The sequence below is a fragment of the Acidovorax sp. YS12 genome, from assembly GCA_021496925.1.
In the GTDB taxonomy this organism is placed as follows: domain Bacteria; phylum Pseudomonadota; class Gammaproteobacteria; order Burkholderiales; family Burkholderiaceae_C; genus Paenacidovorax.
On the sequence record CP053915.1, the window covers coordinates 3,848,657 to 3,905,985 of the forward strand.

Annotated in this window: 45 protein-coding genes and 2 pseudogenes (2 of these 47 running past the window's edge); 17 read left to right on the plus strand and 30 right to left on the minus strand. The window is 69.9% G+C overall.

The window, feature by feature from the left end; all coding sequences use genetic code 11:
* Positions 1-62, minus strand: partial view of a DUF4139 domain-containing protein gene (locus YS110_17255; protein ID UJB66378.1) — the 5' end (the start) only. It extends 1,567 nt beyond the left edge of the window; only the first 62 of its 1,629 coding nucleotides appear in the window; it begins with the start codon at positions 60-62; its stop codon lies off the left edge, out of view.
* Positions 63-227: 165 nt separating this feature from the next.
* On the opposite strand from YS110_17255, the gene YS110_17260 reads away from it, so the two are divergent.
* Positions 228-1,634, plus strand: a complete 1,407-nt coding sequence (locus YS110_17260) for an esterase-like activity of phytase family protein (protein ID UJB66379.1) — start codon at positions 228-230, stop codon at positions 1,632-1,634.
* Between the two features lie 37 nt (positions 1,635-1,671).
* Here the strand turns inward: YS110_17260 and YS110_17265 are convergent, their stop codons facing one another.
* The 6 genes from YS110_17265 to YS110_17290 all read right to left on the minus strand — a co-directional run bounded on the left by YS110_17265 (position 1,672) and on the right by YS110_17290 (position 6,702).
* Positions 1,672-2,145 carry a low molecular weight phosphotyrosine protein phosphatase gene (locus YS110_17265; protein ID UJB67501.1) on the minus strand — a complete coding sequence of 158 codons (474 nt, stop codon included), beginning with the start codon at positions 2,143-2,145 and terminating at the stop codon, positions 1,672-1,674.
* Positions 2,146-2,249: 104 nt separating this feature from the next.
* Positions 2,250-4,598 (minus strand): hypothetical protein, encoded by a 2,349-nt coding sequence (locus YS110_17270; protein UJB66380.1) that lies wholly within the window; start codon positions 4,596-4,598, stop codon positions 2,250-2,252.
* Positions 4,599-4,609: 11 nt separating this feature from the next.
* A complete protein-coding gene (locus YS110_17275) occupies positions 4,610-5,260 on the minus strand; it encodes a hypothetical protein (GenBank protein UJB66381.1) in 651 nt (216 codons plus the stop codon).
* Entirely contained in the window at positions 5,257-5,730 is a 474-nt protein-coding gene (locus YS110_17280) for a hypothetical protein (GenBank protein ID UJB66382.1), read from the minus strand. Before YS110_17280 ends, YS110_17275 begins: the two co-directional genes overlap by 4 nt.
* Entirely contained in the window at positions 5,705-6,217 is a 513-nt protein-coding gene (locus tag YS110_17285) for a prepilin-type N-terminal cleavage/methylation domain-containing protein (protein ID UJB66383.1), read from the minus strand. Before YS110_17285 ends, YS110_17280 begins: the two co-directional genes overlap by 26 nt.
* Positions 6,214-6,702 (minus strand): prepilin-type N-terminal cleavage/methylation domain-containing protein, encoded by a 489-nt coding sequence (locus tag YS110_17290; protein ID UJB66384.1) that lies wholly within the window; start codon positions 6,700-6,702, stop codon positions 6,214-6,216. Before YS110_17290 ends, YS110_17285 begins: the two co-directional genes overlap by 4 nt.
* A gap of 50 nt (positions 6,703-6,752) precedes the next feature.
* Here YS110_17290 and YS110_17295 point away from each other — a divergent pair, with 50 nt between their 5' ends.
* Positions 6,753-7,181, plus strand: coding sequence for a hypothetical protein (locus YS110_17295; protein UJB66385.1), 429 nt, complete (start codon positions 6,753-6,755; stop codon positions 7,179-7,181).
* Here YS110_17295 and thiL read toward each other — a convergent pair.
* From thiL to apaG, 5 genes are all read right to left on the minus strand, one after another.
* Complete coding sequence (gene thiL / locus YS110_17300; protein UJB66386.1) at positions 7,166-8,152, minus strand: thiamine-phosphate kinase; 987 nt, start codon at positions 8,150-8,152, stop codon at positions 7,166-7,168. The two genes, YS110_17295 and thiL, sit on opposite strands and share 16 nt — an antisense overlap.
* Before the next feature lie 5 nt (positions 8,153-8,157).
* Positions 8,158-9,282 carry a glutamate--cysteine ligase gene (locus YS110_17305; protein UJB66387.1) on the minus strand — a complete coding sequence of 375 codons (1,125 nt, stop codon included), beginning with the start codon at positions 9,280-9,282 and terminating at the stop codon, positions 8,158-8,160.
* A complete protein-coding gene (locus YS110_17310) occupies positions 9,279-10,532 on the minus strand; it encodes a cation:proton antiporter (GenBank protein ID UJB66388.1) in 1,254 nt (417 codons plus the stop codon). The genes YS110_17305 and YS110_17310 overlap by 4 nt, the downstream gene beginning before the upstream one ends.
* A gap of 68 nt (positions 10,533-10,600) precedes the next feature.
* On the minus strand, positions 10,601-12,583 hold the full coding sequence (locus tag YS110_17315; protein UJB66389.1) for a site-specific recombinase: 1,983 nt from the start codon (positions 12,581-12,583) through the stop codon (positions 10,601-10,603).
* On the minus strand, positions 12,583-12,993 hold the full coding sequence (gene apaG, locus YS110_17320; GenBank protein ID UJB66390.1) for a Co2+/Mg2+ efflux protein ApaG: 411 nt from the start codon (positions 12,991-12,993) through the stop codon (positions 12,583-12,585). The genes YS110_17315 and apaG overlap by 1 nt, the downstream gene beginning before the upstream one ends.
* 30 nt (positions 12,994-13,023) lie before the next feature.
* On the opposite strand from apaG, the gene rpe reads away from it, so the two are divergent.
* The gene (gene rpe / locus YS110_17325; protein ID UJB66391.1) at positions 13,024-13,704 is read left to right on the plus strand and encodes a ribulose-phosphate 3-epimerase; all 681 of its coding nucleotides are present in this window, start codon (positions 13,024-13,026) and stop codon (positions 13,702-13,704) included.
* Between the two features lie 20 nt (positions 13,705-13,724).
* On the opposite strand, the gene YS110_17330 is transcribed toward rpe, so the two are convergent.
* On the minus strand, positions 13,725-14,102 hold the full coding sequence (locus YS110_17330) for a hypothetical protein (GenBank protein ID UJB66392.1): 378 nt from the start codon (positions 14,100-14,102) through the stop codon (positions 13,725-13,727).
* A gap of 149 nt (positions 14,103-14,251) precedes the next feature.
* Between YS110_17330 and gph the strand changes: the two genes are divergently transcribed.
* Positions 14,252-14,962, plus strand: coding sequence for a phosphoglycolate phosphatase (gene gph / locus YS110_17335; protein UJB67502.1), 711 nt, complete (start codon positions 14,252-14,254; stop codon positions 14,960-14,962).
* Here the strand turns inward: gph and YS110_17340 are convergent.
* The 4 genes from YS110_17340 to YS110_17355 form a co-directional block, all read right to left on the minus strand.
* Entirely contained in the window at positions 14,959-17,808 is a 2,850-nt protein-coding gene (locus tag YS110_17340; GenBank protein UJB66393.1) for an EAL domain-containing protein, read from the minus strand. The two genes, gph and YS110_17340, sit on opposite strands and share 4 nt — an antisense overlap.
* Positions 17,809-17,976: 168 nt before the next feature.
* A complete protein-coding gene (locus YS110_17345; protein UJB66394.1) occupies positions 17,977-19,743 on the minus strand; it encodes a cache domain-containing protein in 1,767 nt (588 codons plus the stop codon).
* Between the two features lie 108 nt (positions 19,744-19,851).
* The gene (locus YS110_17350; protein ID UJB66395.1) at positions 19,852-21,489 is read right to left on the minus strand and encodes a HAMP domain-containing protein; all 1,638 of its coding nucleotides are present in this window, start codon (positions 21,487-21,489) and stop codon (positions 19,852-19,854) included.
* Positions 21,490-21,531: 42 nt separating this feature from the next.
* Positions 21,532-22,119, minus strand: coding sequence for a chalcone isomerase family protein (locus tag YS110_17355; GenBank protein UJB66396.1), 588 nt, complete (start codon positions 22,117-22,119; stop codon positions 21,532-21,534).
* Positions 22,120-22,476: 357 nt separating this feature from the next.
* Between YS110_17355 and YS110_17360 the strand changes: the two genes are divergently transcribed.
* Genes YS110_17360 through YS110_17370 form a run of 3 tightly spaced genes read left to right on the plus strand, consistent with a single transcriptional unit; the run spans position 22,477 to position 24,865 of the window.
* Positions 22,477-23,976: an anthranilate synthase component I gene (locus tag YS110_17360; protein UJB66397.1), complete on the plus strand. Its 1,500-nt coding sequence runs from the start codon at positions 22,477-22,479 to the stop codon at positions 23,974-23,976.
* Positions 23,973-24,299: a chorismate mutase gene (locus YS110_17365; protein ID UJB66398.1), complete on the plus strand. Its 327-nt coding sequence runs from the start codon at positions 23,973-23,975 to the stop codon at positions 24,297-24,299. The genes YS110_17360 and YS110_17365 overlap by 4 nt, the downstream gene beginning before the upstream one ends.
* Complete coding sequence (locus tag YS110_17370) at positions 24,296-24,865, plus strand: aminodeoxychorismate/anthranilate synthase component II (GenBank protein UJB66399.1); 570 nt, start codon at positions 24,296-24,298, stop codon at positions 24,863-24,865. The genes YS110_17365 and YS110_17370 overlap by 4 nt, the downstream gene beginning before the upstream one ends.
* Positions 24,866-24,916: 51 nt before the next feature.
* Here the strand turns inward: YS110_17370 and YS110_17375 are convergent, their stop codons facing one another.
* Positions 24,917-26,398, minus strand: a complete 1,482-nt coding sequence (locus YS110_17375) for an AMP nucleosidase (GenBank protein ID UJB66400.1) — start codon at positions 26,396-26,398, stop codon at positions 24,917-24,919.
* Between the two features lie 45 nt (positions 26,399-26,443).
* Positions 26,444-28,528: an EAL domain-containing protein gene (locus tag YS110_17380; protein ID UJB66401.1), complete on the minus strand. Its 2,085-nt coding sequence runs from the start codon at positions 28,526-28,528 to the stop codon at positions 26,444-26,446.
* A gap of 168 nt (positions 28,529-28,696) precedes the next feature.
* Between YS110_17380 and YS110_17385 the strand changes: the two genes are divergently transcribed.
* The 3 genes from YS110_17385 to YS110_17395 all read left to right on the plus strand — a co-directional run bounded on the left by YS110_17385 (position 28,697) and on the right by YS110_17395 (position 31,402).
* On the plus strand, positions 28,697-29,944 hold the full coding sequence (locus tag YS110_17385) for an MgtC/SapB family protein (protein ID UJB66402.1): 1,248 nt from the start codon (positions 28,697-28,699) through the stop codon (positions 29,942-29,944).
* 97 nt (positions 29,945-30,041) lie between these two features.
* Complete coding sequence (locus YS110_17390; GenBank protein UJB67503.1) at positions 30,042-30,950, plus strand: cation transporter; 909 nt, start codon at positions 30,042-30,044, stop codon at positions 30,948-30,950.
* Complete coding sequence (locus YS110_17395; protein UJB66403.1) at positions 30,947-31,402, plus strand: D-tyrosyl-tRNA(Tyr) deacylase; 456 nt, start codon at positions 30,947-30,949, stop codon at positions 31,400-31,402. Before YS110_17390 ends, YS110_17395 begins: the two co-directional genes overlap by 4 nt.
* A gap of 100 nt (positions 31,403-31,502) precedes the next feature.
* Here the strand turns inward: YS110_17395 and YS110_17400 are convergent, their stop codons facing one another.
* The gene (locus tag YS110_17400) at positions 31,503-33,239 is read right to left on the minus strand and encodes a cation acetate symporter (protein ID UJB66404.1); all 1,737 of its coding nucleotides are present in this window, start codon (positions 33,237-33,239) and stop codon (positions 31,503-31,505) included.
* Positions 33,236-33,544 carry a DUF485 domain-containing protein gene (locus tag YS110_17405; protein UJB66405.1) on the minus strand — a complete coding sequence of 103 codons (309 nt, stop codon included), beginning with the start codon at positions 33,542-33,544 and terminating at the stop codon, positions 33,236-33,238. Before YS110_17405 ends, YS110_17400 begins: the two co-directional genes overlap by 4 nt.
* Positions 33,545-33,859: 315 nt before the next feature.
* Here YS110_17405 and YS110_17410 point away from each other — a divergent pair, with 315 nt between their 5' ends.
* The 4 genes from YS110_17410 (at position 33,860) to uvrA (ending at position 43,089) form a co-directional block, all read left to right on the plus strand.
* On the plus strand, positions 33,860-35,539 hold the full coding sequence (locus YS110_17410) for an MHS family MFS transporter (protein UJB66406.1): 1,680 nt from the start codon (positions 33,860-33,862) through the stop codon (positions 35,537-35,539).
* A gap of 232 nt (positions 35,540-35,771) precedes the next feature.
* On the plus strand, positions 35,772-36,764 hold the full coding sequence (locus tag YS110_17415) for a porin (protein UJB66407.1): 993 nt from the start codon (positions 35,772-35,774) through the stop codon (positions 36,762-36,764).
* 113 nt (positions 36,765-36,877) lie between these two features.
* Positions 36,878-37,048 carry a hypothetical protein gene (locus tag YS110_17420; protein UJB66408.1) on the plus strand — a complete coding sequence of 57 codons (171 nt, stop codon included), beginning with the start codon at positions 36,878-36,880 and terminating at the stop codon, positions 37,046-37,048.
* A gap of 158 nt (positions 37,049-37,206) precedes the next feature.
* Complete coding sequence (uvrA, locus tag YS110_17425; GenBank protein UJB66409.1) at positions 37,207-43,089, plus strand: excinuclease ABC subunit UvrA; 5,883 nt, start codon at positions 37,207-37,209, stop codon at positions 43,087-43,089.
* 148 nt (positions 43,090-43,237) lie between these two features.
* On the opposite strand, the gene YS110_17430 is transcribed toward uvrA, so the two are convergent.
* Entirely contained in the window at positions 43,238-44,992 is a 1,755-nt protein-coding gene (locus YS110_17430) for a HAMP domain-containing protein (GenBank protein ID UJB66410.1), read from the minus strand.
* A gap of 239 nt (positions 44,993-45,231) precedes the next feature.
* On the opposite strand from YS110_17430, the gene YS110_17435 reads away from it, so the two are divergent.
* A complete protein-coding gene (locus YS110_17435) occupies positions 45,232-46,512 on the plus strand; it encodes a voltage-gated chloride channel family protein (protein ID UJB66411.1) in 1,281 nt (426 codons plus the stop codon).
* A 135-nt stretch (positions 46,513-46,647) separates the two neighbouring features.
* On the opposite strand, the gene YS110_17440 is transcribed toward YS110_17435, so the two are convergent.
* Positions 46,648-47,826, minus strand: a complete 1,179-nt coding sequence (locus YS110_17440) for an MFS transporter (GenBank protein UJB66412.1) — start codon at positions 47,824-47,826, stop codon at positions 46,648-46,650.
* Between the two features lie 98 nt (positions 47,827-47,924).
* On the opposite strand from YS110_17440, the gene YS110_17445 reads away from it, so the two are divergent.
* Positions 47,925-48,887, plus strand: a complete 963-nt coding sequence (locus YS110_17445) for a LysR family transcriptional regulator (GenBank protein UJB66413.1) — start codon at positions 47,925-47,927, stop codon at positions 48,885-48,887.
* Positions 48,884-49,213 carry a hypothetical protein gene (locus tag YS110_17450; GenBank protein UJB66414.1) on the plus strand — a complete coding sequence of 110 codons (330 nt, stop codon included), beginning with the start codon at positions 48,884-48,886 and terminating at the stop codon, positions 49,211-49,213. Before YS110_17445 ends, YS110_17450 begins: the two co-directional genes overlap by 4 nt.
* Positions 49,214-49,254: 41 nt before the next feature.
* Here the strand turns inward: YS110_17450 and YS110_17455 are convergent, their stop codons facing one another.
* The 7 genes and pseudogenes from YS110_17455 to YS110_17485 all read right to left on the minus strand — a co-directional run.
* The gene (locus YS110_17455; protein UJB66415.1) at positions 49,255-50,283 is read right to left on the minus strand and encodes an ornithine cyclodeaminase; all 1,029 of its coding nucleotides are present in this window, start codon (positions 50,281-50,283) and stop codon (positions 49,255-49,257) included.
* 58 nt (positions 50,284-50,341) lie between these two features.
* Complete coding sequence (locus YS110_17460; GenBank protein UJB66416.1) at positions 50,342-50,998, minus strand: c-type cytochrome; 657 nt, start codon at positions 50,996-50,998, stop codon at positions 50,342-50,344.
* A 96-nt stretch (positions 50,999-51,094) separates the two neighbouring features.
* Positions 51,095-51,922: an HAD-IIB family hydrolase gene (locus YS110_17465; protein UJB66417.1), complete on the minus strand. Its 828-nt coding sequence runs from the start codon at positions 51,920-51,922 to the stop codon at positions 51,095-51,097.
* A gap of 2 nt (positions 51,923-51,924) precedes the next feature.
* Complete coding sequence (locus YS110_17470; protein ID UJB66418.1) at positions 51,925-53,550, minus strand: peptide chain release factor 3; 1,626 nt, start codon at positions 53,548-53,550, stop codon at positions 51,925-51,927.
* 77 nt (positions 53,551-53,627) lie between these two features.
* Positions 53,628-54,080 (minus strand): annotated as a pseudogene (locus YS110_17475) (PepSY domain-containing protein).
* 192 nt (positions 54,081-54,272) lie between these two features.
* Positions 54,273-55,295, minus strand: a pseudogene (locus YS110_17480) (PepSY domain-containing protein).
* 8 nt (positions 55,296-55,303) lie between these two features.
* On the minus strand, positions 55,304-57,329 hold the 3' portion of the coding sequence (locus YS110_17485) for a TonB-dependent receptor (GenBank protein ID UJB66419.1). It continues 173 nt past the right edge of the window; the window shows 2,026 of its 2,199 coding nt (coding positions 174-2,199); its start codon lies off the right edge, out of view; its stop codon occupies positions 55,304-55,306.

Consider the following 57,329-nt stretch of genomic DNA (forward strand, 5'->3'; position numbering starts at 1 on the left):
AAATACGCGCAGACGAGTGCGCCGGATGGGATTCCGAGGGCGGCAGGGAGGGCGTGTTTCATGGCGGTTGCTCGGGTGGAGGTGGAAGGAGGCGCGGAGCCCGGCCGGCAGGCCTGCGCAGGGTGGCCGCCAATGGGCAGGATATGGCGTGGGCGGCGGGCGTTCATGGTCATGTCACAAATCCTTCATAGCCTTGGCGGTGTTTTTTTCCTCTGCACTCCATCACCATGAAACCTGCTGCTCCCCTCGTTTTCACTTTGCTCGCATTGAGCCTGGGCCTTGCCGCCTGCGGCGGCTCTGGCGATGGATTTCAGTTTCCCGGCGCCGCAGGGACGGCCTTGCCCTATGTGTCGATGGGCAAGGTGGACAACGCCGAGAAGACCGAGATTCGCAATGGTAGCTATGGTTCGGCAATGGCGCCGCACCCTACGCGCGAGGGCTACTTCTATGGCTTGAGCGACCGTGGCCCGAACGCGGCCACCGAGGCTGGCAGAAAGCCTTCCGGCATCATCTTCCTCACGCCCAGCTACACGCCGCGCATTGGCCTGTTCAGGCTGACCGGCGAGGGCAAGACCGAACTGGTGGAGACCATCCTGCTCAAGGATCCGAAGGGCCGCCCGATCACCGGCCTGCCCAACAAGAATTTTGGCGGGACCGGTGAAACGCCTTACAACCTGGATGGCAGCGTCGTTTCGCTCGATCCGGATGGCGACGGCATTCCTGGCTTTGACGAGAGCGGGCTCGATTCCGAGGGGCTGGTGGCGCTCAAGGACGGCACGTTCTGGATCAGCGACGAATACGGCCCGCATATCGTGCACTTCGATGCCACCGGCAAGGAAATCGAGCGCATCAACCCCTTTGCCGCCGATCCGCGCAACAAGGCGGGCCGTGTGCTGCCTGCGGAGCTGTCCACGCGCTGGCCCAACCGGGGCATGGAGGGGCTGACCATCACGCCTGACGGCAAGACGCTGGTGGGCATCATGCAGTCGAACCTGCACAACCCCACCAGCGCCGTGGGCAGCATCAACCTCGCGCGCATCGTCACGGTGAACATCGATACAGGCGCTGTCGCGCAGTACCTCTACAAGCAGGATGCGGCGGGCCTGGCCAATTCCGAAATCGTCGCCCTGAGCGCTACCAGCTTCCTGGTGATCGAGCGCGATACCAAGTTCTACGGCATCGACACGGGCACCGTGCGCAAGAATGTTTACAAGGTCGATCTGAGCAAGGCCACCAACGTCGATCAATCGAATGCCGCCCTGCGCAGCGGCAAGGCGGAGCTTGCGGCCAGCACGGCCAATGGCCTGCTGGTCGGTGGCAAGACGCTGGAGCAGGTCGTCAAGGAAGGCGGAACGGCAGACAACTTTGCCGCAGGCTGGGCCCAGTTGGCTGCCCTCGGAATCCAGCCTGCAGCCAAGACGCTGGCCTACGACGGCATCGCTTCGCAAAAGTACCCGCATGACAAGATGGAAGGCCTGTGGGTGATAGACGCCAACCGCCTGGGCATCCTCAATGACGCCGACTTCATGATCGCGCCGGACGGAGCGGGTGGCGTCAAGCAGAAGTACCTGTACGACGGCAAGGTCGAGAGCAACATGCTCTACGTGGTGAAGCCGATAGCGCCGCTGTTCTGACCGGGCAGGACACGGCATTCCGCCGCGCAGGCGGAGGTCACGGCAGAGCGTGGCCTCCGTTGCGCGCCTGCAGCGCCGCCAGCAGCCCGTGGCAGGCGTCCTCGACCAGGTCGAGCACGTCCTCGAAACCCTGCGCGCCGCCATAGTAGGGGTCGGGCACCTCGCTGGCGCCGCGGGTGCGGCAGAAATCGGTCAGGCGGCGCAGCCGGCCGGCGCGGTCGCTGGGGCACAGGGCGCGGGCGGCGCGCTCGTTGGCGGCGTCCATCACCAGCACCAGGTCGAAATGCGCGAAATCATCGCGCCGCAGCGCCCGGGCGCGCTGCGCCGACAGGTCGTAGCCGCGCCGCGCGGCATGCCGCTGCGCGCGTTCGTCGGGCGGCTCGCCCACGTGGTAGCCGTGTGTGCCTGCCGAGTCCACCGCGATGCGGCCTGCCCAGCCGGCGTCCGCCACCAGCTTTTCCAGCACGCCATGCGCCGTGGGGCTGCGGCAGATGTTGCCCATGCAGACCATGAGCACGCGCACGGGGGCAGGCGGGGCGGGTTCGGGGGCTGGTTCGGCGCGCATGGGCAGTCTCCTGTCGGGGGCAAACGCGCGCGAATGTAGCATCTGGGCCGCTACAGGTAGCGGCTCCACTTGATCGAGATGGCCTGCGGCGGCGTGGCCGGGGTGCAGTTGGCGCTAGGCAGGTAGCTCTGATCCTGGGTCAGGTTCGTGGTGCTCACGCGCATGCCGCCCTGCTGGATGGTGGTGTTGCTGACCTCATTGGCACCGACGGTGAGTGTGCCCTCGATGTCGATGGCGCCGCCGCCGGTGCCGAGCGCGCGTCCCAGCAGCACGTTGCCCTTGATGCCGTTGGGCGCGTTCCACGAGTTGGCGCTCAGGCTCCGGTTGGTGCCGATGGCCAGGTTGGCCAGCGGCAGGCCCGCGTGGGTGGTGCCCTGCGCGTCGGTCCAGGTCACGAGGGTGCTGGGGCTGGTGCGCTTGTCGCACAGGTTGGCGGGGTAGAAGTCGCCATCGCACACCGGGGCCAGCGGACTGGCGAAGTTGGGCGCCACGAGCGGGCCGTGGCCCGCGCCGGTCAGCGTCACGTCGCCGGTGGACAGGAGGGTGTTGTAGAGCGCGCCTTGGCTGGAGGCCACGCCGGCGATGGTGACGGGGCCGATGAACAGCGCGATGCCGGGCGGGAACTTGGTGATGCCGTTGAGGTTCCAGCCGCTGGCCGGCGTGGCGCTGCGCAGGCAGGCCAGCGCGTCGCTGTACTGGTTGCCGGGCTGCTGGTTGTCGCAGCCCAGGAAGTCCGCGCCGCCGATGCGCCGCAGCGTCATGGCGCCCGGCGCGGTGGCGGGCACGGGGTCGGCGCTGGCCAGGTCGATGTTGGCGCGGTCGATGGCGCTGCCATTGCGGGCCTTGACCTGCTGGATGCTCAGGCGCGGCCGGCCGTTGGCGTCGAAGTCGAACACGTAGTTGGCCTGGGCGCGGAATGCCTCCACGTCGATGGTTTCGGTGCGCGTGTCGCAGAACGACACGCCGGGCAGGCCGGGCGAGGTGTGGGGCGCGCTGGCCTGCTCCGAGGACAGGGTGCCAGGCAATTCCGTCCGGCTGGCTCCGTAGTAGATGCGTCCGGCGATGGAGCCGCTGCCGATGGCGGGGAAGTTCCAGCAGTTGTCGGGAGCGCTGCAACCGCCTGCCGTGGCCCACAGGTAGCCACCGCCCTGCAGGGTGGTGATGGTGGCGGTGACGGCCTTGAAATCGCCTGCGGGCCAGACCTGCGTGTAGGTGCCCCCGTAGCCGCTCATGGCGATGTCGTAGCCCCAGGTCTGGCCCACCGTCAGCGTGTACAGGCCGATGCTGCCGCCGTCGATGCCGGTGGCGCGCAGGGTGAAGGCGTCGGGCAGCGCGGTGTCGCCGGTGGTGTTGACCTTGCTGGCCGCGGCGCGCGCGCCCGACACGGCGCCGGTGGCGGCATCGACGCTGGCATGCGCCATGTCCACGCGGTATTCGCCGCCGTCGGCCAGCGTCACCAGCAGGTCGCCGGCGGGCCATGGCACGACGGTGCCGCTGCGCCAGGGCGGGCTGGCGGGGCCCGCGGTGGCGGGCAGCAGGCGCCCGCCCGCGCGTGCCGTGCCCGCGATGACGTTGCTCGCCGCGATCACGTTCGCCTGGTAGGCGCCCGCCTTGAGCGCCGCGTAGCTGCCGTTACCGCTGTTGCCGATGTCGATAGCCCGGCCCCACAACGTGGCGTTCTCGGGCGGGCTCATGCTGCCGATTTTGATGGTGCCGTTTTGCGAACGCAGTGCGGTGTTGGCGTCGATGCCGCCGCCGCTCAGGTCGATATCGCCCTTGGCGCAGCCCGAGATCTTGGCCTGCGAGGCACCGCTGATCGTCAGCGCGCCGTCGATGGCCAGGTCGTCGTAGCGGCCGTTGCTCGTGAAGCTTGTCGTGCCGCCGGAGATCGTCACGTCGCCGCGCAGCACCGACGAGGCGCGCACCAGGGCGCCGCAATCGCCGCCCGCGCCGCTGGCGCCCGCGCCCGCGCCATAGACCACCTCCAGCGTGGCGCGCGCCTCGGCGGGCGAGCCGGATGCGGCGATGCCAGTGATGCGCGCGGTGAGGGTGCCGGTGGCGCCGTCGAGCGCTGTGACGCGCGCCTGCACCGCATCGGTGATGCCGCTGCCCGCGAGCGTCAGTGTGAACGGCGCTGTCTTGGCGTACAGCGCGGCGAGCTGGCCGCCTTCCTGCAACTGCTGCAGGTACTGGCGCACCAGTTCGGCGCCCGTCCAGGCCTTCATCTGGGCCTGCGTCTGCGCGTGCGTGGCCACGTCCTGCGACTGCTGGTCCCGGATGTACGAGGCCGTGCCCAGCACGGCCGCGGTGAGCGACAGGCCCACGAGCAGCATGATCAGCACCGTGGCGATGCCGCGCTGCGGGCGCGGCGGCGAGGGGCGGCGGAGCGGGTGGGGCATGGTGAATTTCCTCAGGACGGAAAGTTGGCCAAGCACTGGCTAGAGCGCAGCGCCACGCCGTTGCTGTTGACGGCGCGCAGGGTGAGCAGCACGTGGCCCGCCGTGCCCGCGATGCCGAACGGGCGGCAGGCGCCCGCTTGCCACGCGAGGGCGACGGGCGCGGCGGGCGCGTCGGACAGCACGGCCGCCGTCCACGCCAGCCCGGCCCAGGCCGTGGCGTCGGCGCAGGGCGCGGGGCCGAGCCTGCGCAGGCCGCCCTGGCCGCTGCCCGTGGGCGACAGCAGGGCCGTGCAGCGCGTGGTGCCGCTGGCGGCTTCGGCCCAGACCACGGCGTTGCCCTCGGTGCCCTCGCCCACGGGCGAGCCGGAGAGCGTGCCGCCGTTCAGCGCCGCGCCTGACAGCACCACCAGGTGCGTGCCGGCCTGCGGCGCGGCGATGCCGAAGCCCGCCTCCTGCACGGCCATGCCCGCCGCCAGGAAGGCGGTGCTGCGCTGCGCGTCTGCCAGCGCGTCGCCGCGCGCGGCGCTGGAGGCGCGCACCATGCGCTGGAACAGCATGAGCGTGGCCAGGACGAGAACCATCGAAACGGCCAAGCCCGTCATCAGGCTGACGAGGGTGACGCCGCGCGGGCGCCGTGCGGGGGGCGGTACGTGCGTTTTCATTGGCTGAGCGTGAAGCTGCCCGGGCCGAGCAGGCTGCGGGCGTCGCCTTCGTCGGGCGTCGAGAAGGCCATGCGGGTGACGGTGGCGCCCGCCAGCGTGGTGGCGGGGAACGCCGCGTCGCCCGCGATGGCAGCGGTGACCGGGTCGCGCTGGCAGTCGGGCGCGGGCAGCGTCACGCGCACGGCGGCGCTGCCCGTGGGGGTGATCTCCAGTTGCGCGGCCTGCGTGCCGCTGCATAGGGCCGCCACGCCCTGCGTTTCCAGGGCGTGGCGCATCTGCGCCAGCACGATGCCGTGCGTGGCCGCGTAGCGCTGGGTGTTGAGCGCGCGCGCCGTGGCGTAGCTCAGCCCCAGCCCCAGGCTGGCGAGCAGCACCATGCTCACCAGGGCTTCAAGCAGCGCGTCGCCGCGCTGGGCCTTGAGGCAGCGCTTGTTCAGCGCCGCCTTAATGCAGGGTGCCGGTTTCGTCATTCTGGGTTCCTCCTCGGCGCAAGACGAATTGCGTAACGTTGCCGCTGCCGGTGGGCAGGCCCCGGTTGTCCAGGGCCAGGGTGCGTGGCGTGCCGGGCGCGGGCAGCGTGCCGCCCAGGGTCAGGGCCACGCCATCGGGCAGCCGGCCTTCCCATTGCGGGTTGGGGTGCGTGGCCAGGTAGCTGCAGCCGGCGGCGCCTTGCGCGCGCACGCGCAGCGTGACCGTGGCGCCGTCGGTGTCCGCCTCCAGCGTGGCGGCGCTGGCGCCGCTGGCGTTGGGGGCCTCGCAGGGGTTGCGCAGCGCCAGGGCCTTGGCGCTGGCGTAGGCCTGCACCAGCGTGCCGCGCGCCTGCAGCGTGCGCGCGCCGTGCACCCAGTCGATGGTCAGCGGCGCGGCCATGAGCGCCAGCACGGCCACGATGGCCACGGTGACCAGCAGCTCGATCAGCGTGAAGCCGCGCGCGGCGGTTGCGGGGCGCGCGCTCACCAGGCCCCCAGGATGGGGCAGGTGTCGGGCGCGTTGCGCACGTTGCCCGAGGCCAGCGTGAGTGTGCAGGCCGGCCCCTGGCTGGCCGAGGCCGTGAGGGTGTAGGTGCTGGCGCTGGATTGCACCGCGTAGGTGAAGTGGCTGCCCTGCGTTGCGCTCCAGGCGCCGAAGTCGGCGGCCAGCGTGCCCGTGCGGTCGCCGGGCAGGGCGGCGATGGTGGTGCTGTCGGCATACACGGGGTAGGCCAGGGTTTTCTGGAAGCGGTTCTCCATCGCCAGGCTCAGCGCCACGAGATCGGCGGATGCGCCCCGCGCCCGGCTCTTGCGCATGTAGCGCTCGTAGGACGGCAGGGCAATGGTGGCCAGGATGGAGACGATGGCCACGACGACCATCACCTCGATCAGCGTGAAGCCGCGTTTTGGAGTGGCCTGGCAGTAGCGAAGAGACATAAATCGCTCTCGATAACGTAAATGGTTTTTACGCATCGTAAACGATATTTAAGCTTTGTCGCAAGCGCCTCTCATACCGTCGCCCCATGGCAAAAGGAATTCACGCGGAGGAGGCGCAGGCTTTCTCCGAGCGGCTTAAGCAGGCACTGGAGGCTGCGGGCGTGCGGCCCTCGCCCACCGTGGTGGCGAGCGAATTCAACCTGCGCTACTGGGGCAAGAGCATCACACCGCACACTGCACGGGCGTGGCTGGCAGGGATCGCAATTCCCATGCAGGACAAGGTGCGCACCTTGAGCGAATGGCTGTGCGTCAACCCGGAAGAACTGCGCTTCGGCCCGCGTTCGGCTGTGGCGCCGGCGGTGGAGCCCGGCATCGTCCACGGGCGGCTCAACCTGCACGACCGCCAGATGCTGGCGCAGTACTTGGCCCTGCCGCCCGGGCAGCGCAAGACTGTGCAGGAGGTGGTGGCGGCCCTGTCCATTGCCGCCGGGCAGGCGGGTCAGCCGCCGAAGTGATCGAAGGAGGCGTAGCGCGCGCAGACGGCGTGGCCCCGCGCGTCGAGCAGGCGCAGCCCCGGCGCGGCGGTGGTGCGGCCGATGCGCGTGACGGCCACGTCGGCCTGCCGGGCGGCGGCCTGCACGGCGGCGCGCCGGGTGGGTGCGGCGGTGAAGGCGAGCTCGTAGTCGTCGCCGCCGGCCAGCGTGCACTGGTGCAGCAGTTCTGCATCAAAAAGGGCTGTAGGGCCCGTGAATAGAGCGCTGGCAGCTATCAATTCAGTAGTTTTTGCAAGTTCGATCTCGGCCCCCACGCCGCTGGCGGCGAGGATGTGGCCCAGGTCGCCGAGCAGGCCGTCGCTCACGTCGAGCGCGCTGCTGGCGATGCCCCGCAGCAGCTGGCCAAGCTGCACGCGCGGCGTGGGCTGCTCCAGCCGCTGGCGCGCGTGCGCCAGGGCGTTGGCGGGGAGCTGGATGTGGCCGCGCAGCGCTTCGAGCGCCAGGCGCGCGTCGCCCAGCGTACCGCTGACCCAGATGTCGTCGCCCGCGCGCGCGCCGCTGCGCAGCAGCGCCTGGCCCGCCGGGATTTCGCCGAAGACGGTGATGCACAGGTTGAGCGGGCCGCGCGTGGTGTCGCCGCCGACGAGTTCGCAGCCGTGCGCGTCGGCCAGGGCGAACAGGCCGTCGGCGAAGGCCTGCAGCCAGGGCGCATCGGCCTGCGGCAAGGCCAGCGCCAGCGTGAAGGCCAGCGGCCGCGCGCCGCAGGCGGCGAGGTCGGAGAGGTTCACGGCCAGGGCCTTGTGGCCGAGGGTGCGCGGGTCCACGCCGGCGAAGAAGTGGCGGCCTTCGACCAGCATGTCGCTGGAGACGGCCAGGTGCATGCCGGGGCGCGGGGCGAGCAGCGCGCAGTCGTCGCCCACGCCGAGCGCCGCGGCGCCACCGGCGCGCACGGGGCGCGTGAAGTAGCGTGCGATGAGGTCGAATTCGCCCATGCCGCTCACTGCGCCTGCCCGCGAAAGCGCAGCGCGGCCTGGCGGCTGACCTCGGCCAGCAGTTGCTCCTCGCGCTGGCACTCGCGCAGCCAGCGCGCGTCGTTGCAGTTGGCCTCGATCTCGCCGCGCAGCAGGTGCAGCGCGCCGGCCGCGCCGTGGCGCTCGCCGTGCGGGGCGATGCGGTCGAGCGTGTGCAGCAGGTGGTCGCGCAGCGGCATGTGCCCGCCCGTCGCCGGGTCGACGTAGACCGCGTCCAGGCCGAAGCGGCAGGCCTGGAAGCGGTTGTAGGTATAGACCAGGTAGTCGTCCTCGGCGGGCACGAAGGGCTGCTCGGCCAGGAACCAGGCGGCCAGCGACTGCACGAAGCCCGCGAGCGCGGCGGCGCGCTCGACGCTCAAGGGGGTGTCGAATACGCGGATCTCGATGGTGCCGAACTCGGGCTTGGGGCGGATGTCCCAGTAGAAGTCCTTCATGCTTTTGACGACGCCGGTGCGCGTCATCTTGTCGAAGTAGTGGCCGAATTCGTCCCAGGTGAGCACGCAGGGCGCACGGCCCGAGAGCGGGAAGGCGAACACCGAGTTCAGGCGCGCCGAGTCGAACTGCGTGTCCTGCCCCTGCACGTAGGGACTGGAGGCCGACAGCGCGATGCAGTGCGGGATGTAGCGGCTCATGCGGTGCAGCATGACCAGCGCGGCGTCGGCGCTGGGGCAGCCGATGTGCACGTGCTGGCCGAAGATGGTGAACTGCTTGGACAGGTAGCCGTAGAGCTGCGACAGCTCCTGGAAGCGCGGCTTGTCGTAAATGCGCCGCTCGTGCCACTGCTGGAACGGGTGCGTGCCGCCGCCGGCGATGGCGATGTTCAGCTTGTCGGCGCACTTGACCAGCGCGTCGCGGATCAGCGTGAGCTGGCCCAGCACCTCGCTGCTGGAGTGGCAGATGCCGGTGGAGATTTCGATCATGCTGTTCGTCATCTCCGGCACCACGCTGCCGGGCAGGGGGATCTTGTGCATCAGCCGCAGCATGTCGGCGGCGTAGGGCGCCAGGTCGTAGTCGTGCGTGTTGAGCAGCTGCAGCTCCAGCTCCACACCCAGCGTGAGGGGTTCCGATTCGTGGAAGGCTTCGAGGCTCATGGGGTGTCTCCTTTGCCTGTGCGGGCCGCCAGCGGCGCCCAGGGCCGGGAGCTTTCCCCGGCGCGGTAGATGGCCACCGTGGCCAGCACGGCACCGGCGATTTCCATCAGCAGAATGGCGGGCAGCGCCACGCGCGCAATCAGGTAGCCCGTGGCGGGCGAGGCCACGACGAACTGCGAGGCGATCAGCAGCGCGATGGCCGACATCGGCGTCATGGCGCAGCCCAGCCACAGCGCCTGGCGCCAGCTCGCGCCGCTGCCCACGTTGCCCAGGCCCACGCCCACGGCCTTGGCCAGCAGGCGCACGGAGATCAGGGCCAGCACCACGCCGGCCACGGGTGCGCTCCAGTCGGCCTGCGCCGCCACGGTCGAGACGAGCACGAACAGCAGCATGTTCAGCAGCGCTGACACCGGACCGAGCTGGCGCGGCCAGGCCCAGGGGCGCGGGTACCAGTGCTTGAGCAGCATGCCGCCCAGCAGCGCCGCCAGCGGCGCCGAGCCGCCCAGGTGCGAGGCCATGGCCGAGGCGGCGGCGATCAGCGCCAGCAGCACGATGGAGGTGTTTTCGCTGGCCGGGCTCATGAAGCGCAGCGCCCAGCGCATCAGCAGCGCCAGCACGGCCGCGCTGAGGATGGAGATGCCCAGCACCACCACCACGGGGGAGACGGTGTCCAGCAGGCTCTGCGCGGGGCGGTTCATCAGCTCGGCGCGCGCGCTGCCCAGGGTCAGCGCGTACAGCGTGGAGAGCGTGGTGAGCACGATGGCGCGCTCCGTCACCGGGCCGGCGGCGCGCGTGTCGGCCACCACGCGCGTGAGCACGGTGGGCGAGGCGGCCATGGCCACCAGCGCCAGCGCGCCGGCCACGGCGGCGGGCGTGTCGAGCCACAGCAGCACCTGGTACACGGCAAAGTAGGCCAGCGCCGATTCGGCCAGGCTTTGCACCAGCACCATGGGGTTGTGGCGGAACCAGCGCAGCGAAATGCGCCCGCCGGTCTCGAACAGCACGATGGCCACGCCGAACTCCAGCAGGAACAGGCCGATGCCCTGCAGCGGCCAGACGGCGCCGCTGAACCCCGCCAGGCCGGCCAGGGTGCCGACGATGGAGTAGCCGACCACCTTGGGCAGGCCGGTGTGGCGCTGCAGCAGGTGGCCGGTGATGGCGGCCACTGCCAGCAGCAGCGACCATTGCACGGTGGGCAGCCCCGCCGAGGGGCGCAGCCATTGGGCCCAGAAACCGAGCAGCTCGTTCATGGGTTCTCCTTCTCATCAGGCGGCCCGCCGCAGGGGGCGGGCCGTGGTGGAGGGCGGCAGGGGGCCGGTCAGGCCGCCTGCCGGGCGGGCAGGAAAAAGCTCAGCGGCGCGCTGCGCAGGCGCGCGCGGATGGCGGCGTAGATGCGTGCGCGGTCCTTCACGCTCACGTTCTGCGCGCGCAGCGCCAGGCGGAACGCCAGGTAGAAGCTTACCGACACATTCAGTGCCCCCAGCAGCGGCAGGCAGGCCATGGCCCACCAGAACAGCGGCAGGTGCAGCACCTGCGGCCCGAGCACGCTCGCGGCCACGCCGACCTGGCCGGTGGAGAGCGTGACGTGGCGCACGTCCAGCCCCAGGCCGAAGAAGGCCGCGAACACCGGCACCAGGCCGAGCATGAAGCCCAGCGAGATGTTGGCCGTCAGGCCCGAGATGTTCTCGCGCGCGAAGTGGGCCCAGCGCGCGGCGCGCGCGCGCCCCAGCCAGCGCGTGATGCGCGGGTTGTAGCGCAGCGCCGAGTCGAGCCGGTGCAGCACGAACCAGTTCTCCGTCCAGCCGGCGACGATGCTGCTGGCGAACAGCAGCACGCCGGTGAAGGCGGCGAACAGCACCGAGGGGCCGAGCAGGTGCTGCGTTTCCAGCACGTGCAGGGCCTTGTCGTGGTCGAATACCGGCGTGCCGGTGGCGTAGGCGATGGCCAGCGACAGCGCCATGGCCCCCGGGAACACCAGCAGCACGTTGCCCAGCACGGCGGCCACCTGGGTGCGCACCAGGTCGGTCACTTCGGTGACGAAGTCCTCCACGGCGTTGCCGCTGTCCAGGTCCTTGAGCTTGGCGGCCATGGCCGGGGCGGTCATGGCGGGCTGCTTGGTGGCCACGGTGAAGTGCAGCAGCTGGATCAGCACGAAGCTCACGGCGTAGTTCATACCGGCCCAGAAGCCGCTCCAGAAGGCCGACAGCGCCAGCGCGTACAGGCCGAACTTGGCCAGCGTGGTGATGGCCAGCACCAGCCCGCCGCCCGCGGCCTTGCGCACCATGGCCAGGTACTCGGCGCGGTCGTGGGTGATGTAGTGCTCGCCGGTCTCGGCGCTCCGCTCGGCCACCTTGGCGGCGACGAGGGACGAGTTCGAGGCGATCAGCGCGCCCAGGTTGTGCCGGTCGCGCCCCACCTGCACCAGTTGCGCGAACAGGCGCGCGGCCTCGGTGGCGGGCTGGGGCGAGAGCAGGCAGTCGAGCAGCGCGCGCATGCGCAGGATGCGCGCGCGCATCTGGCGCATGCGGAACACCAGACCGACCGAGATGCCGTTGTCGGCGAAATGCGTGTAGACCGAACCCACGGCCGCGCGGCAGGCATCGAGCCGCTCGCGCAGGCCCTGCACGGCGGCGTCGAGCCGGTCGGTGATGCGCAGCGGGTGCAGCACTTCCACGCGCAGGCTCTCCACCTCGCGCAGCAGGGCGTGGAAGGGCTGGGCCTCGCGCGCCTCCTGGCTCATGCGCAGGCGCAGCTCGGGCGCGAAGCCGGTGGCCAGCATCTGGCCGGCGCAGTAGCTCAGGGCGTCGAGCAGCACGCGCTGCCAGCCGGTGTGGCTGCGCTCGCTGCCGCCGGTGAGCAGGGCCACGAGGCGCTGCAGCGTGGCTTCGTCGAGCTGCGCCAGCCATTGCGCGTCGAAGGCGCTGGGCAGGGCCAGCTCGAACAGCTCGGAGGCGTCGATGGTCTCGGGGCTGCGCGGCAGCAGCTTGGTGCGCAGGCGCGCCGAGAATTCGCTGAAGAACGCCGTGCGCGGCGCGAAGCCGAAGTCGGCCAGCAGGGCGGTGATGTCCACCGCGTCCACCAGATGCGCCCACCAGGCCTGCAGGCGCTGGCGCGCATCGGGGTCGGCGCTCAGCGTGTCCAGCAGCAGGCGCATGCGGCCTGTGGCGGCTTCGGCGGAGCGGGCGTCGCCGCGAATCCACTCGCACAGGTGGATCAGCCACAGGTGCCGCTCGGCCAGCGGGGCGTCAGGCTGCAGCGAGGCGAGCAGCTGGGGCAGGTCGAGGCGGGGGCGTTGAAACATCAATGCAGCGTCCGGTTCTGTGGTGGATGGCCCGGCGGGCCATGGTCTTCGGTGGATTCCAGGATGAACATGGGAATGGCGCTGTCGAACGCGGTTCCGTCCTCGGCCACGCACAGGTAGCGGCCGTGCATGGTGCCGCTGGCGGCGCGCAGGCGGCAGCCGCTGGTGTAGCGGAACGACTCGCCGGGCTGCAGCAGGGGCTGCTCGCCCACCACGCCCAGGCCCTTGACTTCCTCGGTCAGGCCGTTGGCGTCGCGGATGGTCCAGTAGCGCGCGATCAGCTGCGCGCCGGTCTGTCCCCGGTTCGTGATGGTGATGGTGTAGGCGAAGCTGTACACCCCCGCATGCGGCAGGGATTCGCCGGGCAGGTACTGGGTCTGTACCGCGATCTGAAAGTCGTACTTCGACATCGCCCAATGGTAACTGCGACAATTCGTAGCATGAGCCGCACCTTCCGCATCGCCCCTTCGATCCTCTCGGCCGATTTCGCCCGCCTGGGCGAAGAAGTGAAAAACGTCGTAGCCGCTGGCGCCGACTGGATCCATTTCGACGTGATGGACAACCATTACGTGCCCAACCTCACCTTCGGCCCCATGGTCTGCCAGGCGCTCAAGCCCCATGCCGTGACGCCCGGCGGCCGCCCCGCGCCGATCGACGTGCACCTGATGGTGCAGCCGGTGGACGCGCTGGCGGCGGCCTTCGCCGAGGCGGGGGCCGACCTGATCAGCTTCCACCCCGACGCCTCGCAGCACGTGCACCGCAGCATCCAGGCCATCAAGGCGCAGGGCTGCAAGGCGGGGCTGACGTTCAACCCGGCCGCGCCGCTGGACGTGCTGGACTGGGTGATCGAGGACATCGACCTGATCCTGCTGATGAGCGTCAACCCCGGCTTTGGCGGGCAGAGCTTCATCGACAGCACGCTGCGCAAGATCGAGGCTGCGCGCAAGCGCATCGACGCCTCGGGCAAGGACATCCGCCTGGAGGTGGACGGCGGCATCAAGGTGGACAACATCCGCCGCGTGGCCGATGCCGGCGCCGACACCTTCGTGGCGGGCAGCGCCATTTTCGGCAAGCCCGACTACAAGGCGGTGATCGACGCCATGCGCGCGCAGCTGGCCTGACCGGACCGCACGCCCGCCGCTTACGGCGCGGGCTTGATGGTGGTGGTCGTGAGCTCGCGCAGCAGTCCGCCTCCTTCGACGGAGCCGCCCACGGTGGCGCGGCTGCCCATGCGGGCCTGGCATTCCGCCTTGTCCTGCGGGTTCTGGAACGCGTCGCAGCGCGCCAGCGCGTTGCGCTCGTAGGTGCCGGCGTCCGCACTGCTCAGGCCGCCGCTGCGTGCCGCCTGGGCGGCTGCGCCGGCCTCGCGCTCGCAGGTGCTGCGGCTTTCCTGGGGCAACGGGGCGCACGCGGCGCGCTCTTGCTGCAGCGCGCTGGGGGCCTTGTTGGCTGCGAAGGCCGCGCTGCCGCACAGCAGCAGGGCGGCGCCCATGAGGGCCGGGAGGCGTGGCAGGGTCATGGCGGAAACTCCTTGAAGTCACGGGAACGGTGCAAGCATAGGCCGGCCCGGGTGACAGGGGGGGCGATGCCACTATTTTTTACAGCTTCAGCCCTGGCGCGCGGGTCCCGCGTGCGGGCATTGCGAAAGGCGAGCGAAAGGTGAGCGAAATGACGGATGGCAGCAACGCAGCGGGCGCCCTGGTGGCGGGCGTGGACGCGGCAATGATCGACCTCGACGGCACCCTGGTCGATACCCTGGGCGATTTCACCGAGGCGCTGGGCCGCATGCTGGCCGACCTGGGCCTGCCCGCCATCGGCGCGGCGCAGGTCGAGACCATGGTGGGCAAGGGCTCCGAGCACTTGCTGCGTTCGGTGCTGAATCACGTTTTAGGCCATGACCAGCAAGCGCCAGCAGCTACGAAAGTGGAAGCACTCTACCCCCAGGCGTGGGCGCGCTACCAGCACCATTACCAGGCTATCAACGGCCACCATGCGCAGGTCTATGCCGGCGCGCGCGAGGGGCTGCAGGCACTGCGCGCGGCGGGCCTGCCGCTGGCCTGCCTGACCAACAAGCCCCAGGCCTTCGCCGAGCAGCTGTTGCGCGCCAAGGGGCTGGACGGCTTTTTCCGCCACGTCTTCGGCGGCGATGCCTTCGCGCGCAAGAAGCCCGACCCGCTGCCGCTGCTCAAGACCTGCGAGGCCCTGGGCACGGCGCCCGCGCGCACGCTGATGGTGGGCGACTCGCGCAACGACGCCCAGGCCGCGCGCGCCGCGGGCTGCCCGGTGGTGCTGGTGGGCTATGGCTACAACCACGGCGAGCCGGTGCGGCAGGTGGATGCCGACGGCTTCGTCGATGCGCTGACCGAGCTGGTGCCTTAGCCGGGCTGCCGCCCCAGGCTCTCGCGCAGCCTTTCGGTGAACTCGCCGGCAGGCACGGGCCGGCAGTACCAGTAGCCCTGGCCGTAGTCGCAGCCGGCTTCGTGCAGGATGTCGTGCTGCTCCTGCGTTTCCACGCCCTCGGCCACCACGCGGATGCCGAGCTGGTGCGCCATGACGATGATGGCCTGGCACAGCACGGTGTCGTCCGAGCCGCGCGTGAGGTGGCTGACGAAGCTGCGGTCGATCTTGATGTAGTCGATGTCGAAGCGCTTGAGGTACGACAGCGACGAGTAGCCGGTGCCGAAGTCGTCCAGCGCGAGCTGGATGTCGGCCTTCTGCAGCGCCTGCAGCTTGGCGTCGGCCTCCTTGCCGGCCTCCAGCAGCACGCGTTCGGTGATCTCGATGACCAGGGCGGTGCCGGGCAGCTCCAGCGCGCCCAGGCGTGCGATCCAGTCCTGCACGCTTTGCTCGCTCGCATGCAGCTGCACGGGCGAGACGTTGACGCTCAGCTCGAATGCGGGCGCGAGCGTGGCGCGCCACTGCGCCACCTGCTGCGCCGCCTGCTGAAACACCCAGTCGCCCAGCGGCACGATCAGGCCCGACTCCTCGGCCAGCGCGATGAAGTCGCCCGGGCTGACCATGCCGCGCAGCGGCTGGTTCCAGCGGATCAGCGCCTCGGCCTTGACGATGCGGCCGTTGGCCATGTCCACGATGGGCTGGTAGTGCAGCTCGAATTCCTGCCCGTCCAGCCCCTGCTGCAGGTCGCGCAGCAGCAGGCGGCGGTTCTGCGCCTCCTGCTCCATGGGCGGGGCGAACTCGCAGAACTGGTTGCGGCCCTTTTCCTTGGCGGCGTACATGGCCAGGTCGGCGTGCTTGAGCAGGTCCACGCCGTCGTGGCCGTCGCGCGGGTAGAAGGTGAGCCCGGCGCTGACCGAGATGTGCACGGTGTTGCTGCCCAGCTCGTAGGGCTGGGCCACGGCGTGCAGCACCTTGCGGCAGATGGGGTGCGCGTCCACGGCGTGGCTCAGATCCTGCAGGATGAGCGTGAACTCGTCGCCGCCCAGGCGCGCCACCAGGTCGGTGCTGCGCACGCAGGACTGCAGGCGGCGCGCCACCTGGCGCAGCAACTCGTCGCCCTCGTCGTGGCCGAAGGTGTCGTTCACTTCCTTGAAGTAGTCGAGGTCCAGGAACACCAGCGCGAACGGCTTGCCGCTCTGGCGCGCGCGCTCCATGCTGTGCAGCAGGTTCTGCTGGAACATCTGCCGGTTGGGCAGCTGGGTCAGGTGGTCGTAGTGCGCCTGGTGCCAGATCGAGGCCTCGTGGCGGCGCTGCTCGGTCACGTCGGAGAACAGGCCGATGTGGCAGTTCACGCTGCCGTCCCCGTTGTACGAGGTGCTGATGGTCAGGCGTTCGATGTATTCGTCGCCGTTCTTGCGCCGGTTGCAGATGTCGCCGCTCCAGGTGCCGTTCTCGCGCAGGCTGGCCCACAGGGCCTGGTAGAAGGCGCGGTCCTGGCGGCCCGAGCTGAGCACGTTCAGGCGCCGGCCGATGACCTCGTGCGCCGCGTAGCCGGTGACGGCGGAGAACGCGGGGTTCAGGTCCTGCACCACGCCCTGGGCGTCGGTCACCACCATGGCCTCGGTGGTGTGCTGGTAGACCAGCGCCGCGCGGCGCGCCGAGGCCTCGGCGCGCTTGCGCTCGGTGATGTCCATCATCATGCCGATGATGGCCGGGCGGTCCTGGAAGGCCATGACGGCGCCGAAGATCTCGATCTCGAACGCCGTGCCGTCGGCGCGCAGCATGGTGCGCTCGTAGCGCGCGCTGTGCACCAGGCCCTGCAGGCGCTCCTGCACGCGCCGCTGCACCTCCACGTAGGCCTCGGGCGGGAACAGGCGCGCCAGCGCGAAGCCGCCGGCCAGCGTTTCGCGCGGGTAGCCGGTCATGCGCGCCAGCTGCTCGTTGGCGTAGATGATGTCCGCGTTCTCGTCGAGCATGTAGATGCCCGCCACCTCGTTCTCGGCCAGGCCGTTGAACATGGCCTGCATCTGCGCCAGGGCGGTGCGCTCCTGGGCCACGTCGTGCAGCAGCTGGTGGATGTGCGCGGCCGAGTTGTCCAGCGCCCGCGCCAGCTCGCCCAGCTCGTCGCTGCCGGAGAACGGCACGCGCGTGCCGTAGTTGCCCTGGGCCATTTCGCGGCACTGGCGCGTGAGGATGTGGATGGGCCGCAGCACGCGCCGCGCCAGCAGTGCGTAGCCCAGCGCGAGCAGCAGCACGTCGAGCGCGAACAGCGCGAAGCTGCTGTACAGCGCGCGCTGGTGCGTGGCCTCGGCGAAGCGCACCAGCTGGTCGAGCAGGGTCTCGGTGCGTTCGAGCAGCTGGTTGCCCGCGGCCACGGCCTGCTCGACCTCGGCGCCGCCCGATGCCAGGGGGGCCTGGCGCAGCGCGTCGATGGCCTGGCGGTAGCGCTGCCAGCTCGCGTGCAGGGCCTGCAGCGTGGGGTGCAGTTGCGCGTCGAGCGGCTGCACCCGCATGCCATGGGCGCTGCCGCCGTCGCGCAGCGCGGCGTAGGTGGCCTCGAATGCGGCATAGCGTTCCCCGGCGGCGGGCCACTGGCCTTCGGGGCGCTCGCGCGCGGCCAGCGCCTCCAGCCCGATGCGCTGGCCCAGCATGCGCATCTTGCCGGCCATGTTGACGGTGGCCGCCAGGTTGTCGGAGCGGCGCAGCAGCACCTGGATGGTGACGACGTTGCCGACGGCCAGCAGGGCCACCAGGAAAGCCGCCCACAGCGCCTTGCGCCGGAGCGTGCGCGGCCAGGGCAGCAGAGGGTGCAGGGAGGAAAGGCTCATGGTGGGGGGACGGGCGCGCCCGCGCAATCTAAACGAACGGCGCGGCGCCAGCGTCTGGTTGCACGGTCAATAATTGCAAAAAACATAGCTGCCAGCGCTTGATACGCCTTGTTTTCGTCGCGATTCATGGATGAAAACAAGGCGTATCAAGCGCTAGGTGCTCACTTTTTAGAAGCTCTCCCATTCGTCGCTGGCAGCTGCGGCGGGCTGGGCCGGCGGCGGCGCCAGGGCGGCCTTGGGGGCCGTGGGCGCCTTGGCGCTGGCACGCACGGCAGGTGCCGGGGCGGGGCGGGGCGCTGGCGCGGGCGCGGGCTGGCGCGCGGCCGGCATGGCTTGCGCGGTTCGCGATGCGTTTTGCGGCGCGGGCGCGGCGGCGCCCTGCGCGCCGGTGCGGAAGGTGGCCACGGTGTTCACCAGCTGCAGGGCCTGCGTCTTGAGGCCGCTCGCCGCGGCGGCCATTTCCTCGACCAGCGCGGCGTTCTGCTGCGTGGCCTGGTCCATCTGCGTGATGGCTTCGCCCACCTGCGCCACGCCCGTGCTCTGCTCGCGGCTGGCGGCGCTGATCTCGCCCATGATGTCGGTCACGCGGCGGATGGCGCTGACCACCTCGGTCATGGTCGTGCCGGCCTTGTCGGCCAGGGCGCTGCCCTGCTCCACGCGCGCCACGCTGTCGGAAATCAGGGTCTTGATCTCCTTGGCCGCCTCGGCGCTGCGGCCCGCGAGCAGGCGCACCTCGCCTGCCACCACGGCGAAGCCGCGGCCCTGCTCGCCGGCACGCGCGGCCTCGACGGCGGCATTGAGCGCCAGGATGTTGGTCTGGAAGGCGATGCCGTCGATCACGCCGATGATGTCGGCGATCTTGTGGCTGCTGGCGTCGATGTCGCGCATGGTGTGCACCACCTGGCCGACCACGCCGCCCGCCTGCTCGGCCACCTGCGTGGCGCTGAGCGCGAGCTGGTTGGCCTGCTGGGCGCTGTCGGAATTCTGGCGCACGGTGGAGCCGAGCTGCTCCATGGAGGCGGCGGTCTGCTGCAGCGCGCTGGCCTGGCTCTCGGTGCGCCCGGAGAGGTCGTGGTTGCCCTGGGCGATCTCGCTGCTGGCGGTGGCCACGCCCTCGGCGCCCTGGCGCACGTCGCGCACGATGTGCGCCACGCTGTCGCGCATGGCGCGGATGCCGTGGGTCACGCTGTTGCTGTCGCGCGTCGGCGGAATGTCGACGGTGAGGTCGCCGTTGGCGATGCGGTGCGTGATGGCGTTGAGTTGCGCGGGCTCGGCGCCGAGCTGGCGGAAGATGCTGTGCGCGATCATCCAGCTCACGGCCAGCAGCAGCAGCGCCAGCAGCGCGGTGATGCCGCCGGCCTGCGCCAGCCGCTGCAGGAAGGTGGCCTGCACCGTGTCCGTGTACACGCCCGAGCCGATGACCCAGCCCCAGGGCGCGAAGCCCTTGACGTAGGAGACCTTCTCCACCGGCTTGTCGCTGCCGGGCTTGGGCCACAGGTAGCTGATGAAGCCCTCGCCCTGCCGCTTGACGATGTTCACGAACTCCACGAACAGCAGCTTGCCCGAGGGGTCCTTGTTGCCGCTCAGGTCCTGCCCCTGCAGCTCGGGGCGGATCGGGTGCATGAGCATGCGCGGCACCATGTCGTTGACCCAGAAGTACTCGTTGCCGCTGTAGCGCAGCGGGCGCATGGCCTCCATGGCGCGCTGCTGCGCCTCGGCGTCGCTCATCTCGCCCTTGGCCGCCAGGGCGTGGTAGTGCACGGCGATGCCGTGCACCGTCTCCACCACCTGGCGCACGTTGGCGGCGCGCTCATCGAGCAGGAGACTGCGTTCCGAAACCATCATGCTGGCCAGCAGCGCCATCATGGACAGCAGGGTCAGCGTCACCAGCGCGGCCAGGCGGCGCGTCACGCTGAGTCGGTAGAGCCATTGCATGGTGTGTCTCCTTTGTTCTTTGAAACAATTGGAGACGAATATAGACCACTTCCCCTAGGCCGCACCATGGGGGACTGCCCATGGCGCTTTTTTGCTGAAGGCGGTGTTTCAGGCCGACGACAGCCGCAGGTGGTTGGCCGTGGGCAGTGCCGCGGGGGCGGGCATGCCGCCACGGGCCTGCAGGCCGCCGGTGGGCTGCGCGTCCAGCGTGAACACGGCGACGGCGTTCACCAGCTCCCCGGCCTGGGTCTGCAGGCTGGCGGCGGCGGCGGCGCTTTGCTCCACCAGGGCCGCGTTCTGCTGCGTGGTCTGGTCCATCTGGGTAATGGCCTCGCCCACCTGGGCCACGCCGCTGGCCTGTTCCTTGCTGGCGGCGCTGATCTCGCCCATGATGTCGGTCACGCGGCGGATGGCCGTCACCACCTCTTCCATGGTGCCGCCGGCCTTGTCCACGAGCTGCGAGCCCTGCTCCACGCGCTCCACGCTGGCGCCGATCAGGCCCTTGATTTCCTTGGCCGCGTCGGCGCTGCGCTGCGCCAGGTTGCGCACCTCGCCCGCCACCACGGCGAAGCCGCGGCCCTGCTCGCCCGCGCGGGCGGCCTCGACGGCGGCATTGAGCGCCAGGATGTTGGTCTGGAAGGCGATGCCGTCGATCACGCCGATGATGTCGGCGATGCGGCGGCTGGCGTCGTGGATGCCGCGCATCGTTTCCACCACCTGGGCCACCACCTCGCCGCCTTGCGTGGCCACGTTGGAGGCGTTGAGCGCGAGCTGGTTGGCCTGCTGGGCGTTGTCGGCGTTCTGGCGCACGGTGGAGCCGAGCTGCTCCATGGAGGCGGCGGTCTGCTGCAGCGCGCTGGCCTGGCTCTCGGTGCGTGCCGACAGGTCGTGGTTGCCCTGGGCAATCTCGCTGCTGGCGGTGGCCACGCCCTCGGCGTTCTGGCGCACGTGGGCCACGGTGTCGGCCAGGCGCGTCTGCATGTGCGCCAGGGCCTGCAGCAGTTGGCCGGCCTCGTCGCGCTGCTGGGCGGCGGCGATGCGCATGCTCAGGTCGCCCTGGGCGATGCTCTCGGCCGCCTGGATGCCCTGGCGCAGCGGCAGCGTGACGGAGCGCGTGGTCTGCCAGGCCACCAGCGCGCCCAGCGCCAGCGCCGCCAGCGTGGCCAGGCCCAGCAGCCACAGGCTCTGGCGGGCCAGCGCGGCGTTGTCGGCCTGGGCGGCCTGCACCTGCGTGCCCATGTGCGCGCGCAGCCTGTCCAGCGTCTGCAGGTAGGCGTCGGCGCGCGGGCGCAGGTCGCGGTCCACCATGCCGGCGATGTCGGGCTCGCCGCCGCTGGAGGCGTGCCGCACCGCGTCGCGCTGCTCCTGGTAGGCCTGGCCGGCCTTGGTGATTGCGTCAAGCAGTGCCTGGGCCTGGGGCGCCTGGGCGAGCAGTGCCTTGATGCGCTCCTGCGTCTGCGCCGCCGACTTGTCGGCGGTGGCCATCGCTGCTTCGAGCTGGTCGACGTAGCCGCGGTCGATGGCCTTGAGCGCGGCCTCGGTGCGCACCCAGTTGAGCTGGATGCTGGTGGCCCATTCCTCCACCAGGGCCTGCTGCTCCATCTCGGCGGTGGCCAGTTGCTGGGCCGACTGGTGCAGCGCGCTGATGCGCGACTGCGCATACAGCACGATGGCCACCGTGATGCACAGGATGCTGCCGAACGCCACGCCCAGGCGCAGGCCGACTTTGAGGTTGCCGAGTTTCATTGCTTGCGGGGCCAGGGGCCGGAAAGGGTGCGGTACATGCGCTCAGGAGGCCTTGCCCAGCAGGGCGTCCTTGAGCTTCCAGTCGGCGGGCTGCGGGCCCAGCCAGATGCCCATCAGGGCGTTGAAGAATTCGGGCTCCTTGAACGGCTCGCCCTGCACCTGGCCCTTGACGGTGAGCACGGTGCCGGTGCCGGGAATCCAGTCGATCATGAATTCCTCGCCCGGCAGCAGCTTCTTGTGCTCGGAGAAGATCTGGCTCATGCGCATGACGCCGGGCACGAGCTTGGAGAACGCGGCGCGGTCCATGTTGTCCTCCATGCCGCGCGAGAACAGCTTGCCCAGTTCCGCCGAATCGATCTCGCGCAGCATCACGATGCGCATGCGCTTGGGGCCCTTGAGGGCCTGGATGTCCTGCGGCGTCTGCGCCTTCTTCTCCAAGTACAGACCCGCCGTGTAGACCTTGAACACCGCCTTGTAGCGGATGCCGGCGCCATTGAGCAGCAGAGGCTTGCCCTGCACGCTGGCCGCCTCCTCGTACTTCACGTCGGCCAGGGTGGTCTGTGCCATGGCACCGCCACAGGCCAGCAAGGCGGCCCCCGCGAGAACGACGCAATGCCGAAGGAATTTCATACCCGACTCCTGAAAATAGAACGATCGTGCGTTTCTAATTGTTGCTGCATGGGGCGCGGGCCGCAACAGGGTTTTCGAGCAGTCCGTGTCGCATTGGCTGCACGCCGCGCGCGCTGCCCGAAGGGGCGGGGCGGCTTTGCTACACTTTCGCCCATGTTCATCCACCATGCGTTCGTGACAGGTTGTGCAGACCGGGGAGCCTGGCCCTGGCGCAAGCCTGCTTGCCTGAACGCCTGATGGCACCTGGGCGCTTCCCAGCGTGCACCCGTGGCCCCCTGTGCGGGCCGACCTCATGAACTGCGGCGCTACCCTCCATATCCCCTCGCGCGCGCCGTCCCTGTTGGGAGCCTCCCTGTCGTGATCACCGAACTCGAATTCAAGAGCCTGGCGGCCCAAGGCTATAACCGCATTCCGCTCATGGCCGAGGCCTTTGCGGACCTCGAAACCCCCCTGTCCCTTTACCTCAAGCTGGCCCATTCGCAGGGCGGTGGCAAGCACAGCTTTCTGCTCGAGTCCGTGGTGGGCGGCGAGCGCTTCGGCCGCTACAGCTTCATCGGCCTGCCCGCGCGCACGCTGCTGCGCGCCAGCGGCTTCGGCGCTGCGGCCAAGACCGAAGTCGTCACCGACGGCCAAGTGGTGGAGACGGCCAGCGGCAACCCGCTGGACTTCATTGCCGAATACCAAAAGCGCTTCAAGGTGGCGCTGCGTCCCGGCCTGCCGCGCTTTTGCGGCGGCCTGGCGGGCTACTTCGGCTACGACGCGGTGCGCTACATCGAGAAAAAGCTCGAAGCCACCTGCCCGCCCGATGCCCTGGGCTGCCCCGACATCCTGCTGCTGCAGTGCGAGGAGCTGGCGGTCATCGACAACCTCTCGGGCAAGCTCTACCTGATCGTCTACGCCAACCCGGCCGAGCCCGAGGCCTACGCCCGGGGCAAGAAGCGCCTGCGCGAGCTCAAGGAGCAGCTCAAGTACTCGGTGAGCGCGCCCGTGGTCAAACCCAGCGAGAGCCACCCGGCGCAGCGCAGCTTTGCCAAGGCCGACTACCTGGCCGCCGTGGAACAAGCCAAGGAGCTGATCGCCGCCGGCGACTTCATGCAGGTGCAGGTGGGTCAGCGCATCCACAAGCGCTACACCGAGAGCCCGCTGTCGCTGTACCGCGCGCTGCGCTCGCTCAACCCGTCGCCGTACATGTACTACTACCACTTCGGCGATTTCCACGTGGTCGGGGCAAGCCCGGAAATCCTGGTGCGCCAGGAGCAGACGCAGGAGGGCACCAAGGTCACCATCCGCCCGCTGGCAGGCACACGCCCGCGCGGCGCCACGCCCGAGAAGGACAAGGCGGCGGAGGTGGAACTGGTGAACGACCCGAAGGAGCGCGCCGAGCACGTGATGCTGATCGACCTGGCGCGCAACGACATCGGGCGCATCGCCAAGACCGGCTCGGTGAAGGTGACCGAGGCCTTCGTGGTCGAGCGCTACAGCCACGTGATGCACATCGTCAGCAACGTCGAGGGCATCCTGCACGACGGCATGAGCAGCATTGACGTGCTCAAGGCCACCTTTCCGGCGGGCACGCTCACCGGGGCGCCCAAGGTGCACGCCATGGAGCTGATCGACCAGCTCGAACCGACCAAGCGCGGCCTGTACGGCGGCGCCTGCGGCTACCTGAGCTACGCGGGCGACATGGACGTGGCCATCGCCATCCGCACCGCCATCGTCAAGGACGGCACGCTGTACGTGCAGGCGGCCGCTGGCGTGGTGGCCGACTCCGTGCCCGAGCTGGAATGGAAGGAAACCGAACATAAGGCCCGCGCCCTGCTGCGCGCGGCGGAACTGGTAGAGGAAGGACTGGAATGACCCGCGCCATTGAACACACGCAGCACTGCACCACCATGGAGGACGTGCGCCGCTACATTGATGCGCTGGACGACGTGCTCGTGCCCCTGCTGGTCACGCGCGGCGGCTACATGACCCAGGCCGCGCGCCTCAAGCAGCACGACAGCCAGGTGCGCGACGAGGACCGCATCGAGGCCATCGTGGCGCGCGTGCGCGCGCGCGCCGCCCAGGAAGGCGGCCAGGCCGACGTGATCGAGGCCATCTACCGCAGCATGATGGAGGCCTACATCGCCTACGAACACCGCGAGTTCGCGCGCCTGCGCGCGCCGGAGGGCCAGCCATGAAGCTCTTGATGATTGACAACTACGACAGCTTCACCTTCAACATCGTCCAGTACTTCGGCGAGCTGGGCGCGCAGGTGGAGGTGTTCCGCAACGACGAGATCACGCTCGAAGGCATTGCCGCGCGCGCGCCCGACCGGCTGGTGGTCTCGCCCGGCCCGTGCTCGCCGGCCGAGGCGGGCATTTCGGTGGCCGCCATCCAGCACTTCGCGGGCAGGCTGCCGATTCTGGGCGTGTGCCTGGGGCACCAGAGCATTGGCGCGGCCTTCGGCGGCAAGATCATCCGGGCGCAGCAGCTCATGCATGGCAAGACCAGCGTCATCACCACCACGCAACAGGGTGTGTTCGCCGGGCTGCCGGCGCAGTTCACGGTGAACCGCTACCACTCGCTGGCCATCGAGCGCACGAGCTGCCCGGAGGTGCTGGAGGTGACGGCCTGGACGGAGGACGGCGAGATCATGGGCGTGCGCCACAAGACGCTGCCCATCGAGGGCGTGCAGTTCCACCCCGAGAGCATCCTGACCGAGCATGGCCACGCCATGCTGAAGAACTTCCTGGATCAAAAATGAGAGCTGCCAGCGCTTGATGGGTAAGCGCTGGCAGCCTTTTTGACTCCCAAATTACTGGAACGCCACTTCCGCGAAACTGCGCAGCTTGCGGCTGTGCAGGCGCTGCACGCCGCCGTCGCGCAGGATGTCGATGGCGCGCATGCCGATGAGCAGGTGTTGTTGAACGCGCTCGCGGTAGAAATGGTTGGCCATGCCGGGCAGCTTGATCTCGCCGTGCAGCGGCTTGTCGCTCACGCACAGCAGGGTGCCGTAGGGCACGCGGAAGCGGAAGCCGTTGGCCGCTATTGTTGCGCTCTCCATGTCCAGCGCCACGGCCCGGCTCTGGCTGAAGCGGCGCTGGGGCAGGTTGTCGGGCAGCAGCTCCCAGTTGCGGTTGTCGGTGCTGGCCACGGTGCCGGTGCGCATGATGCGCTTGAGGTCGGCTTCCGCGACCCGCGACACATCGGCCACGGCCTGCTGCAGCGCCTGCTGGATCTCGGCCAGTGCGGGAATCGGCACCCACAGCGGCAGTTCCTCGTCGAGCACGTGGTCCTCGCGCACGTAGGCGTGGGCCAGCACGTAGTCGCCGAGCTGCTGGCTGTTGCGCAGGCCCGCGCAGTGGCCCAGCATCAGCCAGGCATGCGGGCGCAGCACGGCAATGTGGTCGGTGATGGTCTTGGCGTTGGCCGGGCCGACGCCGATGTTGACCATGGTGATGCCGCTGCCGTCGGCGCGCACCAGGTGGTAGGCGGGCATTTGCGGCAGGCGCGGCGGCGGCGCGCCCAGCGCGTCGCCCGGCTCCGCGGCCAGGCCGGTGCGGCGCGTGACCACGTTGCCGGGCTCGACGAAGGCGACGTATTCGCTGCCGGGCCGCGCCATCTCGGCATGGCCCAGGCGCACGAATTCGTCGATGTAGAACTGGTAGTTGGTGAACAGCACGAAGTTCTGGAACCACTCGGGCAGCGTGCCCGTGTAGTGGCGCAGGCGGTGCAGCGAATAGTCCACGCGCGGCGCGGTGAACAGCGACAGCGGCTGCGCCTGGCCGGGCTGGGCGCACCAGGTGCCGTTGGCGATGCCGTCGTCCATGGCCGAGAGGTCCGGCAGGTCGAACAGGTCGCGCATCAGCATGCGGCGCTCCGGCGTGAGCTGGCCTTCGACGTGGTCGTGCTCGGCGAACGAGAAGTGGATAGGAATGGGCTGGTTGCTGGTGCCCACTTCCAGCGTCACGCCATGGTTGGCGCGCAGCAGGCGCAATTGCTCCAGGTAGTAGGAGGCGAACAGGTCGGGCCGCGTGAGGGTGGTTTCGTAGTGGCCCGGCCCCTCGACGAAGCCGTAGGCCAGCGCGGTGGCGGCGCGCGCCACGGTGCTGGTGTGCACGCGCACGCAGGGGTAGAAGGCGCGCACGGGCTGCGCGGGTGTCTCTCCCTGCACGAAGCGCTGCATGGCGCCGCGCAGGTGCTCGATCTGCTGCTGGTAGATGCGCTGGATCTGCGCCAGCGCCTCGGCCGGGTCGCTGTGCTGGGTGGGCGCGGTGAAGGTGGTGGTAAGGGCCATGGCGTTATTGTCCATGGCCGCCCGGCGGCTCGCCGGCGTGGGGCTTCAGTTTGCGGCCTGCCGCCAGCGCTGCCACCAGTCCGGGATCTGCGCCGCGGCCAGGGGGCGCGACAGGTTCCATCCCTGGGCCAGGTCGCAGCCCAGGGTGCGCAGCATGTGCTGCTGCTCGGCGGTTTCCACGCCTTCGGCGACCACCTGGAGCTGCAGGCTGTGGCCCATCTGGATGATGGCGGTGACGATAGCCACGTCGTCGCCGTTGCCCGGCGTGTCGGTGACGAAGGAGCGGTCGATCTTCAGCTTGTCGATGGGGTAGCGCTTGAGGTAGGCCAGCGAGGAGTAGCCGGTGCCGAAGTCGTCGATGGACACGCGCACGCCGAGCGCGCGCAGGGCCGCGAGCATGCTGGCGGCAGCCGTGCCCTGCTGCATGAGCACGGTTTCGGTGATCTCGATTTCCAGGAACTCGGGCGCCAGGCCCGTGGCGTCGAGCACCTGCTGGATGTCGGCCGCCACGTCGCGCTGGCGCAGCTCCAGGGCCGACAGGTTGACGGCCACCGGCACCTGCGGCAGCCCCGCGTCGTGCCAGGCCTTGAGCTGGCGGCAGGCTTCGTGCAGCACCCAGCGGCCGATGGGGGTGATGAGGCCGCGCGCTTCGGCGAAGGGGATGAATTCGTCGGGCGCCACGATGCCGCGCTCGGGGTGCTGCCAGCGTATCAGGGCCTCGAACCCGGCCAGGCGGCCGTCGCCCAGCCATACCTGGGGCTGGTAGTGCAGCGTGAAGGCGTGGCGCTGGATGGCGTCGCGCAGCAGCCGCTCCAGTTGCAGCTCCTCCAGCGGGGCGCGGCCGTCCATGGTGTGCTGGTAGAACTGGCGGTTGGCGCGGCCGCTGTCCTTGGCGTGGTGCATGGCCAGGTCGGCGTGGCGCAGCAGTTCCTCGGCGTCGGCGCTGTCCTCGGGGTAGCGGCTGATGCCGATGGAGGGCGACAGCGTGACCGGCAGGCCGCCCGCCAGGCAGGGCGCGCCCATGGCCGCGAGCAGCTTGTCGGCCACGGCGGCGGCGTCGTGGGCTTCCGACAGGTCGGGCAGCAGCACCACGAATTCGTCGCTCCCCAGGCGCGCGACCAGGTCGCAGGTGCGCACGCTGGCCTTCAGGCGCGCCGCCATCTCGCACAGCAGGGAGTCGCCCGTGTGGTGGCCCAGCGAGTCGTTGACGGTCTTGAAATGGTCCAGGTTGATGAACAGCAGCGCGGCATGCCCGTGCTGGCGCCGCAGGCGCGCCAGGGTCTTCTCCAGCTGCTCCATCAGGTAGCGCCGGTTGGGCAACTGGGTCAGCGGGTCGTGCAGCGCGATGAAGGCCATGTGCTCCTGCGCCTGCTTGCGCAGCGTGATGTCGCGCGCGACCACGATGCGGTACTCCTGCCCGTCGATGGGCATGGTCTTGCCCACCACCTCGACGGGGATGGCGTGGCCGTCGCGGTGCAGTATGGTGACTTCGTAGGGGTCTTCGCGTCCGGCGCGGGTGTATGCGATGGCCGCGGCACGGTGCTCCGGGCAGATGTAGTCGAAGACCATCGTGCCCAGCACCTCGGACAAGGGGTAGCCGCACAGCCGCTCCAGCGCCTCGTTGCCGTCGGTGATGTGCCCGTCGCGGTGGAAGACGATGGCCTCTTCCGTCGCCGCGCTGAACTTGCGCATGCGCTCCTCGCTGTCGCGCACTGCGCGCTCGGCCTGCCAATGGTGGGTGATGTCGTGGATCAGCACGAAGGTGCCGAGCTGCTGGCCGCCCTGGATGTGCGGGATCAGGTGCACCTCCAGCATGCGCTGCGATCCTTCGGCATCGTGGTGCGGCCGGGTGTAGCGCACCGGCTGGCCGGTGGTGCAGCGTTCCACGTGCGGCTGGATGCTCTGCCACACGTCCTCGCCGATGGTTTCGCGGGCGGTCAGGCCGAGGATGGAGGCCGTGGTGTGGCCGGTGGCGCGGGCGTAGCGCTCATTGGCGAAGCGGCAGCGCATGGTCTCTGCCTCGAAGTACGCCATGCTGGCCGGTACCGTGTCGGCCACCACACGCAGCAGTGACCCGCTGGCGCGGGCTTCCAGGCCGTCCTGATTCTGTGTGGTGGGGTGGTCCGGCATGTGTTACCCAATCTTTGTAACGGTTATAGCCGAATCGTTGCGGCGTGTGGCTGGGTGAAAGCTCTAGGAACGGGCTGCGCCAGGCGCTGCCACGGTTTGCACGGCAAAGGCATGCCAGCCCGGCGGCGAGCATCCCTGCTGGCAGTCCGGTCATGCTCCAATCCGGCGATGGAAACCTCGGGCGCAATCACGTCGGCCGCCGCCGTGCTGGCGGGGGCGCTGGGCAGCGGCCTGCTGATGGGCATCGAGCGCGAGCGGCGCAAGGGCCGGGGGCCGCAGCGGGCCTTCGCTGGCGTGCGCACCTTCACGCTTGCCGCCCTGGGCGGGGCGGCGGCGGCCCTGTGGGGCGGCATGGCGCTGGTCGCGGTGGGCGCGGCCCTGGTGGCGGCGCTGGCCGTGGCCGCGTATGTGCGCGACCGCTCGGGCGATCCGGGCGTGACTACCGAGGTCGCCCTGTGGCTGGCCTATGTGATCGGGGTGGTGTGCGCCCACAGCCTGCCCATGGGCGCGGCCCTGGCGGTCGTGGCGACGGGGCTGCTGGCCGCGCGCGATGCGCTGCACCGTTTCGCCCGCGACTGGCTGCGCCCCGCCGAGGTGCGCGGCGCGCTGGTGCTGGCCGCGCTGGCGTTGCTGGTGCTGCCGCTGGCGCCGCACCGGCCCCTGTGGGGCGAGGTGCTGGACCCGCAGGTGGTGGTGCGGCTGGTGCTCGTGCTGCTGCTGATCCAGTCCCTGGCGCACCTGGGGCGGCGGCTGCTGGCTGCGCGCCATGCCTTGGTGCTGTCGGCGCTGGCCTCGGGCTTCGTGTCGAGCACGGCCACCATCGCCAGCCTCGGGGTGGCGGTGCGCGAGGGGCGGGAGCCCGCGCGGCGCCAGGGCGGCGCCGCGGTGCTGTCGTGCGTGGCCACCATGGCGCAGATCCTGGCGGTGGCCGCCACGGTGCAGCCGCAGTGGCTGGGGCGCTTGTGGGCGCCCGCGCTGGCGGGCGGGCTGGCGGCGGCGCTGTGGGGCTGGGCGTTGCTGCGCGGCGGCGGCCCGGCGGCGCGGGCCGTGCCGGAGCCGGACGCGCCCATGTTCCGGCTGCGCGATGCCTTGCTGATCGCGGTGCTGCTCACGGGCATCCAGGTGCTGGTGCACGCCTTGAGGCTCTGGTGGGGCGAGGCCGGCCTGCTCGCCGGCACGCTGCTGGCGGCCTTGGCCGACGTGCATGCGGCCGTCGCCGCGGTGCTGGTGCAGGGGCGCCCGCAGGACGCCGCCGGCCCGGGCCTGCAAGCGGCGCTGGCGGCGGCGCTGTCGGTGCATGCGCTGAGCAAGTGCGCCGTGGCCTGGGCCAGCGGCGGCTGGCGTTACGGCCTGGCGGCCGGGGGCGGGGTGCTGCTGCACACGGCGGCGTTCGTCGCCGTGCTGTCACTGGTGTAAAGCCGTTCTGTACGGGGCATCTGGTGTAATCGGGCGCTGTCCTTCCGCCTCCGCTTGCCCAGTGTCTGCATTCATCCCTGCTTCCATGACCGCCTGGATGACGCCGCGCCGCCTGTTGCGCGTGTCCGTCGTGGTGGCGCTGCTCACCATCGTGCTCAAGACGCTGGCCTGGTGGGTTACCGGATCGGTCGGACTGCTGTCCGATGCCCTGGAATCCTTCGTCAACCTGGCGGGGGCGATGTTCGCGCTGGCCATGGTCACGGTGGCCGAGCGCCCGGCCGACGTGGAGCACCCCTATGGCCACCACAAGGCGGAGTATTTCTCCTCGGGCTTCGAGGGCATCCTCATCGTCGGCGCGAGCGTGGCGATCATCTGGGCCTCGGTGCAGCGCCTGTGGCACCCGCAGCCGCTGGAGCAGCTCGGCTGGGGCATGGCGCTGTCCATGCTCAGCACCGGGCTCAACGGGCTGCTGGCCTGGGCCATGTTCCGTACCGCGCGGCGCCACCGTGCGGTGGCCCTGGAAGGGGACGCGCGCCATCTGGTGACCGATGTCTGGACTTCGGTGGGCGTGGTCGTGGGGCTGGCGGCAGCCCAGGCCACGGGCTGGCTGTGGCTCGATCCGCTCGTGGGCATCGGCGTGGCGCTGAACATCCTGCACGAGGGGGGCGCGCTGGTGTGGCGTGCCGCGCAGGGCCTGATGGACGAGGCGGTGGAGCAGGATCTGATCGACCAGATCGAGGCCGTGCTGCTGCGCCACAGCCAGGCCAGCGCCGGCGCGGTGCGCTTCGACAGCCTGGTGTCGCGCCGTGCCGGGGTGCGCAGCTATGTGCAGTTGCACATGCATGTGCCTGCGGGCTGGACGCTGGGCCGCGCGGCGCAGGCGCGCGCGGCGGTCGAGTCCGAACTGATGGACACCGTGCCCGGCTTGCATGCCACCATTGAGCTGCTGCCCGTGGGGGCCGCCACGGTGTTCGAGCAGTCCGAGGCGCAAGGGAAGGCCGCATGATCGCCTTGCTGCAGCGGGTGCGCCAGGCGCGTGTGGAGGTCGCGGGCGCGGTGGTCGGCGAGATCGGCCCGGGCCTGCTGGCGCTGGTGTGCGCGGAGCAGGGCGATGGCGAGGCCGAGGCCGGCAAGCTGCTCGCCAAGGTGCTGAAGCTGCGCATCTTCGGCGATGCCGACGGCAAGATGAACCGCAGCCTGCAGGACGTGGGCGGCGGCCTGCTGGTCGTGAGCCAGTTCACCCTGGCGGCCGATACCGCGGGTGGCAACCGTCCCAGCTTCACCCGGGCGGCGGCCCCGGCCGAGGGGCGCAGGCTGTACGAGCATTTCGTGGCCCGGGCGCGTGCCGCGCACCCGCAGGTGGCCACGGGCGTGTTCGCGGCCGACATGCAGGTGCACCTGGTCAACGATGGGCCGGTGACGATCCCGCTGCGTATCGCGTCGATGCTTCCAAAATAAGAGCTGCTGGCGCTTTCTCCATAAGGGCTGGAGCCGTTTTTTGCTTGAAAAAGAAAAAAGGGGCCGAAGCCCCTTTTTTCGCGTGGCGGATGCTCCGCGCTCAGTGGCCCGAGGCCCCTGCGGCGCCCAGGCCGGTTTCCGAGCGCACTTGCTGCGCTGCGAAGGCCTCGCGCTCCTTGTTGGCGCGGGCGCTGCTGTCCGTGATGGAGAACAGCCACACACCCACGAAGCCCGCGACCATCGAGAACAGGGCCGGCGAGGAGTAGGGGAACAGCGCCGAGCCGGCGGGGTTGCCCAGCGTGGCTTCCCACACCGAGGGCGACACGATGGTCAGGCCCACCGAGGAGATCAGGCCCATGAAGCCGCCGATCACCGCGCCGCGCGTGGTGCAGCCCTTCCACAGGATCGACAGGATCAGCGGCGGGAAGTTGGCCGATGCGGCCACGGCGAACGCCAGGGACACCATGAAGGCGATGTTCTGCTTCTCGAAGGCGATGCCCAGCACCACGGCCACGACGCCCAGCGCCAGCGTGGTGATGCGCGACACCTTCAGTTCGGCGGCGTTGTCGGCCTTGCCCTTCTTGATCACGGTGGCGTACAGGTCGTGCGACACGGCGGAGGCGCCCGACAGCGTCAGGCCGGCCACCACGGCCAGGATGGTGGCGAAGGCCACGGCCGAGATGAAGCCGTAGAAGATGTTGCCGCCCACGCTCTTGGCCACCAGCACCGCGGCCATGTTGGCCGTGCCTGCGCCGCCCTTGATCACGCCCTTGACCGTGTCGGCCATTTCGGGGTTGGTGAGCACCAGGGTGATGGCGCCGAAGCCGATGATGAAGATCAGGATGTAGAAGTAGCCGATCCACACCGTGGCCCAGCCCACGGACTTGCGTGCTTCCTTGGCGTTGGGCACGGTGAAGAAGCGCATCAGGATGTGCGGCAGGCCGGCGGTGCCGAACATCAGCGCCATGCCGAAGGAGATGGCCGAGATCGGGTCCTTGATGAAGCCGCCGGGGCCCATGATGGACAGGCCGGCCTTGGCGGCCTCTTCGGGCGTCTTGCCGGTGTTGGCGGCAAGCTGCGTGCGCACTTCGACGCCCTTGGCGAACAGCGCCTCGGGGCTGAAGCCGTACTGCGCCAGCACCATGATGCCCATGAAGGTCACGCCGGCGAGCAGCAGGCAGGCCTTGATGATCTGCACCCAGGTGGTGGCCGTCATGCCGCCGAAGAGCACGTACACCATCATCAGCGCGCCGACGATGACCACGGCCATCCAGTATTCCAGGCCGAACAGCAGCTTGATGAGCTGGCCGGCGCCGACCATCTGGGCGATCAGGTAGAAAGCCACCACGATCAGCGTGCCCGAGGCCGCGAACATGCGGATCGGGGGCTGCTCGAAGCGGTAGCCCACCACGTCGGCGAAGGTGAACTTGCCCAGGTTGCGCAGGCGGTCGGCCATCAGGAAGGTGATGATGGGCCAGCCCACGAGGAAGCCGATGGAGTAGATCAGGCCGTCGTAGCCCGAAGCCATCACGGCCGCGGAAATGCCCAGGAACGAAGCGGCCGACATGTAGTCGCCCGCGATCGCCAGGCCGTTCTGGAAGCCGGTGATGCCGCCGCCGGCGGTGTAGAAGTCGGCGGCCGAGCGCGTCTTGGCGGCGGCCCACTTGGTGATCCACAGCGTGCCGGCCACGAAGACGCCGAACATGATGATGGCCACCCAGTTGGTTTCCTGCTTGGCGGCCTGGCCCACATCGGCACCGGCTGCCTGCGCGGCAGTCACGGCGCCGAGGGCGGCGAGTGCCAGCGCTGCGCTGGCGAGAGTCTTGGAGCCGCTCATTTCGTGACGTCCTTCATGATTTGTTCGGTCAGGGCGTCGAACTTGCTGTTGGCCACGTGCACGTAGTACACCGTGATGGCGATGGTGAACAGGATCACGCCCATGCCGATGGGCACGCCCAGCGAGGTCACGCCTGCGCCGATGGGCTTGGCCAGGAAGGGCTTGTCGAAGGCGATCAGGCCGATGTAGCCGTAGTACACGACCAGCATCAGGATCGTCAGCACGACCCCCAGGGGGGTGCGCCGCGCGCGCAGCTCCTGGTACTTCGGATGGCGTTGAATCTTTTCAACTACCGGGTCACTCATGGTTGTCTCCTCTCTAGGTGGATGGTGCCGCGCAAGGCATGCGGCCTTGCACAAACGGGCGGATTCTGCGAACCCGTACTGACCGCTCGCTTACGCGCTGCATTGCAGCAATTTCGCGGCATTTGGTGGGCTTCCGGCTGGTTTTTCACATCAGAAAACGCCAAGTCAGGGTTACTGCTGAAGCTGTAAGTCTCGGTTCAGCGGGGCGTCAGCTTGCGTAAGCAATGCGTCAGTGCGGCGTCAGTCGGCCGCCTGATAGTGGCCCGGCAGGCAGCAAAAAAAGCCTGTGGTTTCATAAATACAGGAGACAAAGCAATGGCTATCAACGCGGCTCAAGGCGTGGGGAAGGCGGCTGCGCGCCCCATGTCCCCCGAAGAACGCAAGGTGATTCTTGCGTCCTCGCTCGGCACGGTGTTCGAGTGGTACGACTTCTATCTCTACGGTTCGCTGGCGGCCATCATCGCCAAGCAGTTCTTCGCGGGGCTGGACCCGACCTCCGGTTTCATCTTCGCGCTGCTGGCCTTCGCGGCGGGCTTCATCGTGCGGCCCTTCGGCGCACTGGTGTTCGGCCGCCTCGGCGACATGATCGGGCGCAAGTACACCTTCCTGGTGACCATCCTGATCATGGGCATCTCGACGTTCATCGTCGGCATCCTGCCCAACTACGCCAGCATCGGCGTGGCCGCGCCCATCATCCTCATCGCCCTGCGCATGCTGCAGGGCCTTGCGCTGGGCGGCGAGTACGGAGGCGCCGCCACCTACGTGGCCGAGCATGCCCCGCACGGCAAGCGCGGCGCCTACACCGCCTGGATCCAGACCACGGCGACGCTGGGCCTGTTCCTGTCGCTGCTGGTCATCCTGGGCACGCGCACCGTCATGGGCGAGGCCGTGTTCAACGACTGGGGCTGGCGCATCCCGTTCCTGGTGTCGATCCTGCTCCTGGGCATCTCGGTGTGGATCCGCATGCAGCTGTCCGAGTCGCCCGCTTTCCAGAAGATGAAGGCCGAGGGCAAGACCTCGAAGGCGCCGCTGTCCGAATCCTTCGGCCAATGGAAGAACCTGAAGATCGTGCTGCTCGCCCTGTTCGGCCTGACTGCCGGCCAGGCCGTGGTCTGGTACACCGGACAGTTCTATGCGCTGTTCTTCCTGACGCAGCAGCTCAAGGTGGACGCCGTGACGGCCAACCTGATGATCGCCGGCGCGCTGGTGCTGGGCACGCCGTTCTTCCTGGTCTTTGGCTCGCTGTCCGACAAGATCGGCCGCAAGCCGATCATCATGCTGGGCTGCGCGCTGGCCATCGTGACCTACTTCCCCGTGTTCAAGGCGCTGACCGAGGCCGCCAACCCGGACCTGGCCGCCGCGCAGGCCAAGAACAAGGTCGTCGTCGTCGCCGACCCGGCGGAATGCTCGTTCCAGTTCAACCCCACCGGCACCGCCAAGTTCACCAGCTCGTGCGACGTGGCCAAGCAGGTGCTGGCCGCCAGCTCGGTGAGCTATGACAACGAAGTGGCGCCCGCCGGCACGCCGGCCGTGATCAAGATCGGCAGCCACACCATCCCCAGCTATACCTCCAAGGGCATCTCGGCCGACGAAGCCAAGGCCAAGGACGCCGAGTTCAAGAAGGCCGTGGCAGACACGCTGAAGGCCGACGGCTACCCCGCCAAGGCCGATCCGGCGAAGATGAACAAGGGTTTGATGATCGTCATCCTGACCTACCTCGTCATCCTGGTGACCATGGTCTACGGCCCCATCGCCGCCATGCTGGTGGAAATGTTCCCCACGCGCATCCGCTACACCTCGATGAGCCTGCCGTACCACATCGGCAACGGCTGGTTCGGGGGCCTGCTGCCCACCACCTCGTTCGCCATCGTGGCGCAGACCGGCAACATGTACAACGGCCTGTGGTACCCCATCATCATCGCGGGCATCACCGTGGTGATCGGCACGCTGTTCCTGCGCGAAACCAAGGACGTCGACATCTACGCCAACGATTGAGGCCAGATCCCTGGCGCCCCGGGGAATGCGTCTTCCGCATGACAGCCTTCGCGAATTCACCGATTTTGCGAATGGAATGTTGCAGATAAGCATCACTTTGGGGCCGCTTGGCCCGGATTGCCGGGCCAAGCGCCTAAAATTTCGGCAGTAGTTGCATGTGTGTTGTCCGGAGACCCCCTGCCAGCCCTGCCCCTACACCTTATCGATGAATACAAGCATTCAAGGAAATCACATGCAAAAGAACCATCTGCTGCTGGCCCTGCTCGCCGCTGTCGGCGCCTCTTCCGCCATGGCCCAAAGCAGCGTCACGCTGTACGGCCGCGTCAACACCACCGTGGAGCGCCAGAAGGACGGCGACGTCACCAAGACCGGCATGTTCAACAACTCCTCGCGCTTTGGCTTCAAGGGCGTGGAAGACCTGGGCGGCGGCCTGAAGGCTGGCTTCGTGCTGGAAAGCGGCTTCGACTCCAGCAACGGCGCTGGCTCCTCCTCGACCGGTGGCCTGAACTTCGGCCGCCAGAGCGAAGTGAACCTGTCGGGCGCTTTCGGTACCGTGCGCCTGGGCAACTTCTTCCCCGAGTCGTACTTCGCCACGGCCGACTACGTGAGCATGCACAACCATGACACGGGTTCCTCGTCCGACGCGCTGTACTACGATCCCGTGTGGTTCGGCACCCTGGGCACGGCCAACAAGATCGCCTACCGCACCCCCAGCTTCGGCGGCCTGACCGTGGAAGGCGCGATGACCTTCCACGAGAACAATGCGCCGAGCAAGTACGGCTACGACCTGGCTGCCAACTACAACCTGGGCGCCCTGGCCCTGGGTGCTGGCTACAGCGGCGTGAACAGCAACTACCAAGTGGGCCTGCGCGCTGCCTATACCTTCGGCGCCTTCACGGTCGGCGGCTACTACCAGCGCAACAAGGACGACAACCAGCTGGTTGCTACCGGCGCTGGCACGCGCAACAACTTCCGCCTGTCGGGCATGTACACCATGGGCGCTTCCGAGTTCCACGTGAACCTGGGCCACGCCAACAAGTGGAGCAACGTGTCTGACACTGCCGCCACCCAATGGACCCTGGGCTACAACTACAACCTGAGCAAGCGCACCAAGGTGTACGGCTACTACACCCGCGTGAACAATGGCGCGCTCAGCGACATCAACGTGACCAACTCCGGCGACAACTTCAACTCGTTCGCCGTGGGCGTGCGCCACAACTTCTAAGCATGGCGATGCGCTGGCTGCCGTCAGTGCCGCGTGCTTGAAAGCACCAAGCCCCACACCCTGCGGTGTGGGGCTTTTTTTTGCCCTTTGCAACCACAACAAGGAGACAAGCTATGTGGAAGATCGCGGTCGGTTTCATCCTGTTCGCGGCGTTGTCGCTGTTCGTCATCATGAAGGCCGGCGACAAGGTGGACATGGGCGGCGAAAAGCATGGCGCCGAAGCCATGCATGTGCCGGACCCCGCCCCCGCGGCAGCGCCGGCTTCCGCCGCCAGCGCGCCATGACAGGGGCGGCGCCCGCGTGCGCCACAGCCGCCAGACCCAGCCCGCCGCGTGCGGGCTTTTTTGCGGGGGTGCCATGGGGCGGGGGCAAACCGTGGCGCCTGCCAGGTTGCTGGCAGCAGGCCTAGAATGTTCCGCCCCACGCATCCCCGATACCGTCCATGAACCAGCCACCGCAGGGCCTGATCCGCATCCACGGCGCTCGCCAGCACAACCTCAAGAACCTCGACCTCGACATCCGCACCGGCGAACTCACGGTGGTCACCGGCGTCAGCGGCTCGGGCAAGTCCAGCCTGGTGTTCGACACCCTGTACGCCGAGGGCCAGCGCCGCTACGTCGAGACCTTCAGCGCCTACGCGCGCCAGTTCCTCGACCGCATGGACAAGCCCGCCGTGGACAAGGTCGAAGGCGTGCCCCCGGCCATTGCCATCGACCAGACCAACCCGGTGCGCAGCTCGCGCTCCACCGTGGGCACCATGACCGAGCTGAACGACCACCTCAAGCTCTGGTTCGCCCGCGCTGGCCAGCTGTTCGACCGGCAGACCGCGCAGCCGGTGCGCCACGACTCGCCCGCCAGCATCTACGCCGAACTCGGCGCGCGCTGCGCCGCGCTGGGCGACCCGCGCATCGTGCTCACCTTCCCGGTGGAGCTGCCCGCCAACACCACGCCCGAGCAGATGGCGCAATGGCTCTCGGCCAGCGGCTTCACCAAGGTGCAGGCCGAGCGCACGCACGAGGGGCGCAAGCTGCTCGACGTGGTGGCCGACCGCTTCCGCATGGGCAACGTGGAACGCGCGCGCGCCGTCGAGGCCATCGAGGTGGCGCTCAAGCGCGGCAGCGGGCGCCTGACGGTGTACTGCCAGCAGGGAGACGATGCCTGGGACCTGTGGCGCTTTTCCACCGGGCTGCACTGCCCCGACAGCGACTTGCGCTACGCCGAGCCGATTCCGTCGATGTTCTCGTTCAACTCCGCCGTGGGCGCGTGCGACACCTGCCGGGGCTTTGGGCGCGTCATCGGCGTGGACTGGGGCCTGGTGATTCCGAACGACCGGCTGACCCTGCGCGCTGGCGCCATCAAGGCCATCCAGACCCCGGCCTGGGCCGAGGTGCAGGACGACCTGATGCGCCACGCTGAGAGCGCCGGCATTCCGCGCGACACGCCCTGGTACAAGCTCACGCCCGCGCAGCAGCGCTGGGTGATCGACGGCACGCCGGACTTCAAGGCCGGCAACTGGAACAAGCAGTGGTACGGCATCAAGCGCTTCTTCGAGTACCTGGAGAGCAAGGCCTACAAGATGCACATCCGCGTGCTGCTGTCCAAGTACCGCAGCTACACGCCGTGCCCGGCCTGCGGCGGCGCGCGCCTGAAGACCGAGAGCCTGCTGTGGCGCATCGGCACCCGGGAGGATGCCGACGCCGTGCTGGCACCGGAAAAGCGCTGCCTGCCCCAGGGCGTGGCCTGGACGCGCGCGCAGCTCGAGGCGCTGCCCGGCCTGTGCCTGCACGACCTGATGCTGCTGCCGCTGGAGCGGCTGCGCCGCTTCTTCGCCCGGCTTGCTCCTGATGTGATAGCTGCCAGCGCAGGTGGGGCGGGCGCTGGAGCCGAAAAAACCGTGCAGGACGGCACGGCCCAGGCGCTGCAACTGCTGCACACCGAGATCGCCACGCGCCTGCAGTACCTGTGCGACGTGGGCATTGGCTACCTCACCCTGGACCGGCAAAGCCGCACCCTCTCGGGCGGCGAGGTGCAGCGCATCAACCTCACCACGGCGCTCGGCACCTCGCTGGTGAACACGCTGTTCGTGCTCGACGAGCCCAGCATCGGCCTGCACCCGCGCGACATGGACCGCATCAACCAGGCCATGCTGCGCCTGCGCGATGCGGGCAACACCCTGGTGGTGGTGGAGCACGACCCGGCCGTCATGCTGTGCGCCGACCGCGTGATCGACATGGGCCCGCAGCCTGGCGAGCGCGGCGGCCAGATCGTGTTCGACGGCACGGTGGCGCAGCTGCGCCACGCCGACACGCTCACCGGCCAGTACCTGGGCGGGCGGCGGCAGATCGGCAGCGGCCTCAAGCGCATGGTCACGGCTGCCACGCCGCGCCTGGTGCTCGAAGGCGCGCGCCAGCACAACCTGCGCGACGTGAGCGTGGAATTTCCGCTGCAGCGCCTGGTCACCGTCACCGGCGTGTCGGGCTCGGGCAAGTCCACGCTGGTGCAGGACGTGCTGGCGCCCGCGCTGCTGCGCCACTTCGGCAAGGCCACCGAGGCGCCGGGCGCGCACGACCGCCTGCTGGGCGCCGACCACCTGAGCGACGCCGTGTTCGTGGACCAGTCGCCCATCGGCAAGACCGCGCGCTCCAACCCCGTGAGCTACGTGGGCGCGTGGGATGCCCTGCGCGAGCTGTTCGCCACCGCGCCGCTGGCGCGCGAGCGCGGCTACACCGGGGCCAAGTTCAGCTTCAACGCGGGCGACGGGCGCTGCCCCACCTGCGGCGGCTCGGGCTTCGAGCATGTGGAGATGCAGTTCCTCTCCGACGTGTACCTGCGCTGCCCGGACTGCGACGGCAAGCGCTACCGCCCCGAGATCCTGGAGGTGCGCATCGAACGTGGCCGGCGCCTGCTCAACGTGGCCGACGTGCTCGACCTGACGGTGAGCGAAGCGGTGCAGCTCTTCGCCGCCGACCGCGAGGTGGTGCGCGCGCTGCAGCCGATCCAGGACGTGGGGCTGGAATACGTCAAGCTCGGCCAGCCCGTGCCCACGCTCTCGGGCGGCGAGGCGCAGCGCCTCAAGCTCGCCGGCTTCCTGGCCGAGGCGGCGCGCAGCCAGGCCAAGTCGCGCCAGCCGCTGGCGCGCAAGGGCACGCTGTTCCTGTTCGACGAACCCACCACCGGCCTGCACTTCGACGACATCGCCAAGCTCATGCGCGCGCTGCGCAAGCTGCTGGACGCCGGGCACTCGCTCATCGTCATCGAGCACAACCTCGACGTGATCCGCGCCAGCGACTGGCTCATCGACCTCGGCCCCGAGGGCGGCGACGCCGGCGGCCAGCTCGTGGCCGAGGGCCCGCCCGAGGAAGTGCGCCAGCACCCGCGCTCGCACACCGCGCAGGCGCTGCGCGACTATGAACAGGCCCTGGGCCTGGGCGGCCACGCGGTGCACGAAGCGCCCGTTGTGCTATCGAAAAAGAAGCTGCCAGCGCTTGATGGACAAGGGCTGCAGGCCAAAAACGCCATTGAAATCGTCAACGCCAAGGAACACAACCTGCAGCACCTGAACGTGGCCATTCCGCGCGGCCAGTTCAACGTCATCACCGGCGTGTCGGGCTCGGGCAAGTCCACGCTGGCGTTCGACATCCTGTTCAACGAAGGCCAGCGCCGCTACCTGGAGTCGCTCAACGCGTACGCGCGCAGCATCGTGCAGCCGGCCGGGCGGCCCGAGGTCGATGCCGTGTACGGCATACCGCCCACGGTGGCCATCGAGCAGCGCCTGTCGCGCGGCGGGCGCAAGAGCACGGTGGGCACCACCACCGAGGTCTGGCACTTCCTGCGCCTGCTCTACGTCAAGCTGGGCGTGCAGCACTGCGTGCACGACGGCGCGGCCGTGCAGCCGCAGACCATGGACAGCATCGCCGCGCAGCTGCTCACCGCCTACCGCGGCCAGCACATCGGGCTGCTGGCGCCGCTGGTCATGCACCGCAAGGGCGTCTACACCGAGCTGGCCGACTGGGCGCGCCCGCGCGGCTACACGCACCTGCGCGTGGACGGCGAGTTCCTGCCCACCACCGGCTTTCCGCGCCTCGACCGCTTCAAGGAGCACACCATCGAGCTGCCCGTGTTCAGCCTCGACGTCTCTCCCGCGCAGGAAGACCTGCTGCGCAGCAAGCTGGCCCAGGCGCTGGAGCTGGGCAAGGGCGTGGTGCATGTGCTGAGCGGGCTGGAGGGCCTGCAGGACGCCATGGCGCTGGGCCAGTCCACGGCCGGCATCGGGCGGCTGCAGGCGTTTTCCACCCAGCGCGCCTGCCCGGTGTGCGCCACCAGCTACGCCGAACTCGATCCGCGCCTGTTCTCGTACAACAGCAAGCACGGCTGGTGCTCCGACTGCGTGGGCACGGGCGTCAAGCTCACCAAAGAGCAGCGCAAGCTGCTCGACGATTCGGTGCAGGCCGACAAGGACAAGGGCCGCGAGCAGACCTTCGCCGAGCCCGAGGTGGACGACCTGGCCGATGCCGCCTGCCCCACCTGCCAGGGCACGCGCCTGAACGCCACGGCGCGCGCCGTGCGCTTCGCCGGGCGCGGCATCACCGAGGTGGCGCAGCTCTCGGTCAGCACGCTGCGCGCCTGGATCGCCAGCCTGCAGCAGCCCGGCACGCTGACGCAGCGCGAGCGCGGCATCGCGCGCGACCTGCTGCCCGAAATCCAGAGCCGGCTGGAGTTTCTGGAAGAGGTGGGCCTGTCCTACCTCACGCTCGACCGCGGCGCGCCCACGCTCAGCGGCGGCGAGGCGCAGCGCATCCGCCTGGCGGCGCAGCTCGGCAGCAACCTGCAGGGCGTGTGCTACGTGCTCGACGAGCCCACCATCGGCCTGCACGCGCGCGACAACCAGATCCTGCTGAACGCCCTGCACAAGCTCGGCGGCAAGGGCAACACCCTGGTGGTGGTGGAGCACGACGAAGACACCATCCGCCGCGCCGACCACATCATCGACATCGGCCCCAGCGCGGGCAAGCGCGGCGGGCGCCTCATCGCCCAGGGCAGCGTGGCCGACGTGCAGGCCGCCGCCGAGTCGCAAACCGGCCGCTACCTGCTGCACGCGCTGCGCCACCCGCTGCAGCCGCGCCGGCCGGTTGATGCTCCTGAAAAAGGAGCTGCTGGCGCTTTTCCTGAAACGGATTCAGATAGAAAAGTATCCGAAAACAAGGCAGAGCAAGCGCAAGCAGCTACCAAAACAGAAGCGCCGCAGGCCTGGCTCACCGTGCACGGCGCGCGCCTGCACAACCTGCAGGACGTGACGGCGCGCGTGCCGCTGGGGCGCCTGGTGGCCGTCACTGGCGTCAGCGGCTCGGGCAAATCCACGCTGGCGCGCGACGTGATGCTGGCCAACGTGCAGGCCTGGGTGCAGCAGCGCGCCACCAAGGCCGGGCGCGACGCCATGGACGCGGGCAAGGCGCCGCCGCTGGCCGGCTGCACCGGCCTGTCCGGCTTCGAGACCATCGACCGCGTGCTGGAGGTGGACCAGACCCCCATTGGCAAGACCCCGCGCAGCTGCCCGGCCACCTACATCGGCTTCTGGGACACCATCCGCAAGCTCTACGCCGAAACGCTGGAGGCCAAGGCGCGCGGCTACGCGCCGGGCCGTTTCAGCTTCAACACCGGCGAGGGCCGCTGCCCGGCCTGCGAAGGCCAGGGCGTGCGCACCATCGAGATGAGCTTCCTGCCCGACGTGAAGGTGCCCTGCGAGGTCTGCCACGGCGCGCGCTTCAACCCCGAGACGCTGGCCGTCACCTGGCGCGGCAAGAGCATCGGCGACGTGCTGCAGATGGAAGTCGATGAGGCCGTGGCGTTCTTCGCCAGCATGCCCAGCATCGCCCACCCGCTGCAGTTGCTGAAGGACGTGGGCCTGGGCTACCTCACGCTGGGCCAGCCCAGCCCCACGCTCAGCGGTGGCGAGGCGCAGCGCATCAAGCTGGTGACCGAGCTGACCAAGGTGCGCGACGACGTGGGCCGGCGCGGGCAGAAGAGCCCGCACACGCTCTACGTGCTCGACGAGCCCACCGTCGGCCTGCACATGGCCGACGTGCACAAGCTCATCCACGTGCTGCACCGCCTGGTCGATGGCGGCCACAGCGTGGTGGTGATCGAGCACGACCTCGACGTGATCGCCGAGGCCGACTGGATCATCGACCTCGGCCCCGAGGGCGGCGGCGGCGGCGGGCGCATCGTCGCTGCCGCCACGCCCGAGGACGTGGTGCGCCTGGGCACGCACACCGGCGTTGCGCTGGCGCCGGTGCTGGCGCGGGGGAGTGAAATAACACCCCCCTGAGCGGCTGCGCCGCTTCCCCCCGCTCTCGCGCTTCGCGCGGGCAGGGGGACGACGCCTGCGCGGCGGGGCGGCCCTTGCGCGGCGTCCGCTGGCCTGGCCGCGCCGGTTTCATCGGCTGCGGGTGGTGCGCAGCGCCATGGAAAACGGGTCAGAAGCTTTCCCAGTCGTCCTGGCCGCCCGCGGCGGGCGCCGCCGGCTTCGGGGGCGTGGCAATGCGCGCCGCCGCGGGGGCGGGCGCTGCCTTGGCGGCGGGCGGGGGCAGGGGCTTGCTGGCCGGCTTGGCCGCCACCGGGCGCGGCGCGGGCGCGGGCGCCGGGCGCGCGCTGCGGCGGGTGGGCGCGGCGGCGTGGCTGGCGTAGGCCCCCACGTTGAACACCGACACCACCTGCGCCAGGCGCTGGGCCTGCTCGCTCATGGAGGCGGCGGCGGCGCTGGCCTGCTCGACCAGGGCGGCGTTCTGCTGCGTCATCTGGTCGAGGTTGGCCACCGCTTGGTTGACCTGGCCGATGCCGTCGCGCTGCTCGGTGGTGGAGGCGGTGATCTCGCCGATCAGGTCGCTCACGCGGCGCACGCTGTCGACGATCTCGCCCATGCTCTGCCCGGCCTGGCCGACCTGCTGCGAGCCCTGCTCGACGTTCTGCACACTGGTGGTGATGAGGCCCTTGATCTCCTTCGCGGCCTCGGCGCTGCGCTGCGCCAGGGTGCGCACCTCGCCCGCCACCACGGCGAAGCCCCGGCCCTGCTCGCCGGCGCGCGCGGCCTCGACGGCGGCGTTCAGCGCCAGGATGTTGGTCTGGAAGGCGATGCCGTCGATCACGCCGATGATGTCGCCGATCTTGCGGCTCGATTCGGTGATGTGCTCCATGCTCGCCACCACCTGCCCCACGACCTCGCCGCCGTGCTGCGCCGCCTGGGCTGCCTGGGCCGCGAGCTGGTTGGCCTGGCGCGCGGTGTCGGCCGATTGCGTCACCGTGGCCGTGAGTTCTTCCATGCTGGCCGCGGTTTCCTCCAGGTTGGCGGCGGTCTGCTCGGTGCGCGCCGACAGGTCGTGGTTGCCCGTGGCGATCTGGCCGGCGGCGGCGGAGACCGACTCCACGCCCGCGCGCACCTCGCCGACTACGGCGCGCAGCTTGGCGCCCATGGCCGAGAGCGCGCGCAGCAGGTGGCCGAGCTCGTCGCCGCGCTCGTCGTGCATGTCCTGGGTCAGGTCGCCGCCCTCGATGGCGTCCGCCAGGCCCACGGCGCGTTGCAGCGGCTCGGTGAGGGAGCGCACCAGCCAGGCCGACAGCGCCAGGGCGCCGAGCACGACCACGGCGCATACCGCCAGGCTGACCCAGAGCGCGCGCTGGCGCTGTTCCTGGGTGCGCTGCGCGGCCTCGTCGCGGCGGCGTTCCTGCAGCTGGATGAAGCTGTCCAGCTCGCCGACGTAGGCCGTCACCAGGGGCTGCAGCTTGTCGTTGACCAGGGCCGTGGCGGCGGCGCCATCGCCCTGGCCGCGCAGGGCCGCGGCCTGCCTGATGACCTCCAGTGCCTGGCTGCGCGCGGCACCGATGCGTTCGAGCTGCGCCTTGCCCTCGTCCGAGACCACCAGTTCCTTGACCTTGTTCTGCACCGTGGTGATGGCCTGGGTGCCGGCGCCCGATTCCTTCTCCATGCGCCCGGCCAGGGCCGTGTCGCTGGTGCCCATCTGGATCACGGCGCGGTGCGCATCGAGCGCCACCATACCCCGCCAGCGTACGGCGAGGTTGATGCGCTCTTCGCTGAGCTGCGCCGTGCGTGCGGCTTGGTCGCCAAGATCGAGCAGGTGCGACAGCAACCCGCCCATCAGAACCAGCAGCGCCAGCGTCAGCCCCAGGACCAGGGCCCATAGTTTGCGGCCCACCGATAAATGTTTGAAAAACATGGTTGTGAACTCCGTAGGAAATGGCCGTTCGTGCCGTGGCGCGGCCATGGCACCATGCTCTCACAATTGCCATGGACGCCGTCGGCTATAGTGCCCGCAGGAGATGGCGTTCCTCCCCTAACCACCGCGCTGCGCGCGGTTGATGACGCCTACAGACACCTGACCGCGGTCGGGGGCTGTAGGCGCTCGCGTCCGCTCTCCCGGCATCGGTCAGCCCGCTCACCTTGCGCCCCTGACCCATGCACAAATTCCGCATTTCCCTCGCACCGCTGCCGTACTGCGGCAAGTGGCTCGCCATCGCCTGCGCCGCCGCCGTTCTCGCGGGCAGCGCATCGGCCTTCTTCCTGCTCGCGCTCGACCGCGCCACGGACTGGCGCGTGGCCCATCCCGGCATCCTCTGGCTGCTGCCCCTGGCGGGGCTGGCGGTCGGGCTGGTGTACCACCGCGTCGGCCAGCCGGTGGACGGCGGCAACAACCTCCTCATCGACGAAATCCACGACCCCAGGACGGTCGTGCCCCTGCGCATGGTGCCGCTGGTGCTGGGGGGCACGGTGGCGTCGCACCTGTTCGGCGCCTCGGTGGGGCGCGAGGGCACGGCCGTACAGATGGGCGGCGCGCTGGCCGACCAGCTCACCCACGTGCTGCGCCTGCCGCGCGAGGACCGCCGCATCCTGCTGATGGCGGGCATGAGCGCGGGATTCGCCGCGGTGTTCGGCACGCCGCTGGCGGGTGCCGTCTTCGGGCTGGAGGTGCTGGCCATCGGCCGCATGCGCTACGACGCGCTGTTCCCCTGCGTGGTGGCCGCCATCGTGGCCGACCAGGTGTGCCTGGCCTGGGGCGTGCGGCACGCGCACTACGCCATCGGCGCGCTGCCGCCGTTCACGCCGTGGAACGTGGCGGCCATGGTCATCGCGGGCATCGCCTTCGGCCTCGCGGGCATGCTGTTCGCCGCGCTGGCGCACCGGCTCGGCGCGCTGGCCAAGCGCCGCATCGCCTGGCCGCCGCTGCGCCCGTTCGTCGGCGGCATCGCCATCGCGGCGGCGGTGTGGGCGCTGGACGGGCAGCGCTACATCGGCCTGGGCCTGCCGGACATCGCGCGTGCGTTCCACGAGCCCATGCGGCCGTGGGACTTCCTTGGCAAGCTGGGCTTCACGGTGGTTTCGCTGGGCGCGGGTTTCAAGGGCGGCGAGGTCACGCCGCTGTTCTACATCGGCGCCACGCTGGGCAACGCGCTGGCGCCGCTCCTGCACATGCCGTTCGCGCTGATGGCGGGCATCGGCTTCGTGGCGGTGTTCGCGGGCGCGGCCAACACGCCCATCGCCACCACGCTGATGGCGATGGAGCTGTTCGGCAGCGCCGCCGGCCCCTGGGCCGCCATCGGCTGCGTCACGGCCTACCTGTTCTCGGGGCACGCGGGCATCTACCGCGCCCAGCGCGTAGGCCACGCCAAGCATGGGTGCCACCCACCCGTGACGCCGCACGCAGGCCAGTCCCAGTACTCCGTTTCACCAAAACATTGACACGAAATCGTGCCTTGGTCCGCCATGCTGCGTTGCAAATCCTCGCGATATCTATGGCTATCGCTGCGGTTTGCGCCTTGCCTGACGAACCAATGCATCGATTTCATTTCGTCAACATTTTGATGAAACGGAGTACTAGGCGCAGCCCGGCACCGCCCCGGCCATGCCTGGCCTGTGCACGCGCACGCTCCAGGCCGCCAGCGCCAGCCCCACGGCCGTGAGGCCCGCGGCGGCCCAGCCCACCGCCAGCAGGCCCAGGCCCTGCGACAGCACCAGCCCGCCCACCCAGGCGCCGAGGGCGTTGCCGAGGTTGAAGGCCGCGATGTTGAGGCTCGACGCGAGGTTGGCGCCCCCGGCGCCGGCCTGCTGCAGCACGCGCATCTGCATCGGCGCCACGGTGGCGAAGGCCGCCGTGCCCAGCGCCACCACGTAGGCCATGGCCAGCGCCGCGTGGCCGAAGGCCCAGCGCCCGGCGGCGAGCACCACCGTCAGCGTGCCGATGCTGAGGAACAGCGCACGCACCACGCCCCGGTCGGCCAGCCTGCCGCCCAGCAGGTTGCCCGCTGCCAGGCCTGCGCCGAACAGCAGCAGCGTGAAGGCGACGAGGCCGTTGCCCATGTGCGTGACCTGCGTGAGCAGCGGCTCCACGTAGGTGTAGAGCGCGAACACGCCCGCGAAGCCGAATACCGTGATGAACAGGCCCAGCCACACCGGGCCGCGCGCGAGCACGGCCAGTTCCTCGCGCAGCGGCGCGGCGGCGGGCTGTTCCAGCCGCTGCGGCACGAAGGCCGCCAGGATGGCGAAGGCCAGCACCCCCACCACGGCCACCGCCGCGAACGCCATGCGCCAGCCCAGGTGCTGCCCGATCCACGCGCCCGCGGGCACGCCCAGCAGCGTGGCCAGCGTGAGGCCCGAGAACATCAGCGCGATGGCAGATGCCTTTTTCTCGGGCGGCACCAGGCCCGTGGCCACCACCGCGCCCACGCCGAAGAAGGTGCCGTGCGTGAGCGAGGTGAGCACGCGCGCCGCCATCAGCCAGCCGTAGCCGGGCGCGAACACGGCCGCCGCGTTGCCCGCGATGAAGACCAGCATCAGCGCCAGCAGCAGGCGCTTGCGCGGCCAGCCGCGCGTGAGCAGCGTGAGCACGGGCGCGCCCACGGCCACGCCGATGGCGTAGCCCGAGATCAGCGTGCCCGCCGTGGGGATGCCGATGCGCAGGTCCTCGCTCACTTGCGTGAGCAGGCCCATGATGATGAATTCCGTGGTGCCTATGCCAAAGGCGCCGGCCGCGAGGGCCAGGAGGGAGAGGGGCATGCGAAGTCCTTGCGATGGGGAATGCCTGGACTTTGGGGTGTGCCTTGTATTTTGTGTAGATGGAATAATGGAAACGTGCCTATTCCTCATGGGAACAAATGAACGCGCCGCCCCTAGCCGCCAGCCTCGACGCCAACCGCTCCGGCGAGCTGGAGCTGCTCGTGCTCGTGGCCGAGCGCGGCAGCCTCTCCGCCGCCGCGCGCCACCTGGGCGTATCGCCCTCGGCCATCAGCAAGACCATGTCGCGGCTTGAGGCGCGCCTGGGCGTGCAGCTGCTCCAGCGCAGCACGCGGCGCGTGCAGCTCACGGCCGAGGGCTCCCAGCTCTACGAGCGCGGCAAGCGCGTGCTGGCCGACCTGGACGAGATCGAGGCCGCCGTGGCTGCGCGCAGCGCGCCCCGGGGCGTGGTGCGCATCAGCGCCAGCACCTCCACCGGCCAGCGGCTGCTCGTGCCCCTGGTGCCGCGCCTGCTCGAAGCGCACCCGGGGCTGCAGCTGGACCTGCACTTCACCGACCGGGTGGTGGATCTGGCCGAGGCGGGCATCGACATCGCCATCCGCTGGGGCGAGCTGCCGCCGTCCGACATGGTGGCGCGCCTGCTGGGCCGCACGCGGCAGGTGATCGTGGGCGCGCCCGATTATTTGAAACGCCAGGGCCTGCCGCGCTACCCCGACGACCTGCGCCGCCACGTGCGCCTGGGCTGGAACTACCAGCGCGCCATTCCCCACTGGCCGTTCGACGTGGACGGCCGGCGCGTGGCGGTGGACATCGGCGAGGTGGTCCGCGTGAACGACGGCGATGTGATGCGCCAGCTCGCGCTGCAGGGCGTGGGCCTGGCCCGGCTTTCGCTCTACCACGCCTGGGACGACCTCGCGGCCGGGCGCCTTGCGGTGGTGCTGGAGGCGTTCAACACCGGCGTGCTCGAACCGATCCACGCAGTGTACCTGGGCCGGCCCGACCGCCTGCCGCCGCGCACGCGCGCGGTGCTCGACTTCCTGCAGGCGAACGTCGACCTGCGCTACGCGGAGCAGTGGCGCGGGAAGCGCGGGAAGCGCCCATGACCCCGCGCATCATCCACATCGAACCCGCCGCGCCGCCCAAGCCCGCGCGCGGCGCGCCGTGCAACGGCTGCGGCCTGTGCTGCCTGGCCGAACCGTGCCCGCTGGGCATGCTGCTGTCGCGCCGCCGCACGGGGGCGTGCGTGGCGCTGCAGTGGAACGCGGCAGCGCAGTGCTACCGCTGCGGCGCGCTGGCCGGTCCGGCTGGCAAGGGTGTGCGAGGCGTGGGGGGCGCCCTGTGGCACGCGCTGGCGCGGCGCTGGATTGGCGCCGGGCTGGGGTGCGACGCCGACCTGGCGGCCTTCCCGGCCGAGAATGCTCCTGAATAAGTAGCTGCTTGCGCTTGTCTGGTAAGCGCTGCAGCCTTATTTCAGGGTGAATTTCCGAGGGTGCGCGCGAACAAGTCCTTGGGCGCTCCGGCGCCTGGCACCAGGGCCACATCGCGCCCCAGCCCGCGCTCCTGCGCCAGTTGGTACACGTAGTCCAGGGCGGCGTGGTCTTCCAGCGCGAAGCCGACGGAGTCGAACAGCGTCACTTCCTCGGCGCACGTGCGCCCCGGGGCCTCGCCCGCCAGGATGCGCCACAGCTCGGTGACCGGGTGGTCCGCCGCGAGCTGCTGGATCTCGCCCTCGCGGCGGGTCTGCGGCGCGTACTCGACGACGACGCGCGCCGCGCGCACCACCTCGGGGGCCAGTTCGGTCTTGCCGGGGCTGTCGCCCCCCACGGCGTTGAGGTGCATGCCCGGCTCGACCAGCGCCGGGGTGAGCACCTGGGCCCGGCACAGGGCGGCCGTCGCGGTGGTCACGATGTCCGCGCCCTGCACCGCCTCCGGCATCGAGGCGGCGGCGCGCAGGCGCAGCGCCGGTGCCCAGGGCGCCAGGTTGGCGCGCAGCTTGGCCGTGGCGCCCGGGTCGGTGTCGAACAGGGCGATGTCGTCGATGCCCAGCAAGGCGTGGAATGCCAGCGCCTGGAACTCCCCCTGCGCCCCGTTGCCGATCAAGGCCATGCGCCGGCTGCCGGGCCGGGCCAGCAGCCGCGCCGCCAGGGCCGAGGTGGCGGCGGTGCGTAGCGCGGTGAGCAGCGTGGCCTCGGCCAGCATCAGCGGCATGCCCGTGGCCATGTCGGCGAGCACGCCGAATGCCATGACGGTGGGCAGGCCCTGGGCGGGGTTGCCAGGGTGGCCGTTGACGTACTTGAAGCTGTAGCGCGTGCCGTCGCAGACGGGCATCAGCTCGATGACGCCCTGCCCGCCGTGGTGGGCGAGGCGCGCCGACTTGGCGAACGCGGGCCAGCGGCGGAAGGCGTCCTCGATGCGTGCCGAGAGCCCGGCCAGGAAGGGTGCCGGGCCCACCTCGCGCACGAGCCGGGCCAGGCAGGGGAGGTCGATGAGCTGCGTCATGGCGTGCAGGAGGGGCTGAACCTGCCGCCATTGTGCGCCGCCGGCGCGGCGCGTGCCGTCAGGGCATGGAGGACACGAAGGCCACCAGCGCCTCGATGTCGTGGTCGGTGAGCAGCTTGGTGTTGGGCGTCATGATCGAGTTGGCGCGGGTGTTGGGGCCGTCGCGGTAGCGCTTGAGGGTGGAGCGCAGGTACTCGGTCTGCTGGCCGGCGATGCGGGCGATCTGGTCGTTGCCGCGGCCCATGTCGCCGTGGCAGCGGAAGCAGTTCTTGCCGAAGATGTCCTGGCCCTTGGCCGCCAGGGCCTTGTCGGCAGCGGGCTTGTGCACGACTTCCTGGGCCGAGTAGAACAGCACCATGCCGATCTTCTCGTCGCTGTTCATGGCGCGGATCATGCCTTCCATGAATTCGTAGCGGCGGCGTCCGTCGGCGAACTGGCGTACCTGCTCCAGCAGGTAGGCCGGGTTCTGGCCCGCCAGGTTGGGCACCGAGGGCTTGGTGCTGTTGCCCCCGTCGCCATGGCAGTTGGCGCACACGGCGGCCACCTTGCGGCCGACCTTGTACAGGTCGTCGGCCAGTTTCGGGTCGGCCATGGCCTCCTTGAAGCGCGTCTCGATATCCACCTTGTTCCGGCTGGACTGGGCCATTGCGGCAGGCTGCCATGCCAGGCAGGCCGTCAACGCCAGCACAAGAACTGCAGGGATACGCTTTGCCATGGTCAAACCCTTTTTTTGGAAAAGGTCATTCTAGGGGACATGCTGGCGCTCCGACGTAGCGCGCAGGCCACGAAGCCCGCGCGATGCCCCGGCTTGTCAGCCGTGCTTGACGGCGAGCAAGGCGCGCGCCAGTTCGGCAAAGCCCGCGCCGCGCGCGCCCTGCGTGACGTAGCGCGGCAGGTGCGCGAGCTGCGGCACGAAGCGCGCGATGTTGGCCACGCCGACGCTGTGCGGAAAGTGCTGGAACATGCGCTGGTCGTTGGTCGAGTCGCCGATGTAGACCCAGCCGTCGAGCTCCGCGTCGAGGTCGCGCCCCAGCAGTTCGCGCACGATCCAGCGCGCGCCCTCCAGCTTGTCGTGCGTGCCGTACCAGCCGTTGATGTGGATGCTGCTCACGGTGGCGTTCATGCCGGCGGCGCGCAGGAGCGCCACGCACTGGCCGATGCGCTCTTGTGGCAGCTGCGTGAATTCGCTGTGGTCGATGGCGATGTCGCACTCGCGCCCGGCCGAGTCGGCGGCGCGCCGCGCGCCGGGCACGGTGGCCTCGATATGGGCCAGTACCTGCTGCATGCGCGCGAAGTGGGCGGCGCGCGTGGCGGCGTTCTGTTGGTACAGTTTTGATAGCTGCCTGCGCTTGCCTGGCAAGGTCTGGAGGCTGTTTTTGCTTGAATCCTGTGCCGGCGGCAGCAGTGCCACCGCGCCGTTCTCGGCCACGATGGCGTCCACCGGCCAGGCCTGGGCGAAGGGTTCGCTCCAGCCCACGGGGCGGCCGGTGATGGGGATGACGTGCAGGCCCGCCGCCTTCAGCGCGCCCAGCGCCTGCAGCGCGTCGGCGGTGATGGCGCCGCCGGTGGTCAGCGTGTCGTCGATGTCGGTGAACACGCCGCGCAGGCGCGGCGGCCGCCACTGGGCCAGGGGCTGCATGGTCAGCTGCTGCTCAGCGACAGGCCCGCGTGCTCGCGCAGCGGATGGAAGTGGATCTTCGGAAAGCGCTCCTGCGCCAGCCGCACGTCATACGGGCTGGTGCACAGGTAGGCCAGGGTGTTGGCGGCGTCGTGCGCCATGCGCAGCGGGTAGGCATTCTCGAAGTCGCGCAGCTCGGCCGGGGTGTCGGCCGTGATCCAGCGCGCGCCGGTGTACTGGCAGCCTTCGAGGCGGATGTCGCAGTCGTACTCGGTCTTCAGGCGGTGCTGCACCACCTCGAACTGCAGCTGGCCCACGGCGCCCAGCAGCATGTTGCCGCCGGCATCGGGCTTGAAGACCTGGATCGCGCCTTCCTCGCCCAGCTCCATCAGGCCCTGCTGCAGCTGCTTGGAGCGCAGCGGGTTCTTCAGCACCACGGTCATGAACAGCTCGGGGGCGAAGAAGGGCAGGCCGGTGAACTGCAGCGCAGGCCCGTCGGTGATGGAGTCGCCCAGCTGCACGCCGCCGTGGATGGTGAAACCGATGATGTCGCCGGCATACGCCTCATCCACCGCCTCGCGCCGCTGGCTCATGAAGGTGACGACCGATGTGGGGCGCAGCTCCTTGCCGGTGCGCTGCACCTTCATCTTCATGCCCGGGGTGTATTTGCCGCTGGCCACGCGCACGAAGGCGATGCGGTCGCGGTGGTTGGCGTCCATGTTGGCCTGCACCTTGAACACCACGCCCGAGAAGCCCTTGTCCTCGGGGTGGATGGTTTTCTCCTCGCGCTGGCGGCCCGCCTCGGTGTAGGCGACGCGCGTGCCCGGCGGGGGCGACATGTCGACGACGGCGTTGAGCACTTCCTGCACGCCGAAGTTGTTCACGCCCGAGCCGAAGAACACCGGCGTGAGCCTGGCGGCCAGGAACTGCGCGTGGTTCCATTCGGTGGAGGCGCCCACGGCCAGCTCCATGCTGTCCAGGGCGTCGTCGAACGCCTGGCCGAAGCGCGCGCGCAGCTTGTCTTTTTCCGTCAGCGGGATGGTCTCGAAGTCTTCCGGGCGCTTCTCGCTGCCGGGCTGGAACACCGTCATGCTCTGCGTGCGCAGATCGATGATGCCGCCGAACGATTTGCCCTGGCCCACGGGCCAGGTGACGGGGCAGCAGGGCATGCCCAGCTCGCGCTCGACTTCGTCGAGGATGTCCAGCGGGTCGCGCACCTCGCGGTCCATCTTGTTGACGAAGGTGATGATGGGCGTGTCGCGCTGGCGGCAGACTTCGATCAGGCGGCGCGTCTGCGCTTCCACGCCGTTGGCGGCGTCGATCACCATCAGCGCCGAGTCCACGGCGGTGAGCACGCGGTAGGTGTCTTCGGAGAAGTCCTTGTGGCCGGGGGTGTCGAGCAGGTTGATGACGTGGCCGCGGTAGCCCATCTGCATCACCGAGCTGGCCACCGAGATGCCGCGCTGCTTCTCGATTTCCATCCAGTCGGAGGTGGCGTGGCGCGATGCCTTGCGGCCCTTGACGGCGCCGGCGATCTGGATCGCGCCCGAGAACAGCAGCAGCTTTTCCGTCAGCGTGGTCTTGCCCGCGTCGGGGTGGGAGATGATGGCGAAGGTGCGGCGGCGGCGGGTTTCGTCGAGGAAGGACACGGCAGGGGCTCCGGGGCGCGGCGCGGGCGGCCGCGCGCAGTAGGGCAAAGCCCGCGATTATCCCCGCTGGCCGCGCGCAGCTTGCGCGCCAGGCGCCGCCAGCCGATCACCACGCCCGTCAGGCTCAGCGCTGCGCCGCCCAGGCTCAGGGCGATCAGCAGGGCGTCCCACGCCGGGCGGCGCTGCAGCAGCGGCAGCCAGTCCCAGCTGTGCAGCAGGCCGAACAGCCAGCGGCTGGCGCGGCGGTGGCTGTCGAGCCGGCCCAGCACCGCGCCGGTGGCGGGGTCGATGTGCACCCAGGTGCCATGGGCGTCGCCGAACACGGCGCGCAGCACGGGCAGGGGTTTTTCGCCGCCGCCGGTCATGGTGTGTTCGGCGCGGTCGTAGTAGTACAGGTCGTACGCCTGCAGCGTCTCCAGCCGCGCCAGCGGCGCGTCCACCAGGCGGGCGGCCTGGGCGCGCAGGCGGGCGGCGTCCACGGTGGCGGGGCGGGCGGTGGCGGCGTCCAGCAGCCGGGGCGGGCCGCTGGCGCCATGGGCCTGCACCACGGTGTCGCCGAGTGTCGCGTCAACGGTCATATGCCGGTCTGCACTTGCCCTCGCATTGCCTCGCTGCGTTGCATCGCTTGCCCATGCGCTCGGCATGGGCTGCGCGCTGCGCCTTGCGCTGCAATCCGATGGCTGCGCGCAGCCTTCGACATCTGACCGTTGACGCGACACCGGGGTGCGCGTCCAGCGCAGCTCGCGCACGCCGGGGCCCGCGGCCTGCAGGAGCGCCTGCACGCGCGCCGCACCTTCGGCCAGCTGCAGCGGGCCGCCGTGCAGGGCCGTGGTGCGCAGTGCAGGGGCGCCGCTGTCGAAGATCTTCCACGGGTTCATGGACATGAGGCCGCTGAAGATCCAGGTGCCGGTGCTCAGGGCGAACAGCAGCCCGGCCACGTGGTGCCGGCGCATCACCGCGCCGGGGTAGGGCGTGCGCGCGCCGCTCCTGTAGCGCCCGGCGAAGCGCCAGCGCCACACGCCCGCCACGGTGCCGGTGAGCGCCAGGGCGATGCCCAGCAGGGCCAGGCCGTCCACGATGCCGGCCCACCAGGCGTCCAGCGCGCCGCCGCGCAGGGGGTAGAGCCAGTGGATCCAGGCGCCCAGGTAGTTCCATGCGCGCTCGCGGCGCGGGGCGTCGCGCACTACCTCGCCGGTCTGGCTGGAGACGTAGAGCACGGTGGCCGCTGCGTCGTGCAGTTGCAGCTTGTGCAGCGGGCGGTGCGCGTCCAGCGCGCGCGAGTGGGTGAAGGCGTCCTCGCCGATCTCGCCCAGGTACTGCGGCGGCTCCAGCGCGGCCGCGCCGGGCGGCATCTGCGCCTGGAACGCCAGGGCCGAGGCCAGGGCGCGCGCGGCGCCGGCGTGCGCCAGCCGCTCGCCGGTGGCGGCGTCGATCACCACTGTGCGGGCCGGGCCGTGCGCCGGCGCGGGGGTGGCGAGGTATACCGCCCGCCCGCCGCTGGCCGCCGCCAGGCGCAGCGCCTGCAGCGGGCCGTCCAGCCCGGCGGCGCGCAGGGCCTGCGCGGGCTCCAGCAGGCCGGTGGCGGGCAGCGGCGGCAGGTGGCGCAGGCGCTCGGCGGGCGTGAGCTTGGGGTAGCCCACGTACATCATCACCACGCCCGAGACAAACCACATGGCGAAGAACGCGCACAGCAGCACGCCCAGCCAGCGGTGCGCGAGGAAGAGCCAGCGTTTGGCGTGCGGCATGGCGCGGCTCAGAATGCGGTGTGCAGCGTCATGTCCAAAGTGCGCGGCGCGCCCAGGTAGACTTGGCCGGTGCGCGCCTCGGCGCCGTAGATGCGGTCGGTGGCGTTGCGCACGCGGCCGGTGAGCGTGGTGCCGGGCGTGATCTTCCAGGCCAGGCCCAGGTCGAGCAGGGTGTACGCGGGCCAGTACTGGGTGTTGGCCGCGTCGGCGTAGGTCTTGCCCACGTGGCGCACGCCGGCGCTGGCGGTGACGGCGGGGGCGATGGTGTACGAGAGCCACAGGTTGGCCACCGTCTGCGGGGTGAGCGTGGGCACCATGCCGGCCAGCGAAACCCCGCCCTGCATGAAGTCTTCATAGCGCGCGCGGGTGTGCATCAGGTTGCCCTGCACCTGCCAGCGCGCGCTCGGGCGCAGGCCCGCGGCCAGCTCCACGCCGCGCGAGGACTGTTCGCCCACCAGTTGGGTGACGCCTGGGTTGTTCGGGTCTTGCGAGGCGATGTTGCGCCGCCGGATGTCGAACACCGCCACCGTGGCGCTGCCCTTGCCGTCCCAGAAGTCGAGCTTGCTGCCCACCTCCAGTTGGCGGCCGGTGGTCAGTTCGCTGTTGGTGCGCACGTCGCCGAAGGTGGCGGTGGACAGCGAGCCCGACGGCGGGTCGGCCGCCGTGGCGGCCTGGGCGTACAGGTTGGCGCCGGGGGCAAGGTCCCACACCACGCCGATGCGCCCGGTGGTGGGCTGGTAGCTGCGGCTGAAGGTGGCTGGGTTGGCGGCGGTGACCTCGCGGCGGTTGACCAGGTCGAGCGCGATGCGCTCGTGCCGCAGCGCCGTGACCAGGCTCAGCGCGGGGGCGACGCGCGTGCGGTTTTCCAGGTACAGCGCGGTGGTGGTGGTCTTGTTGTCGCGGTCGGGCCGGAAGCCCGGGGCCATGCCCGGGATGTCGAAGAAATTCTCCGTGGTGAAACGGTACGGGTTCACTGTGCTCACCGTCAGGCCCAGGCTGTTGGGAAAGCGCGTTTGCCGGTTTACGCTCACGTCCAGGCCGAAGGCCCAGTCGCTGGCGCGCCCGGCCAGCGTGCCGCGGTACGTGCCTTCGATGCGGTCGCCCACCACGTCCTGGTCGTGCCGCTGCAGGTAGGCGCCGGTGCGCTCCACGGCGGTGTTGGCGGCGTCGAAGCGGTAGGTCTCGACGTTGCGGTAGTCGCGCAGCGCGTCGTACACGTAGAAGGTGTTGCGCAGCTGCAGCGCGCTGGACACGCGCCATTGCGCCACCGAGCGCAGCCACTGCACGCGGTGCGCGTACATGCCGTCGGCGCTGTTGTAGTTCTGGAAGCGCGTGCCTTCGTCGATGCGCTGCGCGCCGCCCCAGGGGTTGAGCACCGGCGTGCCCCAGTAGGGGCGGTCCACGTGGTCGTTCTGGTACTCGTAGGCCAGCAGGTGGGTGAAGCCCCCGCCTAGGTCGGACAGCAGCGAGGCGGCCAGCTGCGTGGACCGGGTGTGCGTGCCCTGCGTCCAGCTGCCGGCGTCGCGGTGGTTCAGGTCCAGGCGCGCGAAATGCGCCGGGCCGCCGCCGTCGGGCGTGCCGGCGATGCGGCGGTTCAGCCCCACCGAGGCCTCCTTGAAGCCGTACGAGCCCAGGCGCAGCTGCGCTTCGGTGAAGTCGCTGCGCTCGGCGGTCTTGGTGATGTAGTTGAGCGCGCCGCCCACGGCGCCGGAGCCGTACAGAAAGCTCGACGCCCCGCCGATGGCCTCCACGCGGTCGTAGATCCAGCTGTCCACGGCGCGGGTGGCGCTGCCGTAGTGCACGGTGATGCCGTTGTAGAGCTGCGTGACCGAGTTGCCGGTAAAGCCCCGGTAGCTGGCTGCCATCGAGCCGGGGGCGTTGTGCGCCGTCACGCCGGGAATGGCGCGCAGGATCTCCTGCGTGTCCTGCGCGCCCCGGGCGTCGATGGTGGCGCGGTCCACCACGGTGACGGAGGCGGGCGTTTCGCGTGCCGTCAGGCCCAGGCGGCTGCCGGTTTCCACCGGGGTGTCGAGC

Coding starts and splice junctions, on each gene's coding strand:
- YS110_17450 (UJB66414.1), top strand. CDS start 48,884: ATGACCCCGCGCATCATCCACATCGAACCCGCCGCGCCGCCCAAGCCC.
- YS110_17385 (UJB66402.1), top strand. CDS start 28,697: ATGGAAACCTCGGGCGCAATCACGTCGGCCGCCGCCGTGCTGGCGGGG.
- YS110_17315 (UJB66389.1), bottom strand. CDS start 12,583: ATGTTTCAACGCCCCCGCCTCGACCTGCCCCAGCTGCTCGCCTCGCTG.
- YS110_17290 (UJB66384.1), bottom strand. CDS start 6,702: ATGCGTAAAAACCATTTACGTTATCGAGAGCGATTTATGTCTCTTCGC.
- YS110_17350 (UJB66395.1), bottom strand. CDS start 21,489: ATGAAACTCGGCAACCTCAAAGTCGGCCTGCGCCTGGGCGTGGCGTTC.
- YS110_17405 (UJB66405.1), bottom strand. CDS start 33,544: ATGAGTGACCCGGTAGTTGAAAAGATTCAACGCCATCCGAAGTACCAG.
- YS110_17340 (UJB66393.1), bottom strand. CDS start 17,808: ATGAGCCTTTCCTCCCTGCACCCTCTGCTGCCCTGGCCGCGCACGCTC.
- YS110_17455 (UJB66415.1), bottom strand. CDS start 50,283: ATGACGCAGCTCATCGACCTCCCCTGCCTGGCCCGGCTCGTGCGCGAG.
- YS110_17435 (UJB66411.1), top strand. CDS start 45,232: ATGCACAAATTCCGCATTTCCCTCGCACCGCTGCCGTACTGCGGCAAG.
- YS110_17395 (UJB66403.1), top strand. CDS start 30,947: ATGATCGCCTTGCTGCAGCGGGTGCGCCAGGCGCGTGTGGAGGTCGCG.
- YS110_17270 (UJB66380.1), bottom strand. CDS start 4,598: ATGCCCCACCCGCTCCGCCGCCCCTCGCCGCCGCGCCCGCAGCGCGGC.
- YS110_17430 (UJB66410.1), bottom strand. CDS start 44,992: ATGTTTTTCAAACATTTATCGGTGGGCCGCAAACTATGGGCCCTGGTC.
- thiL (UJB66386.1), bottom strand. CDS start 8,152: ATGGGCGAATTCGACCTCATCGCACGCTACTTCACGCGCCCCGTGCGC.
- YS110_17420 (UJB66408.1), top strand. CDS start 36,878: ATGTGGAAGATCGCGGTCGGTTTCATCCTGTTCGCGGCGTTGTCGCTG.
- YS110_17445 (UJB66413.1), top strand. CDS start 47,925: ATGAACGCGCCGCCCCTAGCCGCCAGCCTCGACGCCAACCGCTCCGGC.
- YS110_17295 (UJB66385.1), top strand. CDS start 6,753: ATGGCAAAAGGAATTCACGCGGAGGAGGCGCAGGCTTTCTCCGAGCGG.
- YS110_17380 (UJB66401.1), bottom strand. CDS start 28,528: ATGCCGGACCACCCCACCACACAGAATCAGGACGGCCTGGAAGCCCGC.
- YS110_17345 (UJB66394.1), bottom strand. CDS start 19,743: ATGCAATGGCTCTACCGACTCAGCGTGACGCGCCGCCTGGCCGCGCTG.
- YS110_17390 (UJB67503.1), top strand. CDS start 30,042: ATGACGCCGCGCCGCCTGTTGCGCGTGTCCGTCGTGGTGGCGCTGCTC.
- YS110_17305 (UJB66387.1), bottom strand. CDS start 9,282: ATGAGCCTCGAAGCCTTCCACGAATCGGAACCCCTCACGCTGGGTGTG.
- YS110_17460 (UJB66416.1), bottom strand. CDS start 50,998: ATGGCAAAGCGTATCCCTGCAGTTCTTGTGCTGGCGTTGACGGCCTGC.
- gph (UJB67502.1), top strand. CDS start 14,252: ATGACGGATGGCAGCAACGCAGCGGGCGCCCTGGTGGCGGGCGTGGAC.
- YS110_17275 (UJB66381.1), bottom strand. CDS start 5,260: ATGAAAACGCACGTACCGCCCCCCGCACGGCGCCCGCGCGGCGTCACC.
- YS110_17330 (UJB66392.1), bottom strand. CDS start 14,102: ATGACCCTGCCACGCCTCCCGGCCCTCATGGGCGCCGCCCTGCTGCTG.
- YS110_17265 (UJB67501.1), bottom strand. CDS start 2,145: ATGGTCTGCATGGGCAACATCTGCCGCAGCCCCACGGCGCATGGCGTG.
- uvrA (UJB66409.1), top strand. CDS start 37,207: ATGAACCAGCCACCGCAGGGCCTGATCCGCATCCACGGCGCTCGCCAG.
- YS110_17440 (UJB66412.1), bottom strand. CDS start 47,826: ATGCCCCTCTCCCTCCTGGCCCTCGCGGCCGGCGCCTTTGGCATAGGC.
- YS110_17280 (UJB66382.1), bottom strand. CDS start 5,730: ATGACGAAACCGGCACCCTGCATTAAGGCGGCGCTGAACAAGCGCTGC.
- YS110_17410 (UJB66406.1), top strand. CDS start 33,860: ATGGCTATCAACGCGGCTCAAGGCGTGGGGAAGGCGGCTGCGCGCCCC.
- YS110_17365 (UJB66398.1), top strand. CDS start 23,973: ATGACCCGCGCCATTGAACACACGCAGCACTGCACCACCATGGAGGAC.
- apaG (UJB66390.1), bottom strand. CDS start 12,993: ATGTCGAAGTACGACTTTCAGATCGCGGTACAGACCCAGTACCTGCCC.
- YS110_17370 (UJB66399.1), top strand. CDS start 24,296: ATGAAGCTCTTGATGATTGACAACTACGACAGCTTCACCTTCAACATC.
- rpe (UJB66391.1), top strand. CDS start 13,024: ATGAGCCGCACCTTCCGCATCGCCCCTTCGATCCTCTCGGCCGATTTC.
- YS110_17310 (UJB66388.1), bottom strand. CDS start 10,532: ATGAACGAGCTGCTCGGTTTCTGGGCCCAATGGCTGCGCCCCTCGGCG.
- YS110_17375 (UJB66400.1), bottom strand. CDS start 26,398: ATGGCCCTTACCACCACCTTCACCGCGCCCACCCAGCACAGCGACCCG.
- YS110_17260 (UJB66379.1), top strand. CDS start 228: ATGAAACCTGCTGCTCCCCTCGTTTTCACTTTGCTCGCATTGAGCCTG.
- YS110_17355 (UJB66396.1), bottom strand. CDS start 22,119: ATGAAATTCCTTCGGCATTGCGTCGTTCTCGCGGGGGCCGCCTTGCTG.
- YS110_17465 (UJB66417.1), bottom strand. CDS start 51,922: ATGCAGCCCCTGGCCCAGTGGCGGCCGCCGCGCCTGCGCGGCGTGTTC.
- YS110_17400 (UJB66404.1), bottom strand. CDS start 33,239: ATGAGCGGCTCCAAGACTCTCGCCAGCGCAGCGCTGGCACTCGCCGCC.
- YS110_17415 (UJB66407.1), top strand. CDS start 35,772: ATGCAAAAGAACCATCTGCTGCTGGCCCTGCTCGCCGCTGTCGGCGCC.